This is a genomic window from Kocuria sp. HSID17590 (assembly GCF_003989485.1).
Taxonomy (GTDB): Bacteria; Actinomycetota; Actinomycetes; order Actinomycetales; family Micrococcaceae; genus Kocuria; species Kocuria salsicia.
In genome coordinates this window covers 57672-115342 of the sequence record NZ_RBMB01000004.1, presented here as the reverse complement: position 1 = coordinate 115342, position 57671 = coordinate 57672, and the positions used below count along the sequence as shown (strand labels likewise).

The window sequence follows — 57671 nt, the reverse complement described above, 5'->3', positions numbered from 1 at the left end:
CGGGACCAGCACGACAGGGGCGGCAACCCGTCCGGCGGGCGCAGTGAGCGCCGCGGCCAGGGGCCCGGGGACCGGCGAGGTCCCGGAAACGACCGTCGCGGGACCGGTGGTGGCCGACGGGACGCCGAGGGCGCCCGAGGCCACGGATCCCGCCAGGGCTCCGGGGACGCCCGCGGAAGCGGCACCCGGCAGGGATCCAGCGACCGACCGGGCTCTGGCGACCGCAACCGCTCCGGTGAGCGCAGTGGTGCAGGGGACCGGCGCGGCCCGTCGCGTGACGGCTCCCGCCGCAACGCCCGCGGGCACGAGCGCAACCGCCGTTCCCAGCAGGAGCGGTCCTACTCGGCGCAGGCCCCGGCCCAGCGGCGTCGGAGCTCCGACCCCGCACGGCTGACGGCATTCCAGGCACTGCGTGCGGTGAACTCCGAGGACGCCTACGGCAACCTGGTGCTGCCGCGGCTCGTCCGAGAGAACCGCCTGGACAGGAGGGACGCCGCCTTCGCCACGGAGCTCGCCTACGGGGCCATGCGCTGGCAGGGAACGTGGGACGCCGTGCTCGAGAAGTGCGTGGACCGCCCGCTCGACCAGCTCGATCCCGCCGTGCTGGACGCCCTGCGGCTGGGCGTCCACCAGCTGCTCGCCATGCGCGTGCCGGACCACGCGGCCCTCGACGCCACCGTGGGTCTCGTACGCGGCGAGGTGGGGCAGGGCCCGGCGGGGCTCGTCAACGCGGTGCTGCGCAAGGTCGCCCGACAGAACCTCGAGGAGTGGCTGGAGCAGCTGACGGCCGAGCAGTCGGACGAGCTCCGCCGGATGGCCGTCCGGCACGCGCACCCCGCGTGGGAGATCCGTGCCATGCGGCGGGCCCTGCGCGTGAACGGGCGGGACACCGCGGAGATCGAGGCGCTGCTCGAGGCGGACAACGAACCGCCGAGCGTCCACCTCGTCGCGCTGCCGGGGCTGGGTTCCCTCGACGCCGCGGTCGACGACGGCGCCCGCGCGGGTGACCTCGTGCCGGACAGTGCCGTGAGCGCGGGCGGCGACGTCCACCGGATCCCCGGCACCCGTGAGGGGGTGGTCCGGGTGCAGGACGCCGGATCCCAGCTCGTCGCGCGGGTCCTCGCCGAGGCCCCCGTGCAGGAGGACGCCGGTCGGTGGGCGGACCTGTGCGCCGGCCCCGGCGGCAAGGCGGCCCTGCTGGCGGCGCTCGCGAACGAGCGCGGCGCCACGCTGCTGGCCAACGAGGTCAGCGAGCACCGCGGCGACCTCGTGCGCAACGCCCTCGCCCCGGTCCCGGAGGCCGCCTGGCAGGTGCGGGTCGGTGACGCGCGGGACGTCCCCGGTGCGGAGCCCGCCCGGTTCGACCGCGTCCTGGTGGACGTGCCGTGCACCGGTCTGGGGGCGCTGCGACGCCGGCCCGAGGCACGGTGGCGGCGCACGCCGTCGGACGTGGGCAACCTGGCCGGGATCCAGCGGCAGCTTCTCGACGCCGCGCTGGACGCGACCCGCCCGGGAGGTGTGACGCTCTACGCCACGTGCTCGCCGCACACCGCGGAGACGCACGACGTGCTCCAGGAGGTGCTGGAGGCCCGCGGTGACGTCGAGGTCCTGGACACGGCAGAACTGGCCCGTTCCGCGGCCCTTCCCGGCGCCCTGGACGGTGAGCGCACCGTGGGCCACGAGATGCCCGGCGGCGGCACGAGCGTCCAGCTGTGGCCGCACGTGCACGGCACGGACGCCATGTTCATGGTCGCCCTGCGCCGGCGGTCCTGACACCCGCACCGACGTCGGGCGGAACCCCGGCGTCGGTGGTCTGCGTCAGACGCCCGGTGGGCGCCACCGCCCGCCCCTCACGGACGGCACCGTCCAGACACACCCCGTCACGCCCCGGCACGTCCATCCCCGGCCACCCCGGCCGCCCACCGGCTCCCAGGAGGAACCCATGTCACGCTGCGACATCCACCCGTCCATCCTCTCCGCAGACTTCTCGCGCCTGGCGGAGGAGCTCCAGCGCATCTCCGGTGCGGACGCCGCACACGTGGACGTGATGGACAACCACTTCGTCCCCAACCTGACCCTGGGTCTGCCCGTGGTGGAGAGCCTCCAGGCGGTCTCGCCGATCCCGCTGGACCTGCACCTGATGATCGAGGACCCGGACCGGTGGGCTCCCGCGTACGCGGAGGCCGGCTGCGCGTCCGTGACGTTCCACGCCGAGGTGGCCGCCGCGCCGATCAAGCTGGCCCGTGAGCTGCGGGCCGCGGGGGCGAAGGCGGGCCTCGCCGTGCGACCTGCCACCCCGATCGAGCCCTACCTGGACCTGCTGCCCGAGCTGGACATGCTCCTGATCATGACCGTGGAGCCCGGCTTCGGCGGTCAGAAGTTCCTGGACGTGACGCTGCCCAAGCTGCGCCGGGCGGCCGCCGCGGTGAAGGACCACGGCGGAACGGTGGCCCTGCAGGTGGACGGCGGGATCACGGAGGAGACCATCGTCCGTGCGGCGGAGGCCGGGGCGGACACGTTCGTCGCGGGCTCCGCGGTGTACGGCAAGGAAGACCCCGGGGCCGCCATCGCGGCACTGCGGGAGACCGCGCGGTCGCACATGGCCTGACGGAGGGGCTCGGCCCACCGGGATCTGCCCGCGGCTGCGGCCCTACCGGGGACGGTCCCGCCCGGGTGGGCACTGACCCGCACCGGGGGCCGTGCCGCGACCGGGCCCCAGGAGCGGTCCTGCCGCCCCGGGTCACCCGCGGTAACCCCCGTCACGTCCGGGGCCACCCGCCGTGGCATACTGTGGGCAGCAACGTGTTCCGGGGTCGGTGCAATTCCGAACCGGCGGTGAAAGTCCGCGAACCGTGAACACCGTGCGCCACCCCCGCACCGGCCCCTGACGGCCGGCGGGGCAGCGCACGGGATCACGGCCGAACCGGTGGAATTCCGGTGCCGACAGTACAGTCTGGATGGTAGGCACACGTGCGCGTCCCGGTGTTCCGCCGTGCTCACCCGCTGACCGGGGGGCACCCGGTTCCGTCGTGACGCCGTCCGCCGCACGACCCTGACCGGTCGGCGTGCGTCCTCCTCCCCGGAACCACTGGTCGTGGCGGGTGAGAGGAGACACCATGGATGTCCTGCGGTGGTTGTTCGATGCGCAGATCCGCGTGGGTGACGGGTTCATCCTGTGGCGTGAGGTGCTCGGCAACGTGTTCGGTCTGCTCTCCGCCCTGGGCGGGATGCGCCGGAAGGTCTGGGCGTGGCCCGTGGGGATCGTGGGCAACGCGATCCTGCTGACCGTCTTCCTGGGCGCCGTGTTCGACACCCCCAACCCCGTGAACCTGCTGGGCCAGGCGGGGCGCCAGGTCATGTTCATCGCCGTCTCGGTCTACGGCTGGGTGCAGTGGCGCCGCTCGCGGGGCACCGAGCAGGAGGCCGTCTCGCCGCGGTGGGCGGGTCCGCGGCAGCGCATCGTCCTGGTTGTCGCACTGGTGGCGGGCACGGCGGTGCTGACGCCCGTGTTCCGCATGCTGGGCTCCTACGAGCCGGTGTGGGCGGACGCGTGGATCTTCATGGGCTCCCTGCTCGCAACCCTCGGCATGGCCAAAGGGTGGGTGGAGTTCTGGCTGTTCTGGGTGGCGGTGGACCTCGTGGGCGTCCCGCTGCTCTTCTCCGCGGGCTACTACGCCTCCGGGCTCATGTACGTCTTCTACGGCGCGTTCACCCTCGCGGGCTTCTTCGTGTGGTGGCGAGTGAACACGAAGCAGCGCAGGAGCGCCACGATCGGGACGGGCTTCCCGGACCTCCACCTCTCCGTGGGCGAGGAGGAGCGGTGACGGCTGACGACGACGCCGCGCGGCCGCGTCCCCGCGGCGGTCACCACGCCGCGGGCGGGGAGAACTTCACTCCCGCCGAGGCAGCCGCCATGCGGGCGGCACTGACTGCGGCCCAGCGGGGTGTGCGCGGCGCGAACCCCGTGGTGGGCGCCGCTCTCGTCGACGCCGCCGGAACGCTGCTGCACGTGGGCCACCACCGCGGGGCGGGCACGGACCACGCCGAGGTGGACGTGCTGCGGCAGGCCCGCGCGGCGGGGACGCCGCTGGGCGACACCACCCTGCTGGTGACCCTCGAACCGTGCCACCACACCGGGCGCACTGGCCCGTGCTCCGCCGCGATCCTTGCGGCCGGGATTCCCCGCGTGGTCTTCGCGGTGCCGGACGCCACGGATGCCGCACGCGGCGGTGGGGCCCACCTCGCCGCGCACGGGGTGGACGTGCGCCACGGGCTGCTGGCCGAGCCGGCCCGTGACCTGAACGAACGCTGGTTCCTGGCGCAGCGGCGTCGTCGGCCGTTCGTGACCCTCAAGCTCGCCCAGAGCCTCGACGGCAGGGTGGCCGCCGCGGACGGCACGAGCCAGTGGATCACCGGCGCGCCCGCCCGGGCCGAGGGCCACGCGCTGCGCTCGCGGGTGGACGCGATCCTGGTGGGCGGTGGCACGCTGCGCGCGGACGATCCGTCCCTCACGGCCCGGGACGCCCACGGGACGCCGGTCGAGAGGCAGCCGCTGCGCGCGGTGATGTCCACGGAGCCGGTGTCGGAGCACGCGCGCGTGCGCTGTGGTGTCGCGGCGGGGGAGAGCACAGCCCGGTCCGGGGCCTCCGGCGACGACGGAAGGTTCGTCCACCTGGCAACCCACGACCCTGCCGAGGCGCTGCAGGCCCTCCGCGAGCTCGGCGCCGCCCACGTGCTCGTGGAGGGCGGGCCCACCGTGAGCGCGGCGTTCCTCGCCGCGGACCTCGTGGACGAGCTGTGGCTCTACCAGGCACCCCTGCTGCTGGGGGAGGGCTCCGCATCCGTGGCCCCGCTCGGGATCGGCACGCTCACGGGGGCCTCGCGCTGGCGGAGCGATCCGGTGGGGCTACCAAAGGGCGGATCCCCCGTGGCGGCGGTGGGCGAAGACCTCCGCTGGCACCTGCGGCCCGCACCCCGGGAGACGGTGTTCCCGGACTCGGACCTGCACGCAGCGACGTTCGACACGGCGGCGACCAGCGCCCCGGCGCCACAGAGCCCAGCCACGCAGAACTCCACCACACAGGATCTGACCACGCAGGATCCCACCACGCAGGATCTGGCGCCTCACGACCCTGGCCCATCCCACACGGCGATGCCCGGTGCAGCACAGCACTGTGCCGCCCCGCCCGATCCGGCATCCCGCCGCGCAGCGGCTCCCGGTCCGGCACCCGCCGTTGCCGCTGCTCAGCAACCGCCCGCCCACACAGTCGCACCGCGCGGCGCCTGACCCGCACCCCCGTCACCGAGGAGACCCGTTGTTCACTGGAATTGTCGAATCCCAGGCCACCGTCGAGCGCGTCGAACGGCTCGCGGAGGACGCCGCCCGCCTGCACGTGTCCGCGGGGGCGCTCGTCGCGGACTTGCCGGAGGGCGGGTCCCTGGCCGTCAACGGCGTGTGCCTCACGGCAGTGCCCGCCCCGGCGTCCGTGCCGGGGGACTTCACCGCGGACGTCATGGGCGAGACCCTGCGCCTGACCACACTGGGGGAGCTGCGCGGCGGGGAGGCGGTCAACGTGGAGCGCTGCATGGCGGCCGGTCAGCGCCTGGACGGTCATGTGGTGCAGGGCCACGTGGACGGCGTCGGCACCGTGCTGCAGCGCACCGAGCACACGGGCTGGGAGACGGTGCGCGTGGGGCTGCCGCGCGAGCTTGCGCGCTACGTGGCCGTCAAGGGCTCCGTGGCGGTGGACGGCGTCTCGCTGACGGTCACCGCCGTCTCCGGGGCGGACGAGGCCGCGGCGTGGTTCGAGGTGGGGCTGATCCCGGAGACCCTGCGCGCCACGACCCTGGGAGTGCGCGGGCCCGGTGCGCGCGTGAACCTGGAGGTGGACGTGATGGCCAAGTACGCGGAGCGGCTCAGGGCCTTCACCGCCCCGCAGGCGGCTTCCACCGACCGGGGCGTGGTGCTCGACGCCGTGCCGGACGCCGTCGCCGCCATTGCCTCCGGCGCCGCGGTGGTGGTCGTGGACGACGAGGACCGGGAGAACGAGGGGGACCTGGTCTTCGCCGCGCAGCACGCCACCCAGCCGCTCATGGGCTTCACCGTGCGCCACAGCTCCGGGGTGGTGTGCGTACCCATGCCCCAGGAGACGGCGGACCGGCTGGGGCTGCCACCCATGACCTCCCACAACGAGGACGCGAAGGGCACCGCCTACACCCTGACCTGCGACGCCCGGGTGGGGGTGAGCACCGGCATCAGCGCACGCGACCGTGCCCTGACCGCGCGTCTGCTCGCCCTGCCCACCACGTCTGCCGCGGACCTGACCCGCCCGGGGCACATCCTGCCGCTGCGCGCGGTGGCCGGGGGAGTCCGCGAACGCGCGGGACACACCGAGGCCGCGGTGGAGCTCGCCCGCCTGGCGGGCTGCGAGCCGGTGGGGGCGATCGCGGAGGTCGTGGACGACGGCGGACAGCCCCTCCGCGCGCCCGCCCTGCGCCGCTTCGCGGACCAGCACGGTCTGGTGATGATCAGCATCGCGGACCTGGTCGAGCACCTGGACGCCACCGCCGCTCCACAGAACGTTCCCTCCGAGCAGCGGGAGGGAGGGCTGCCCGCATGAGCGCACGCGAACCAGACGCCGGCAGGGCAGCGGGGGCCGACGACGTCGCCCCCGGGTTCCGTACGAACGGAACCGTGGGCGCCGTCGCCCCCGAGCCCGGCACGAACCCTGCGGGCGCCGCCGCGGCGTCCGGGGAGGGCACGGGTCCGGCGGGGAGCACCGCGGCCCCGGAGGGCCGGGCGGGTTCCGTGGCGGGCCCTGGGATGGACACCGCGGCGGCGTCCTCCGCGGGGGAGCTCGAGCACAGCGAGCCCGTGGTGGTGCCCACCGAGCACGGCACGTTCTCCACCGTCGGGTGGCGCGTGCCCGTACCCTCCGGTGTCCCCGCGGCCGAGCACCTCTCGCTCTCGGCACCGCCACCCCCGGAGGAGGCGCACCTGCCGCCCCTCGTGCGGCTGCACTCGGAGTGCCTCACGGGGGACGTCCTCGGTTCGTGGCGCTGCGACTGCGGCCCCCAGCTGCACCTGGCCATGGAGCGGGTGGCCCGCCACGGCGGAACGGTCCTCTACCTGCGCAACCACGAGGGCCGGGGCATCGGGCTGATCAACAAGCTGCGGGCCTACAAGCTCCAGGACGGCGGCGCGGACACCGTGGACGCCAACACCCTGCTGGGCCTGCCCGCGGAGGCCCGCGACTACACCGCCGCCGGGCGGATCCTCGCGGCCATGGGGCTCACCGAGATCCGGCTGCTGTCCAACAACCCGGACAAGGTCGCCAAGCTGGAGGCCCTCGGGATCACCGTCACGCAGATGGTGCCCCACGAGGTCCACGCCCGGCACGAGAACATCGACTACCTGCGCACCAAGCGCGATCGCATGCACCACCACCTGACCCACCTCACCCCAGGAGAGAACTCATGAGCGGACACGGCGCCCCCACCATCCAGGCCACTGAGCTCGACGCCTCGCAGCTCACGGTCGCCGTGGTGGCGGCCAGCTGGCACACCACCATCATGGACGGGCTCGTGGCCGGAGCCCGCCGCGCCCTGGAGGAGGCGCACACGGGAAAGGTGGTCGAGGTGCGCGTCCCCGGCAGCTTCGAGCTGCCCGTGGCGGCGCGCCGGCTCGCGGAGTCCGCGGACGCCGTCGTGGCCCTGGGCGTCGTCGTGCGCGGCGGCACCCCGCACTTCGACTACGTGTGCAGCGCGGCGACCACGGGGCTGACGGACGTCAGCGTGGCCACGGGCAAGCCGGTGGGCTTCGGCGTGCTGACGTGCGACACCGAGCAGCAGGGCCTGGACCGCGCCGGGCTGGCGGGCTCCACGGAGGACAAGGGCTACGAGGCCGCCCACGCCGCCGTGAGCACCGCCCTGACCCTGCGGGGGCTGGGCGTGTGAGCCCGGCCCCGGGTTCGGGGCAGCCGCGCACACCCATTACCCTGGAACGGTGAAAACCTTCGAAGACCTCTTCACCGAACTCAGCGACAAGGCCGCGCGGCGCCCGGAGGGCTCCAAGACCGTCACGGAGCTGGACTCGGGGATCCACGGCATCGGCAAGAAGGTCGTCGAGGAGGCCGCCGAGGTCTGGATGGCGTGCGAGCACGAGACGGACGCGGAGGCCGCCGAGGAGATCTCCCAGCTGCTCTACCACCTGCAGGTCATGATGATCGCCAAGGGCATGAGCCTCGAGGACGTCTACAAGCACCTCTGAGCCGCGCGCCGCCCGCGCGAAGGCCCCACCTCGTCACAGCGCCCACGTCACAGAGTCCTCCTTCACGGGGTTCTCGTCACAGAGTCCGCATCGCGGAAAGGAACACCATGCTGCGAGTAGCCGTGCCCAACAAGGGTGCGCTGTCGGAAGCCGCCATCACCATGCTCACCGAGGCCGGGTACCGGCAGCGGCGCAGCAGCCGCGAACTCGTGCTCGTGGACAACGAAAACCACGTGGAGTTCTTCTACCTGCGCCCCCGTGACATCGCGATCTACGTGGGCGGCGGCACCCTGGACCTCGGGATCACCGGGCGGGACCTGCTGCTGGACTCCGGCGCCGAGGCCCACGAGGAGCTGGGGCTGGACTTCGCCCGCTCCACGTTCCGCCTGGCCGGTCCCCGCGGGCAGTTCCAGGACCTGCGGGAGCTCGAGGGCAAGCGGATCGCCACGAGCTACCAGCTGCTGCTCGAACGCCACCTCGCGGAAAAGGGTGTGAATGCCGAGGTGGTGCGCCTGGACGGCGCCGTGGAGTCCTCCATCCGACTCGGCGTCGCGGACGCCATCGCGGACGTCGTGGAGACCGGCAACACACTGCGCGCGGCGGGTCTCGAGATTTTCGACGAGCCCATCATGCACTCGGAGGCCCTGCTCATCCGCCGCGGCGACGAGCCCGAGCCCGAGGGGCTGCAGGTGCTGCGACGCCGCCTGCAGGGCGTGCTCGTGGCCCGCCAGTACGTGATGATGGACTACGACATCAGCGAGGACCTGCTCCCCGCGGCCACCGAGATCACCCCCGGCATGGAGGGGCCCACCATCTCCCCGCTGGGCCGCGACGGCGCCGTGGCCGTGCGCTCCATGGTCCGCAAGAGCGACACCAACAACGTCATGGACGCCCTCTACGAAGTGGGTGCGCGGGCGATCCTCGTCTCGCCCATCCAGGCCGCGCGGATCTGAGCGCCCACGCGGACAGCAAGCAGTGATCGCAACAGTGAGGACGGTGGCGTGATGGGAGTGGCCGTACGGGTCATCCCGTGCCTGGACGTGGATGCCGGGCGCGTGGTCAAGGGCGTGAACTTCGAGAACCTGCGGGACGCGGGGGACCCCGTGGAGCTCGCCGCCAGGTACAACCTCGCCGGGGCGGACGAGCTCACGTTCCTGGACGTCACCGCCTCCTCGAGCGAGCGGGACACGATGTTCGACGTCGTCTCCCGCGCCGCGGAGGAGGTCTTCATCCCCCTCACCGTGGGCGGCGGCGTCCGCACTCCGCAGGACGTGGACCGGCTGCTGCGCTGCGGTGCCGACAAGGCATCGATCAACACCGCGGCGGTCACGCGCCCAGCGGTGATCGACGAGATCACGGACCGCTTCGGCAACCAGGTGCTCGTGCTCTCCCTGGACGCCAGGCGCACGGGCAACACCCCCTCCGGCTTCGAGGTCACCACGCGTGGCGGCCGAACCCTCACGGGCCGCGATGCCCTGGAGTGGGCCCGCGAGGCCGAGGACCGCGGCGTGGGGGAGATCCTCCTGAACTCGATGGACGCGGACGGCACGCGCAACGGCTTCGACCTGGAGATGATCTCCGCCGTGCGCGAGCGGGTGGGCGTGCCCCTGATCGCCTCGGGAGGCGCCGGGGCGCCCGAGCACTTCCCGCCCGCCGTCGCCGCCGGTGCGGACGCCGTGCTGGCGGCGTCGATCTTCCACTTCGGCCCGCACGAGGCGATTGCCCAGGTCAAGGACGCCCTGCGGGCGGCCGGCCACGAGGTGCGCTGATGAGCGGCACGCAGGAAACCGGCACGCAGCAACCCGGCAGCGCGGACGTCCTGGATCCCCGGATCGCCGAGCGGCTCAAGAGGGACCCCGCGGGGCTCGTGGCCGCCGTGGTGCAGCAGTACGACACCCTCGAGGTGCTCATGCTGGGCTGGATGGACGACGAGGCCCTGCGGCGCACCCTCACCGAGGGCCGGGTGACCTTCTGGTCCCGCTCCCGCCAGGAGTACTGGCGCAAGGGGGACACCTCCGGCCACGTCCAGGCCGTGCACTCCGTCCACCTGGACTGCGACGGGGACGCCCTGCTGGTGCGCGTCGACCAGACCGGCGCGGCGTGCCACACGGGCTCACGCACATGTTTCGACGAGCGGGACCTCCACGCGGAAAAGGCGGTTTGAATGCGGGACCTCGGCACCATCACACCCACCCTCGAGGAGTTCCGGGAGCACGCGCGCACGCGCCGTGTGATCCCGGTGCGCACCACCGTGCTCGCGGACGCCCTGACGCCCGTGGGCCTCTACCGCTGCCTCGTCACCCGCGACGGCGACCCCGCACCCGGCACGTTCCTGCTGGAGTCCGCGGCCGAGGGCGGCGTGTGGTCGCGCTACTCGTTCGTGGGTGCCGGCTCCGTGGCCACGCTGACGTCGAAGGACGGTCAGGCTCACTGGCTCGGCGAGGCGCCGTCGGGTGCTCCCGTGGACGGTGACCCCCTGGAGGCCCTGCGCGCCACCATGGAGCTGCTGCACACCGAGCCCTTCGAAGGTGTGCCGCCCCTGACCAGCGGCATGGTCGGCTTCGTGGGCTGGGAAGCGGTGCGGCACTGGGAGAAGCTGCCGAACCCGCCGGAGGACGACCTCCACATGCCCGAGCTCGCCATGAACCTCGTCTCGGACATGGCGGTGCACGACAGCAAGGACGGCACCGTGATGCTCGTGGCCAACGCCGTGAACGTCAACGGCACGGACGAGAACGCGGACGCCGCCTACCACGACGCCGTCCGCCGGCTGCGCTCCATGGTCGACCGGCTGGCCACCCCGCTCGGGCACACCACCGTCTCGGTCACGGAGCGGGAGGACCTCGACTCCGGGGACGTTGAGTCCGCCGTGCGCCAGTCGTGGGACCGCGAGCTGTTCATGTCCGCGATCGAGCGCGGCAAGCGGGCGATCGTGGACGGCGACATCTTCCAGGTGGTCGTCTCCCGCCGCTTCGAGGCCGAGTGCGGTGCGAGCTCCCTGGACGTCTACCGCACGCTGCGCCGGATCAACCCGAGCCCGTACATGTACCTCTACTCGTTCCAGGACGCGGACGGGCGGCCCTACTCGATCGTGGGGTCCTCGCCCGAGGCGCTCGTCACGGTCACCGGCAAGCAGGCCGTGACCCACCCCATTGCCGGTTCACGGCCGCGGGGCGCCACGGTGGACGAGGACGTGGCCCTGGGCCAGGAGCTGCTCGCGGACCAGAAGGAGCGCGCGGAGCACCTCATGCTCGTGGACCTCGCGCGCAACGACCTCTCGCGGATCGCCGAGCCCGGCAGCGTGGACGTCAGCGAGTTCATGGAGATCGAGCGCTTCAGCCACATCATGCACCTGTGCTCCACCGTGGTGGCCCGCATGCGCGAGGACGTCAGCGCGTACGACGTGCTCGCCGCAACCTTCCCTGCCGGGACCCTCTCGGGTGCGCCCAAGCCGCGCGCCCTGCGGCTGCTCGACCAGTACGAGCCGCTGCGCCGGGCGGTGTACGGCGGCGTGGTCGGGTACATGGACTTCGCGGGCAACATGGACATGGCCATCGCCATCCGCACCGCGCTGCTTCTCGAGGGCACGGCGTACGTCCAGGCGGGCGGGGGTATCGTGGCGGACTCGGATCCGGAGACGGAAGCCCTCGAGTCCCTCAACAAGGCCACGGCACCGCTGCGGGCGGCGCTGATCGCCGAGTCCCTGCGCTCCCTGCAGCGCTGAGAACCCCCACCGCATCCCGCGAGGAGCTGAGATTGCTGCGCCGTACCGCACCCGCCGTCCTGGTCACGCTGCTGTGTGCCCTGGCCCTGTTCGGCACCACCACACAGACCTGGATCCACGCCGGGGTCACCACGTCCCTGCAGCCGGTCACGGTGGATGTGACGGGTTCCGACGCCGCTCCGGCCGTGACCGCCCTGGGCCTCGTGGCCGCCGTCGCGGCGGTGGCGTCCGTGCTCGGCGGCCGGTGGCTGCGCAGCGTCGTCGGTGTCGTCGTGGCACTGGCGGGTGCGGGGGCGGTGGTGGCGGTCCTGGCCGTCACCACCGACGCCCGCGCCGCGGCGCAGCCCACCGTGGGCACGCGCACCGGCGTGATCAACGAGGGCGGCGACTACGCCCTCACCGGGTGGCCCTGGGGCGCAGTGGCCGCCGCGGTGCTGCTGGGGCTGTGCGGGGTGTGGCTCGTCCTGGTCGCCCAGCGCGTGCGCCGCCAGGCCTCTCAGCGCTACGACCGCGCGGCGGTCACGGGCGCGGGGGCCCAGGGTGGCAACGGAGAGGCGTCGGCAACGGCGACGTCGGGCACCCCCGCGCCGGGCGACGTCGGCACCCCGACCACGGTGGGGCAGGCTCAGGCCGCGGAGCACGCGGACGACATCGACACCTGGGACGCCCTGACCCGCGGCGAGGATCCCACCGGAGACTGAGTCGCGTGGCTGCCCGGGGCAGACGCCGGATAGTGGCACAATGGAGCCAGAGAATCCGACCCGCGCACTACGCGGGCGCAGCACACCATGGGCCACAGGCTCAACCGGCACGGGAGAGTGGACACGAATGTCGAACACCGATCAGATCATCCTGGACCACACCGCCGCGGTGGGCCACGGCAACACCGTGGCCGGGTGGGCCTGCGTGGCCGTGATGACCGTGGGCGTCATCGTCGGCTGCACCGGCTTCGTGATGGCCTCCACCCCGGTCACCGTGGTGGGTGTCGGCCTGATCGTGGTGGGCGTGATCGTGGGGATTGTCCTGAAGGCCATGGGCTACGGCAAGGGCGGTTCAAAGACCGCGTCCCACTGATCCCCGAGTCCGGGACCAGCACGCACAACCATCGACGATGACCAGTTCCACGCACCGCGGAACTGGTCATCGTCTTCCGCACGCCGGGTGCTGCGGCACCGGCCTGCGGACCGACGAATGAGGAGACGCATGACGCAGCAGCACAGCGCTACGGTGCTGGACCAGATCATCGAGGGGGTGCGTGAGGACCTCGAGACCCGCCGGGCCGCGGTGAGCCTCGAGGAGCTGCAGCGTGCCGTGGCCCAGCGCGGTCCCGCGCTCGATGCCGAGGCCGCCCTGCGCGGCTCGGAGCCCGCGAGCGTGCAGGTGATCGCGGAGGTCAAGCGCTCGAGCCCCTCCAAGGGGGAGCTCGCCGAGATCACGGACCCGGCGGAGCTGGCCGCGAGCTACGAGCGCGGAGGTGCCTCGGCGATCTCCGTGCTCACGGAGCAGCGCCGATTCGGCGGCTCGCTCGCTGACCTCGACGCCGTCCGCGCCGCGGTGGGCATCCCCGTGCTTCGCAAGGACTTCGTGGTCGAGGACTACCAGGTGTGGGAGGCCCGCGCGCACGGAGCGGACCTCGTTCTGCTCATCGTCGCCGCGCTCGACGACGCCGCACTGCGCCACCTGCTCGAGCTCACCCACGAGCTCGGCATGCACGCCCTCGTGGAGACGCACACGGCGGAGGAGGTCGAGCGAGCGGTGGCCGCCGGCGCGCGGATCATCGGCGTGAACACGCGCAACCTCAAGACCCTGGAGGTGGATGTCCACACCTTCGGCCGGCTCGCCGGAGCCATGCCGCAGGACGTCGTGGTCGTGGCGGAGTCCGGTGTGCTGGGCGAGGAGCAGATTCGGCTCTACGCCGGTCACGGTGCGAACGCCGTCCTCGCCGGGGAGGTCCTCGTGACCTCCGACGATCCCGCACAGAGCATCTCCCGCTTCCGTGAGGTCGGCGCCCTCGCGCGGGCCGAGCACCTGGATGGCGCCACCCCGCCGGCCGCTCAGGCCGCGTTCGCCGCCGCCCAGGTGGCGGGGGAGACCGCCCAGGGCACGGCGTCGTCGCTGCGCGAGGCCCCGGGGCCGTACTTCGGGGACTTCGGCGGGCGCTGGATGCCCGAGTCCCTCGTGGCCGCACTGGACGAGCTCACCGAGACCTTCGACAAGGCCCGCACGGACGAGGAGTTCCTCGAGGAGTTCGCGCGGCTCTCCCGCGACTACGCGGGCCGGCCCTCCATGCTCACCGAGGCCGAACGCTTCGGCGCCGAGCTCGGTGTGCGAGTGTTTCTCAAGCGCGAGGACCTCAACCACACGGGCTCCCACAAGATCAACAACGTGCTCGGCCAGGCGCTGCTCGCCCGTCGCATGGGCAAGACGCGCCTGATCGCGGAGACGGGCGCGGGCCAGCACGGCGTGGCCACCGCCACCGCCGCCGCGCTGTTCGGCATGGAGTGCTGCGTCTACATGGGCGAGGAGGACACCCGCCGCCAGGCGCTGAACGTCGCGCGGATGCGGCTGCTCGGCGCCGAGGTGGTGGCCGTGACCAACGGCTCGCGCACCTTGAAGGACGCGATCAACGAGGCGCTGCGGGACTGGGTGGCCTCCGTGGACACCACCCACTACCTGCTTGGCACAGCGGCCGGCCCGCACCCGTTCCCGGCGATGGTCCGCTACTTCCACGAGCAGATCGGCGAGGAGGCGCGCGCCCAGATCCTCGAGAAGGCCGGGCGCCTGCCGGACGCCGTGACGGCGTGCGTGGGCGGTGGCTCCAACGCCATCGGCATCTTCCACGGTTTCCTGGATGACGCCTCGGTGGAGCTCTACGGCAACGAGGCAGGCGGCGACGGCGTGGAGACCGGCCGCCACGCGGCGACCATCACGCTCGGGCGTCCGGGCGTGATGCACGGCTCCAGGACGTTCCTGATGCAGGACACGGACGGGCAGACGGTGGAGTCCCACTCGATCTCCGCCGGCTTGGACTACCCCGCTGTGGGCCCGGAGCACTCCTATCTGCACTCGATTGGGCGGGTGAAGTACGAGGCCGTCACGGACGCCCAGGCCATGGACGCCTTCCAGCTGCTGTGCCGCACCGAGGGGATCATCCCCGCGATCGAGTCCTCCCACGCGCTGGCGGGGGCCCGCGAGGTCGCCGCGAACTGGGTGCGCGAGCTCGGTCCGGAGGTCGCCGCCCAGAAGATCATCATGGTCTCTCTCTCCGGGCGCGGCGACAAGGACGTCGCCGCCGCCGCCGAGTGGTTCGACATGCTCCCGCAGGACAGCCACGAGGAACGCGTGGCCCAGAAAGGCGAACAACTGTGAGCACCACCGGAACGAACGCCACCACGCCCGCCACGCTGACCGAGCGCATCGTCCCCGCCGGGCTCTCCCGCAACGGTGACTCCGCACTCTCGCGCCGCATCGAGGACTGCCGTGCGCAGGGGCGGCCCGCCCTCGTGGGTTACCTGCCGGCCGGCTTCCCGACCGTCGAGGAGTCGGTCGCGGCCGCCGTCGCCCTCGGACAGAACGGCGCGGACGTCATCGAGATCGGCATCCCGTACTCGGACCCGGTGATGGACGGTCCCGTGATCCAGGCCGCCACCACGAAGGCGCTGGCCAACGGCTTCCGTGTGGCAGACGTGTTCACCGTGGTGCGTGCCGTCGCCGAGCAGACGGACGCCGTGCCCGTGGTGATGACCTACTGGAACCCCGTGCTGCAGACCGGCGTGGACGAGTTCGCCCGCCGGCTGGCGGAGGCCGGGGGAGCGGGGATCATCACCCCGGACCTCATCCCGGACGAGGCCTCCGAGTGGTTTGCCGCATCCGAGGCGCACGGCCTGGACCGGATCTTCCTGGTGGCGCCCTCCACCACGCGCGAGCGCATGAACATGACGGTCGGCGCGGCATCGGGCTTCGTGTACGCCGTCTCGGTCATGGGCGTCACGGGCACCCGCGACCAGGTCTCCTCCGCCGCCGAGGACGTCGTGCGGCGGGCGCGCGAGGCTGGTGCCGAGCGCGTGTGCGTGGGCCTGGGAGTCTCCTCCCGGGAGCACGTGCTGGAGATCGGGGCCTACGCGGACGGCGTGATCGTGGGCACGGCCCTCGTTCGCGCCCTGGGCGAGGGCGGGCCCGACGCCGTCGGCCGCCTGGCCGCGCACCTGGCTGGACGCGAGTGACCGCGCTCGTGGTCCCCGCGTCCATCCCGTCCCCGAGCGTCAGCAGCATCCACCTGGGCCTCTTCACCCTGCACTTCTACGCACTGTGCATCTTGCTGGGCATCGCCCTGGCCATCTGGCTGACGTCCCGCCGCTGGCGTGCGCGGGGCCAGGACCCGGACGTGCTGTGGGACATCATCTTCTGGGCGGTCGTCGCCGGGATTGTGGGCGCGCGGGCCTACCACGTGCTGATCACCGACCCCGCGGGGTACTTCGGCGTCGGGGCGGACCCGCTCGCGGTGTTCCGGATCTGGGAGGGCGGCCTCGGCATCATGGGCGCGGTGCTCTTCGGGGCGGGCGCGGCGTGGTTCGTCTCCCGCCGCAACGGGCTGTCCCTGTCCGTCTTCGCTGACTGCGTGGCCCCGGCCCTGCTGCTGGCCCAGGCCGTTGGCCGCTGGGGGAACTGGTTCAACCAGGAGCTCTTCGGCAGGCCCACCACCCTGCCGTGGGGCCTGGAGATCTCCCCGTCCTCGCCCAACTTCCCGGCGGGGCTGCCCGCGGACACCCTCTTCCACCCCACATTTCTCTATGAGAGCCTGTGGAACCTGCTGGGCGTGGTGCTGCTGCTCGCCCTGGACCGCCGGTTCCAGCTGCGCCACGGTCAGCTGTTCGCGCTGTACATGGTCTTCTACGGCTTCGGGCGGCTCATGATCGAGCTGTTCCTGCGAGTGGACCCCGCACTGATGGTCGCGGGGGTGCGCGTGCACGTGTGGACCTCGCTGCTCATCGTGCTGGCTGGGATCGCGATCTTCGTGGTCGCGGGACGTCACACACGGCGGGAGCGGGAAGTCCCCGCCGTCGGGGCAGCCGCCTGAGACAAGGCGCCGACGGCGCACCACCGCTTGGCAGCACGCGCCGAGGAAGACCCCGGGACCCGGCCCGGGGTCTTCCTGCCGTGGCCGGGGGCGGCCCGCGGGCGCACAGAGTGACCCGGCTAACGTGGTAAATTACCCACGCGCCCGCCGGAACCGCTCACCCGCATGGTTCCCCGGCACGATCCTCGGCTCGTCGCAGAGCCGTCTCCTTCCGCAATGGGGCGGACACCGCGCGTCACACGGATCTCACGACGTCCGCTGCACACCCACCGAGTGTTCCCCGGGCTTCGTCGACGCACCAGACCTGCCCACCCCTCGGTGAGGAGCTCCCACATGAGCAGCCAGCACACCCGGACCACGGGACCCGAGAGCGCACCTGTCACGGACGAGTCCCGTGACGTGCCCACAGAGCCCACGGACGGCGGCGCGCCGGTCGTCTCCCCGTTCGAGCGCTTCTCCGCCGTCCCCCAGGACAGCGGCCTGTACCACCGCGAGGACGAGAAGGACGCGTGCGGCCTCGCTGTGGTCGCGACCCTCGACGGCGTGGCCTCGCACGAGATCGTCGACGCCGCCCTGACGGCCCTGCGCAACCTCGAGCACCGCGGTGCTGTGGGCGGTGACGAGGGCACGGGCGACGGCGCCGGGATGCTCACGCAGATCCCGGACGAGTTCCTGCGCCAGGAGGTCGACTTCCCCCTGCCGCCGCAGGGTGCCTACGTGGTCGGCACAGCCTTCATGCCTGCCGGGGGCAAGCACCTGGAGGACCTCAAGCGCTCCCTCGAGGAGCTCGCGCGCATGGAGCAGCTCACGGTGCTCGGCTGGCGCGACGTCCCCATCGTCGACGACGCCATCGGCGCCTCCGCGCGCGCCGTGATGCCCACGTTCGTGCAGCTCTTCGTCTCGGACCGCAGCCACAACGAGCGCGCCGCATCCCTGTTCGCCCGCGACGCGACGTCGTACGACCCCGTGGCCGCGCAGCGGGAGCTGGACCAGAAGGCGTTCCGCGTGCGCAAGCGCGCACAGAACAAGTTCGGCGTGTACTTCCCGTCCTTCTCCTCGCGCACCCTCGTCTACAAGGGCATGCTGACCACCGCGCAGCTCGAGCCGTTCTACCCGGACCTCTCGGACCCGCGCTACACGACCAAGCTGGCTGTGGTGCACTCACGGTTCTCCACCAACACGTTCCCGTCCTGGCCGCTCGCGCAGCCCATGCGCACGCTGGCCCACAACGGCGAGATCAACACCGTGGTGGGAAACCGAAACTGGATGCGCGCCCGGCAGTCGTCGATGTCCGGGGCGGTGCTGGGCCGCCAGCCCGAGGACCTGTTCCCCATCTGCTCGGAGGGCGCCTCCGACTCGCAGTCACTGGACGAGGTCGCGGAGCTGCTGCAGCTCTCGGGCCGTCCCGTGACCGAGACCATGCTGATGCTCATCCCGGAGGCGTGGCAGAACCACGACACCATGGACCCGCAGCTCAAGGCGTTCTACCAGTACCACTCCACGCTCATGGAGCCGTGGGACGGCCCGGCGTGCGTGTCCTTCACGGACGGCGTGCGCGTGGGCTCCGTGCTGGACCGCAACGGGCTGCGCCCCGGGCGGTTCTGGCAGACCGAGGACGGTCTGGTGATCTTCGCGTCCGAGGTGGGCGTGGTGGACGTGGGGGACCGCCGGATCGTGCGGAAGGGCCGCGTCTCGCCGGGAACGATGTTCCTCGTGGACACGGACGAGGGCCGGATCATCGAGGACAGCGAGATCAAGGCCGAGCTCGCTGCCGCGAAGCCCTGGCAGGACTGGGTCCGCGAGTCCGTGCTGCCGATCGCCGAGCTGCCCGAGCGTGAGCACATGACCCACCCGGCGCACTCGGTGCGGCTGCGCCAGAAGACCTTCGGCTACACGGAGGAGGAGCTGAAGATGATCATCGGCCCCATGGCGCTGGCCGGGGCCGAGCCGATCTACGCCATGGGCACCGACACCCCCGTGGCCGTGCTCTCCAACCGCTCCCGGCTGCTCTACGACTACTTCGTGCAGTCCTTCGCGCAGGTCACCAACCCGCCGCTGGACGCCATCCGCGAGGAGCTGGTCACCTCCATGGCCGGGTCCGTGGGGCCCATGGCCAACATGCTCTCCACGCAGCAGACGCGGACCCGTCAGATCCACCTGACCTTCCCGGTGATCGACAACGACCAGCTGGACCAGTTCGTGCACCTGGACGACGAGGACGGCGTGCCGCTGAGCCTGCGCGTGCGGGGGCTCTACCGGCCCATGGACGGGGCGGAGTCCCTGCGGAGCCGGATCGCTGAGATCTGCGAGAAGGTCTCCGCGGCGGTCAACCGCGGCGTTCAGTTCGTGATCATCTCCGACCGTGACTCCAACGCCGTCTGGGCCCCGATCCCGTCCCTGCTGCTGACCTCCGCCGTGCACCACCACCTGCTGCGCTCGGCGACCCGCACGAAGGTCGCGCTGATCGTGGAGTCCGGCGACGTCCGCGAGGTCCACCACGTGGCCCTGCTGCTCGGCTACGGGGCCTCTGCGGTGAACCCCTACCTGGCCATGGAGTCCGCCGAGGAGCTCGTGCGGCGCGGTCAGGTCAAGGGCGTCACCGAGGAGCAGGCCGTGGCCAATCTCCTCAAGGCCCTGGGCAAGGGCGTGCAGAAGATCATGTCCAAGATGGGCATCTCCACGGTGCAGTCCTACTGCGGCGCGCAGACCTTCGAGGCGCTGGGACTCTCCAGCGAGCTTGTGGAGGACTACTTTGCGGGTACCCGCACCCAGATCGAGGGCATCGGCCTGGACGTGATCGCCGCAGAGACCCAGTCCCGCCACCGGCTGGCCTACCCGGAGGACGGGGTCACCGAGCCCCACCGTGACCTGGCAACCGGCGGCGAGTACGACTGGCGCCGCGAGGGGCCGCGCCACCTCTTCGACCCGCACACCGTCTTCCGGCTGCAGCACGCCACGCGCACCGGGCGCTACGACATCTTCAAGTCCTACACGTCCCGCGTGAACAGTCAGGCGAAGGAGATCGCGACCCTGCGCGGGCTCATGAGCTTCGCCTCCACGCGCGAGCCCGTGGACATCGACGAGGTCGAGCCCGTGAGCGAGATCGTCAAGCGGTTCTCCACCGGTGCCATGAGCTACGGCTCCATCTCCATGGAGGCCCACGAGACGCTCGCGATCGCCATGAACCGGCTGGGCGGCAAGTCCAACACGGGCGAGGGCGGTGAGGACCCCGAACGGCTCGTGGACCCCGAGCGCCGCTCGGCGGTCAAGCAGGTGGCCTCCGGGCGCTTCGGTGTCACGAGCCTCTACCTCGCCTCCGCGGACGACCTCCAGATCAAGATGGCCCAGGGCGCGAAGCCCGGTGAGGGCGGTCAGCTGATGGCACAGAAGGTCTACCCGTGGATCGCGCGCACGCGCCACTCCACCCCGGGTGTGTCACTGATCTCTCCGCCCCCGCACCACGACATCTACTCGATCGAGGACCTCGCGCAGCTGATCTACGACCTCAAGCGTTCGAACCCCCGTGCGCGCGTGCACGTCAAGCTCGTCTCAGAGCGGGGGATCGGCACGGTCGCGGCGGGCGTGACCAAGGCCAAGGCCGACGTCGTGCTGGTCTCCGGCCACGACGGCGGCACCGGCGCGGCACCCCTGAACTCCCTCAAGCACGCGGGGATGCCCTGGGAGCTGGGCCTTGCCGAGGCCCAGCAGACGCTGCGGCTCAACGGGCTGCGGGAGCGCGTGGTCGTGCAGGCGGACGGGCAGCTGAAGACGGGGCGCGACGTCGTCGTGGCCGCGCTGCTCGGCGCGGAGGAGTTCGGCTTCGCCACCGCGCCGCTCGTGGTGGAGGGCTGCATCATGATGCGCAAGTGCCACCTGGACACGTGCCCCGTGGGCGTGGCCACCCAGAACCCGGAGCTGCGCCAGCGCTTCACCGGCAAGGCCGAGCACGTGGTGAACTTCTTCGAGTTCATCGCCCAGGAGGTTCGTGAGCTGCTCGCGGAGCTCGGCTTCCGCAGCACCGAGGAGGCCGTGGGCCACGCCGAGGTGCTGCGCACCCAGGAGGCCGTGGCGCACTGGAAGGCCAAGGGCCTGGACCTCAGCCCGGTGCTGGACTCCTTCCGCGCCGAGGGCGTCAAGGACGGGCTGCGCAACACGACCACCCAGGACCACGAACTCGACAAGCACTTCGACAACCGGCTCATCCCGCTGGCGGGACCGGCGATCGAGTCCGCGGAGCCCGTGCGGATCCAGGAGCGGGTCATCAACACGGACCGTGCGGTGGGCACCATGCTCGGTTACACGGTCACGAATGCGCTCGGCCTGCAGGAGCTGCCGGACGACACGATCGATGTGACCCTGACCGGTGAGGCCGGGCAGTCCCTCGGGGCGTTCATCCCGCGCGGGATCACGCTCCGGTTGGAGGGCGACGCGAATGACTACACGGGCAAGGGCCTGTCCGGCGGGCGGATCGTCGTCCGCACGCCGCGGGACGCCGGGTTCGTTGCCCACGAGAACGTGATTGCCGGCAACGTGATCGGCTACGGCGCGACGAGCGGCGAGATGTTCTTCAACGGCGTGGTCGGTGAGCGCTTCCTGGTCCGCAACTCCGGTGCCACGGCGGTCGTCGAGGGCATCGGGGACCACGGCTGCGAGTACATGACCGGTGGCGTCGCAGTTGTTCTGGGCGAGACCGGGCGCAACTTCGGCGCGGGCATGTCCGGTGGCGTGGCCTACGTCCTGGACCTGGACGAGCTGGACGTCAACAAGCAGGCGCGGGAGAGCGGTGACCTGCAGCTCGAGCACCTGGACGCGCAGGACCGCGAGCTGCTCACCGCGCTGGTCAAGCGCCACGGGGAGGAGACCGGCTCGGAGTTCGCCCGCGAGCTGCTCGCCGATCCGCGGGCGATCGCGGAGCGCTTCACCAAGGTGCTGCCGCGCGACTACTCCGCGGTGCTCGCGCTGCGCAACGAGGCCGAAGCCGCTGGGGACGACCCGGACGGCGACGGCACCTGGCACAAGATTCTGGAGGTGACCAGCCGTGGCTGATCCCCGTGGTTTTCTCAAGGTCCGCACGCGTGAGGACCGCCCCAAGCGGCCGGTCCCCGTCCGGCTCATGGACTGGAAAGAGGTCCAGCAGCGCCAGGAGGCGGGCACCCTGCACGAGCAGGCCGGGCGGTGCATGGACTGTGGCGTGCCGTTCTGCCACCAGGGCTGCCCGCTGGGCAACCTGATCCCTGAGTGGAACGACCTCGTGTGGCGCGAGCAGTGGGCCGAGGCCTCCGAGCGCATGCACGCCACCAACAACTTCCCGGAGTTCACCGGACGCGTGTGCCCCGCGCCGTGCGAGTCCTCGTGCGTGCTGGGCATCAACCAGCCGCCCGTGACCATCAAGCAGGTCGAGTACGCGATCGGTGAGAAGGCGTTCGACGACGACCTCATCACGCCGTACATCCCGCAGCGCCTCGTGGGCAAGACGGTGGCCGTGGTGGGCTCCGGGCCGGCCGGTCTCGCGGCCGCGCAGCAGCTCACCCAGGCCGGGTTCACCGTGGCGGTCTACGAGCGCGACGACGCCATCGGCGGCCTGCTGCGCTACGGCATCCCGGACTTCAAGCTCGAGAAGTCGGTCCTGGAGCGCCGCCTGGAGATCATGCGCCAGGAGGGCACCAAGTTCCGCGCCGGCGTGGAGATCGGCCGGGACATCACGTGGGACGTGCTGCGCCGCCGCTACGACGCCGTGATCGTCGCCACCGGTGCCACGCGGCCCCGCGACCTCGACATCCCCGGCCGCGAGCTGGACGGCGTCCACTACGCCATGGACTACCTCGTCCGCTCGAACAAGCGCGTGGCGGGGCAGGATGTCCCGGACCTGATCGACGCCAAGGGCAAGAACGTCATCGTCCTGGGTGGCGGTGACACGGGCTCCGACTGCATCGGCACGGCCCTGCGCCAGGGGGCGGCGTCCGTGACGTCGCTCGCGATCGGGCGCAAGCCCCCGGTGGACCGGGCGGACGAGGAGCCGTGGCCCATGATGCCGCGCGTCTTCGAGGTCTCCACGTCTCACGAGGAGGGCGGTGAGCGCACGTACCTGGCCTCCACGGTCGAGTTCGTGGGGGACGAGCAGGGCAGGCTCACCGGGCTGAAGGTCGCCGAGACCCAGTACCGCGAGGACGGCTCCCGCGTGCCCGCGCCCGGCACGGAGAAGGTGCTGCCGGCGGACCTGGTCTTCCTCGCGCTGGGCTTCACCGGCAACGAGTCGGACGAGCTCACCGAGCAGCTGCCCGTGTCCCTGGACCGGCGCCGCAACGTGGACCGGGACGAGACCTACATGACCGCGGTGGACGGGGTGTTCTCGTGCGGCGACGCCGGGCGCGGCCAGTCCCTCGTGGTGTGGGCCATCGCGGAGGGCCGCGCGTGCGCCGCCCACGTGGAGCGCCACCTCACCGGCCAGACCCGGCTGCCGGAGCCGGTGGAACCCTCGGAGCGCGCGATCGACCTCAGCGTGTGACCGGTTTCCGGGGGCGTGCGAGTCCCCGGCGTGACTGTTCGCGCACACCGGGGCGTGATGCACGGGGCACGGGGCCGTGAACGAGGTCGTACCCATTGGCGGTGCGCGTTGCTAGAGTGGGGGAAGACATCGGCGGAGCGGCCGCGGCCATGCAGCACTTCGTTGCAGGGCCTGGCCGCTTCGTCATGTGCGCCAACCATCCGCCATTCGAAAGGGAGTCACCCATGCGTCGAGCGAAGATCGTGGCCACGATCGGCCCCGCCATTTCCTCGTACGAGAACATCACCCGGGCGATCGAGGCCGGGATGAACGTGGCTCGCCTGAACATGAGTCACGGCGACCACGACGTCCACAACGCCTCCTACCAGAACCTGCGCCGCGCGAGCGAGGAGCTCGGCAGCACGGTGGCGATCCTCGCGGACCTGCAGGGTCCCAAGATCCGCCTCGGCAACTTCGTGGACGGTCCCCACGACCTCGCGGTCGGCGACACGTTCACCATCACGGTGCGGGACGTCCCCGGCACCAAGGAGATCTGCTCCACCACGCACAAGGGCCTGCCCGGTGACGTGAGCGTGGGGGACCCCCTGCTGATCGACGACGGCAAGGTCGCCCTGCGCGCCACCGCCGTGTCCGACACGGACGTGACCACCGAGGTCGTCGTTCCGGGCCCCGTCTCCGACCACAAGGGCATCAACCTGCCGGGTGTGGCCGTCAACGTCCCCGCGCTGAGCGAGAAGGACGAGGCGGACCTGCGCTGGGCCCTGAAGCGCGGCGTCGACATCATCGCGCTGTCCTTCGTGCGCGACGCCAAGGACATCAACCGCGTGCACGAGATCATGGCCGAGGAGGGCGTCAAGCTCCCCGTGATCGCCAAGATCGAGAAGCCCCAGGCCGTGGACGCGCTGCACGAGATCATCGACGCGTTCGACGGCATCATGGTTGCCCGCGGTGACCTGGGCGTTGAGCTGCCCCTGGAGGCGGTGCCGATCGTGCAGAAGCGCGCGATCGAGCTCGCCCGCCGCTGGGCCAAGCCCGTGATCGTGGCGACCCAGGTGCTCGAGTCCATGATCGACAACCCGCGCCCCACGCGCGCCGAGGCCTCGGACTGCGCGAACGCCGTGCTCGACGGCGCGGACGCCGTGATGCTCTCGGGCGAGACCTCGGTGGGCAAGTACCCCATCAAGACGCTCGAGACCATGTCGAACATCATCGTGGCCACCGAGACCCAGGGCATGGACCGCATGCCGCCGCTGGGCACCGAGCCCCGCACGCGCGGTGGCGCCATCACCCGCGCCGCGGTGACCATTGCCCGCCAGTTGGACGTGAGCTACATCTGCACGTTCACCCAGTCCGGTGACTCCGCGCGTCGCCTGTCCCGGCTGCGTCCCGAGCGTCCGATCCTGGCCTTCACCCCCGAGCGCAGCGTGCAGGCGTGGCTGCAGCTGCTGTGGGGCGTGCAGCCCATCCGCGTGGAGCGCGTGGAGCACACGGACGATATGACCCGCCAGGTGGACCACTACCTGCTCGAGCACGAGCTCGCGAGCACCGAGGACATGGTCGTCATCTCCGCCGGTTCCCCTCCCGGACACGCGGGGTCCACCAACCTGGTCAAGGTCCACCGCGTGGGGGACCTGCAGGACGCCGGTGAGGCCCCCGGGCGTGAGCGCCACGAGGAGGTCGGCCCGTGGGGCGGCCGCGACGTGCAGAGCTCCGCGTCCTGGCGCGAGCCGTGAGCCGCTGACCGAGTGGTGACCCGCCGCGGGTGACACGCGGTGGGAGCACCGGCACGACGGCGCGGGGTGACGGATCGAGAGGATCCGCGCCCCGCGCCGTCGTCGTTCCCGCCTGGGCTCACGAAAAACGGCCCCGCGTCAACGAGGCCGTTCCTGCACCGCCCTGACCAGGCGTTTTTCGGTGCCCAAGGTGGGACTCGAACCCACACATGTTTCCATACCGCATTTTGAGTGCGGCGCGTCTGCCAATTCCGCCACTTGGGCCGGACCGCGGGGGCTCCTGACATGGGACGACCGCCGCCGGTGCGGCTCACAGCATACATGATGGGGTTAGGCTGGAGCCGGTCGCCGCGCCCCTCACGGGGCGGCCCGGAACCACCGAGACCACCCCCTCCCGAACCAAGGAGATCCCGTGACGGATGCACCGAACACCCCGGAGCCCACTGCCCAGGAGGCCGGGGCCGAGGAGCCCGCCGCCGCCAGCACCGCGGCCAGGACGGTCGTGGTGGCGGAGGACGAGGCGCTGATCCGCATGGACATCGTCGAGATGCTCGAGGACGCCGGCTACCGGGTCCTGGCGCAGGCGGAGAACGGTGAGCGCGCCGTCGCCCTGGCCACCGAGCACCGCCCGGACCTCGTGCTCATGGACGTGAAGATGCCCGTGATGGACGGGATCACGGCCGCGGAGCAGATCGCGGGTCAGCGGATCGCACCGGTCGTGCTGCTCACCGCCTTCAGCCAGCGGGAGCTGGTGGAGCGCGCGCGCGAGGCCGGGGCCATGGCGTACGTGGTCAAGCCGTTCACGGTCGAGGACGTGGTCCCGGCCATCGAGATCGCCATCTCCCGGTTCGAGGAGATCAGGGCGCTCGAGAACGAGGTCTCGGACATGAAGGAGCAGTTCGCCACGCGCAAGCTCGTGGAGCGGGCCAAGTCCCTGCTGCAGACCAAGATGGGTCTGTCCGAGCCCGAGGCGTTCCGCTGGATCCAGAAGACGTCCATGGACCGCAGGCTGTCCATGCGCGAGGTGGCCGAGGCCATCATCAGCCAGGTGGCCTGAGCCGGCGCCCGCTCCCGCCGCGGCCCGTGCGCGTCCGGGGGTGGCCCTAGGATGGACCCGTGACTGAGACGAAGCAGCAGGCCGCCCAGGACGATCCCGCCACCCGCACCGTGGTGATCGGCGAGAAGACCGACTCCCCGCAGGAGGTCCCGCTGCCCGTGCCCGTCTCGCGGCCGGAGAAGCGGCTGCTGCTGATCGACGGGCACTCCCTGGCGTTCCGCGCGTTCTTCGCGCTCTCCCGCGCCGCCGAGTACGGCGGGGGCCCCGGTTTCGTGACCTCTGAGGGCGTGCACACCGAGGGCGTGTACGGGTTCGTGAACACCATGGTCAAGCTCGTGCGCGAGGAGAAGCCCACCCACCTGGTGGTCTCCTTCGACCTCGAGGGCCCCACCCTGCGCTCCCAGGAGTACGGGGAGTACAAGGGCGGCCGGGACGAGACCCCGGAGGAGTTCCACGGGCAGGTCCCCAACATCCGCCGCATTCTCGAGGCCGTGGGCATTCCGATCGTGACGAGCGAGGGCCACGAGGCGGACGACGTCCTGGCCACGCTCGCCACCACCGCGGCCGCCGAGGACTTCGAGGTGCTCGTGTTCTCGGGGGACCGGGACGCGTTCCAGATGATCACGGACCACGTCACCGTGGTGTACCCGGGCCGCACGCCGTCGGACCTGCGCCGCATGGACGCGCAGGCGGTCTTCGAGAAGTACAAGGTCGCCCCGCAGAACTACCCGGACCTCGCCGCCCTGACGGGAGAGACCGCGGACAACCTGCCGGGCGTCCCCGGCGTGGGCCCCGGCTTCGCCGCCAAGTGGATCACCGCCTACGGTCCCGTGGAGTCCCTGCTGGAGCACGCCGGGAAGATCACCGGCAAGAAGGGCGAGGCGCTGCGCGAGAATGAGGACCTCGTCCGCCGCAACCGCAAGCTCAACCGGCTGCTCACTGACCTGCCGCTGGAGATCGACCTCGCGGACGCCTCCCTGCCGCACGCAGACCCCGAGCGCGTCGCGGAGATCTTCGACGAGCTCGAGTTCGGTTCACAGCTGCGCGGGCGCCTCCTGGACGCCTTCGGGGCCGCCTCGGGGGCCGACGACGTCGCCACGGTCCCCGAGATCACGGACGTCACCCGGGTGCGCACCGCCGCGGAGTTCACCGCGTGGCGCGAGGCGCTTGAGGAGGGTGCCGCCGCCGTCGTCCGCCGTCTGTCGGTGGATCCCAAGGCGGCCTCCGGCACCGAGGTCACCACGCTCATGCTCACGGGCGCGAGCGGCGCGGCCGTGGACCTGGTCACCGCGGACCAGGAGCTGACCGCGGCCCTCGAAGCGTGGCTCGCGGACCCCTCCGCGCCCAAGATCGTGGACGGGCTCAAGGACCTCTACCGCGGGCTGGCTCAGCGCGGGATCGAACTCGCTGGCGTGGTGGACGACGTCCAGCTCTCCGGGTACCTGGTGCGCCCCGCCCTGCGCAGCTACGAGCTGGAGGCGCAGCTCGCCCAGCACCTCGACCTCGAGGTGGCGGCGGTGGCCGCGGCCGAGACGCCCGGCGCGAAGGACCAGGGACAGACCGAGCTGGACCTCGACACCGCCGGTGAGCAGGACGAGCTCGACGGCACCGCGGACGCGGCGCTCGTGCGCCAGGCCACCCTGGGCGGTGCGTGCCGGTCGCTGAGCGAGCACCTGCGCGCGCTGCTCGAAGCGGACAGGCAGCTGCCGCTGCTCACGGAGCTGGAGATGCCGCTCGCGGTGATCCTCGCCCGCATGGAGGCGGCGGGGATCGCCATGGACCGCCCAGGGATCGACCGGCTGCACGAGGACCTGCAGCAGCCCATCGACCAGGCCTTCGAGCTCGCCCAGGCGCAGATCGACCACGAGATCAACCTGGGCTCCACCAAGCAGCTGCAGGCCGTGATGTTCGACGAGCTGGGCCTGCCCAAGACCAAGAAGACGAAGACCGGCTACACCACGGACGCCTCCGCCGTCGCGGACCTGCTGGGCCGGGTGGACCCCGAGACGCAGGGCTCGCGCTTCCTCGTGGCGCTGATGAACTGGCGCGAGTACTCCAAGCTCAAGCAGATCGTCGCCGGGCTGCGGGACGCGATCGCCGAGGACGGCCGCATCCACACCACCTACCAGCAGACCGTTGCCGCCACCGGTCGCCTGTCCTCCACCGGACCCAACCTGCAGAACATCCCGGTGCGCACCGAGCAGGGCCAGCGCATCCGGGACGTGTTCGTGGTGGGGGAGGACGCCCAGGGGCCCTTCGAGTGCCTCATGACCGCGGACTACTCCCAGATCGAGATGCGGATCATGGCCCACCTCTCCGGGGACGAGGGCCTGATCGAGGCGTTCCGCGCGGGGGAGGACCTGCACCGCTTCGTGGGCTCGCGCGTGTTCGAGGTGGCGCCGGAGGAGGTCACCTCCGCCATGCGCTCCAAGGTCAAGGCCATGAGCTACGGACTGGTCTACGGTCTGAGCTCCTACGGCCTCTCGCAGCAGCTGCACATCGGCGTGGACGAGGCCCGCACCATGATGAGCGGGTACTTCGAGCGCTTCGGCGGCGTGCGGGACTTCCTGCGCGGCGTCGTCGAGGAGGCCCGTTCCAAGGGCTACACCGAGACCATCGACGGGCGCCGCCGCTACCTGCCGGACCTCACGAGCGACAACCGCCAGGCCCGCCAGGCCGCGGAGCGCATGGCACTGAACGCGCCCATCCAGGGCTCGGCGGCGGACATCATCAAGAAGGCGATGATCGGCGTGGACCGGGCGCTGGACCAGGGCGGGCTGCGCTCCCGCGTGCTGCTGCAGGTCCACGACGAACTGATCGTGGAGGTGGCCCCGGGCGAGTCCGAGGCCGTGGAGAAGATCCTGCGCACCGAGATGGCCGGCGCCGCGGACCTCACCGTCCCCCTGGACGTCAACGTGGGCACCGGGCGCACCTGGCACCAGGCCGCCCACTGACGCACACCCCCGGCACCGGCCCGCCCGGTGCCGACCCGGCGCGAGCACCGCAGCGCGGGCCGCACACCGTTCCACGCACGTCCCCCGGCCGTCCCGCGGGCTCCAGCCCGCGCGACGATCCCGCACAACGAGGAGCACCATGACCACCACACCCCCGACCGACCGGCCGAGCGAGACGACCTACAGCGCCCGCGGGAGCAACTACGTGCTCCGCAAGTTCTTCGTGGGGGAGGGCGGTGTGGACGCCAACCCCGAGGCCGAGCAGTGGAACCGCGCGGTGGACCACGGCTTCCACGGACCGGAGCCCACGCGGGAGGCCACCGGCCACATCCTGGACTCCATGCGGAACTCGGGCGTCCGGCTGCGGGCCGCCTACACCGCGGACCCCGTCCCGACCGCCGCCCTGGGCGCCGACCGCCCGGTGGCCACCTTCTGCTCGTGGGACTCGGAGCTCACGGTGTGCCCCGGGGTCGGCATCCCCGCGTGGCTGATCTCCGAGGTCACGGTGCGCCCCACGCACGCCCGCCGCGGGCTGCTGCGCCGGCTGATGACGGACGACCTCACCGAGGCCCACGAACGGGGCTTCCCCGTGGCGGCCCTGACGGCTTCCGAGGCCACGATCTACGGCCGCTTCGGCTTCGGCGCGGGCACGTTCAACACCGAGATCACGGTGGACGCCCACACGCGGCTGCAGCTCAAGGCGCCCACGGTGGGCACGGTGGAGATGGCGGACAACGAGGCCGTGGCCCGGCTCGCCCCGGAGATCTTCGCGCGGTTCCACGAGGGCACGGCCGGTTCGGTGACCCGCCAGGACAAGTGGTGGGGGCTGGTCTCCGGAGCGTGGGACTGGCACGCGGGCAAGGCGGATCCCGAGATCCGCACCGCGGTGCACTACGACGACGCCGGGCGGGCGGACGGCTACGTCAGCTACAAGTTCCTGCCCACCCAGGGCTTCGAGGGGGCCCTGAAGGTCGTGGACCTCGTCTCCCCGAGCTGGCAGGGCCGGATCGCCCTGTGGGAGTACCTGTGCAACCTGGACCTCGTCACGGAGGTGCGCTACGGCAGCGCCCCCATGGAGGACCCGCTGATGTGGGGCATGGTGGACATGTCCAAGTACACGGTGCGCAAGCGCTTCGAGCGCGTGTGGCTGCGCGTCCTCGACCCGGTGGCGGCACTGTCCGCGCGGCGCTACACGTCCCACCGCCGGATCACGGTCTCGATCGTGGACTCGATGGGCTTCGCGGACGGGCTCTACGAGATCGACACCACCGGGGCCGAGACCCGCGTCGAGCGGGTGGGGGACCGGCCCCGCACGCAGGACGACCTCGCCGGGAAGTCCATGCCCGCCGTGGAGCTCCCGGAGGGCGCGGACGTCGCGCTGAACGTGGACAGCCTGGGTTCCCTCTACCTCGGCGCGGTCAAGGCCTCCACCCTGTACCACGGGGGCCTGCTGAAGGTGCGGGACGAGGACGCGCTGCGGGACATCCAGGCCCTGATGTCCACGCCCACCGACCCGTACTGCATCTCCCCGTTCTGAGCCGATCGACGCTGCGGGGGCGTGGCCCCGCCCCCGCGTGCACGCGCCGCTCCAGGCTTGAACCCGACGTGCTCGGGCTCTAGACTGGAGCGGTGCGTGTATTCGCACGTCCAAAGCACCACATGAGTTCCCGGCCCACGCCCCACCGGGCGGAACCGGGAACGGCAAACCATCAAACCAATTCCATCGGAGTCCCTACTACATGACCACCACCACCCAGCAGGTTGCCGTCAACGACATCGGAACGGAAGAGGACTTCCTCGCCGCTGTCGACGCGACCATCAAGTACTTCAACGACGGCGACCTCGTGGAAGGCACCGTCGTCAAGGTCGACCGCGACGAGGTCCTCCTGGACATCGGGTACAAGACCGAAGGTGTCATCCCCTCGCGTGAGCTGTCCATCAAGCACGACATCAACCCCGACGATGTCGTGGCCGTGGGTGACGAGGTGGAGGCTCTGGTCCTCACCAAGGAGGACAAGGAAGGCCGCCTGATCCTCTCCAAGAAGCGCGCTCAGTACGAGCGCGCCTGGGGCGACATCGAGAAGGTCAAGGAGGACGACGGCGTCGTCACCGGCACCGTCATCGAGGTCGTCAAGGGCGGCCTCATCCTGGACATCGGCCTGCGCGGCTTCCTGCCCGCCTCCCTCGTGGAGATGCGCCGCGTCCGCGACCTCGCGCCGTACATCGGTCAGCAGCTCGAGGCGAAGATCATCGAGCTGGACAAGAACCGCAACAACGTGGTCCTCTCCCGCCGTGCCTGGCTCGAGCAGACCCAGTCCGAGGTGCGCGCCAACTTCCTGCAGCAGCTGCAGAAGGGCCAGGTCCGCACGGGCACCGTCTCCTCGATCGTCAACTTCGGTGCGTTCGTGGACCTGGGCGGCGTCGACGGCCTGGTGCACGTCTCCGAGCTGTCCTGGAAGCACATCGACCACCCCTCCGAGGTTGTCGAGGTCGGTCAGGAAGTCACCGTCGAGGTGCTGGACGTGGACATGGACCGCGAGCGCGTCTCCCTGTCCCTGAAGGCCACCCAGGAGGATCCCTGGCAGCTCTTCGCCCGCACCCACGCCCTGGGCCAGGTCGTGCCGGGCAAGGTCACCAAGCTGGTTCCCTTCGGTGCGTTCGTGCGCGTCGAGGACGGCATCGAGGGCCTGGTGCACATCTCCGAGCTGGCGCAGCGTCACGTGGACATGGCCGAGCAGGTCGTCTCCGTGAACGAGGAGCTCTTCGTCAAGGTCATCGACATCGACCTGGACCGTCGCCGCATCTCGCTGTCCCTCAAGCAGGCCAACGAGGGCGTGGACCCCGAGTCCACCGAGTTCGACCCGGCCCAGTACGGCATGGCCGCCGAGTACGACGAGCAGGGCAACTACAAGTACCCCGAGGGCTTCGATCCCGAGACCAACGAGTGGATCGAGGGCTACGAGGACCAGCGCGCGGCGTGGGAGGAGCAGTACGCTCAGGCCCAGTCCCGCTGGGAGGCCCACAAGGAGCAGGTGCGCAAGCACATCCAGGACGATCTGGAAGCCGCGACGACCACGTCGTCCTCCTCGTCCTCCTCTTCCTCGTCGTCTTCGTCCTCCTCGCCGGCTCCGAGCCGCGCGTCCGGTCCCACGAGCTACTCCTCCGAGCAGTCGGCCGAGGACTCCGGCACGCTGGCCTCGGACGAGGCTCTGGCCGCGCTGCGCGAGAAGCTCACCGGTCACTGAGTCACGCGTGAGCGTCACCCCGCCGGTTCCGGTGGGTGACGCACGCTGACCGTCGCCGAGAGGCCCCGCACCCGTCACGGGTGCGGGGCCTCTTGCGTTTCCGGGGTGTCTCAGGTGTCCGGGGTGTCTTTCCTGCGCGGGGCCGTTGCCGCGCCACGTCGTACGGGCAGCACGGTGGGAGAGCGGGGGCAGACAGGACCCGTTCGACCGCGGCGGCGGCTCTGCGGGCAGGGGCCGGTGTGAGGGCACGTGCCCGAAAGAACGGGTGCGTCAGAGAGCAGGGACGTCCTGCCACGTGGGTTCCCCGGTCACGGGCTCCCCGTGTCCCGAGGTGACGGTGGCGAGGACGGCCCGGGCGGCGTCGAGCTCGGAGGATGTGTCCGGCACGAGGACGTGGAGGATCGCGTGCTCGGAGCCGTAGCTGGTGGGCTGCACGACGAGCTCGCGCGCCCGGATCTCGGCCTCCACGCGCCCGGCGTCCGCGTGCGGCACGGGCAGGGAGAGTTCGCGGCAGCGGACGCGTGGAACCAGGGGAGCGTCCTGCAGTGCCTCGGTCACGGCGCCCGAGTACGCGCGCACCAGGCCTCCCGCGCCGAGCTTGATCCCGCCGAACCAGCGCACGACGACGGCGCACACGTCGGAGAGATCGCCCGTCCCGTCGGCCTCGCGCTGGCTCTCCGTGAGGTGGGAGGACAGTGCCTGCAGGATGGGCACGCCCGCGGTGCCCGCCGGCTCGCCGTCGTCGGAGGAGCGGCCGATCTCACGGTGGGGGCCGACCAGGAACGCGGAGCAGTGGTGGCGTGCGTCGCGGTGCTCGGACGCGGTGCGTGCGATGAACTGCCGGGCCTCGTCCTCGGTGTCCACGCGGGTGAGCAGGGCCAGGAAGCGCGACTTCTTGATCTCCAGCTCCGCCGAGTGGACGGTTCCCGCCCGGGGCACGGTGTACGACACGCGCGGGGCGGCGGCAGGTTCGGCGAGGAGTTCGGGGGACACGCTCCCAGTGTAGGGACGGGTGCTGGGCACCGCGCCGACCGCGGCGTCGTCGGCCGCTACAGTGGGTGCGGCCGGTCGCGGGACCGGACCGTGCGACCCCGTCCCCCAGCCGAAGGGCCACTCTGTGCTCCACCGTCTCCACGACCGACTCGGCCTGCGCACCACGCCCTCGATCTTCTTCGTCTCCGCGGCGCTCATCGTGGTGTTCACCGCGGCCATGAGCCTCTTCCCGGGGCCGGTGCAGGGATTCTTCGGGGGCATCGCCCACGTGCTGCGCTACCGCACCGGCTGGTTCTACACGTTCAGCGTCACGGCACTGGTCATCTTCGCTGTGGGCCTTGCGCTGAGCCGCTACGGCCGCGTGAAGATCGGCGACGACGACTCCCAGCCGGCCTACTCGGGTCTCACCTGGTTCGGCATGCTCTTCGCGGCCGGGGTGGGTGCCGTGCTGATGTTCTGGGGCGTGGCGGAGCCGATCAACCACTACGCGAACCCGCCCATGTACGGCACGGACCCGGAGTCCGACCGCGCGGCGGTGGAGGCGCTGAACATCGCGAACTTCCACTTCGGTGTGCACATGTGGGCGATCCTCGCGGTGCCCGGACTGGCGTTCGGGTACTTCACGTACAAGCGCAAGCTTCCGCCGCGGGTCTCCTCCGCGTTCCACCCGCTGCTCGGGGACGGGATCCACGGGCCGTGGGGCAAGGCGATCGACGTCCTGTCCATCGTCGCCACGGTGTTCGGCCTGGGGGTCTCCGTGGGGCTGGGTGCGCTGCAGATCAACAGCGGTCTGACGTACGTGTACGGGATCCCCATGGCGGGGTGGATCCAGGCGGCGATCATTGCCGTGATCACGGCGGTGGGCCTGGCCTCCGTGCTCGCGGGCATGGAGAAGGGCGTCAAGCGGCTGTCCTACGCGAACATCGTGCTGGCCGTGGCCCTGCTGCTCTTCGTGCTGATGGCGGGCGCCTCCATGGACACGATGCGCGCGATCGTGGAGTCCGTGGGCGGCTACGCCCAGCAGCTGCCCACCCTGGCGTTCTTCAACGACACCTACGGGGGTGGGACCTGGTCAGGGGACTGGACGGTGTTCTACTGGGCCTGGACCGTCACGTGGGCCCCGTTCGTGGGGATGTTCGTGGCCAAGATCTCCCGCGGGCGCACCATCCGCGAGTTCGTGGTGGGGGTGCTCGGGGTGCCCTCGGCGTTCGTGGTCGTGTGGATGGCGATCTACGGCTACAACGCCATCCGGATCGACCGCGCACCCGGGACCCGGGGGACGCTCACGGAGACGATCGTCACGCAGGGCAACCCGGAGGCCGCCCTGTTCCAGTTCCTGCAGACCATGCCGTGGTTCGCCGTCACGGCCTTCGTGGCGCTGATCGTGATCACGGTGTTCTTCATCACCTCCATCGACTCCGGAGCCCTGGTGATGGACGCGATGGCGAACGGCCACGAGGACGAGGGGCCGCGGCGGCAGCGGATCTTCTGGACGCTCGCGGTGGGTGCCGTCTGCACGGCGATCATCGCGACGTCGGGGGAGAACGGGCTCAACGCGCTGCAGGAGGTCATCATCGTGATCGGCGCTCCCGTGATGCTGCTCGAGGTGCTCCAGGCGGTCATGCTCCTGCAGGCGCTGCGCCAGGACGCGGGCACCGCCCGGCCGATGCGCACGCGGCAGTGGAAGCGTGTGCTGCCCGCGGAGGAGTACCACCGGCGCGCCCAGGAGGACGGCGCGGCCGTCTCGGAGTACGTGATCCGCCCGGAGTACGAGGTGGGCACCGAGCCGGAGAACGACACCCACCAGCCGCGCACGTGGCACTGGCAGCGTGAGCAGGAGGGGCGCCCGGTCTACCAGCTCGCGCTCACGGGCGGTGCGTCGTCGGGCAAGCGGACCGCGGCCCGCGCGTTCGAGGAGCTCGGCGCCGCGGTCCTGGACAGCGCGCAGATGTGGCAGCAGCTGCTCGAGCCCGGGACCCCCACGCGGGCGGAGGTCGAGCGGATCTTCGGGGAGCAGCTGCCCACGGCGGCGGACGCCCCCGCGGAGGACGTCGCCGCCGCGCTGGACGAGCTCATGGCCCGCAACGAGACGGCGCGGGCCCGGGCCCACGAGCTGCTCATGCCCGAGATGCGCGAGAGTGCGCGGCGGCGGGCGCGCGAGGCGGGCACCGACCGCGTGATGGTCCAGGTGGTCCGGGACCCCCTGGAAGCGGAGCAGCGGGACCGGTTCGACCTCGTGGTCGCCGTGGAGGCGCCCGCGGAGGAGCGCGTGCAGCGGCTGCGCCGCACGGAGGGCGTGGCGGCCGACGTCGCGTGGGACCTCGTGGACCAGGCCCCCTCGGACGGGGAGACCCGCGACGTCGCCGACCGCGTGATCGTCAACGATGGGGACGTCGAGCACGTCCGCGACCAGGTCCGCGAGATCTGGCAGGATCAGATCCTGCCCGTCCTGGACCACGAGAGCACCGAGGAAGGCCACGACCATGAGGGAACTGTTCACGAGACCGGATCGCACTGACGTGCTGCGCGTGGGGCTGACCGGGGGGATCGCCTCGGGGAAGTCCACGGTCTCGCGCCGGCTCGCCGAGCACGGCGCGCTCGTCGTGGACGCGGACGCGATTGCCCGCGAGCTGCAGGAACCGGGTGCGGCGGGCTACGAGGCGGTTCTCGAGCACTTCGGCCCGTCCGTGGTCCGCGACGACGGCGCCCTGGACCGCGCCGCGCTGGCCGGGATCGTCTTCGGGGACCCGGCGCAGCTCGAGGCGCTCAACGGGATCATGCACCCGCTCGTGCGCGCCCAGACGGCCCGGCTGCTCTCGGACGTCCCCCCGGGAGGGATCGTGGTCCACGACATCCCCCTGCTCGTGGAGACCGGTCAGCACGAGCAGATGGACCGTGTGCTGGTGGTCGAGGCGCCGGAGGCCGAGCGCGTCCGGCGCATGGTCGAGGACCGGGGAATGGCCGAGCAGGACGCCCGACGCCGGATCGCGGCCCAGGCCTCGGACGAGGACCGCCGGGCCGTGGCCACCACCGTGCTCGCGAACTCCGGGAGCATCGCGGAGCTGGAGGCACAGGTGGACGAGTGGTGGAACCGTGAGGTGGCCTGAACCGACCCCGTGGAGACACCGTCCCCGTGCACGCGGGGAGTGTCCCGGTCGGCAGGGCATCAGCCGGGGCCGGCGCAGGCTCGGCCTGCGGAACGCGCGGTGACGTGTGGCGGTGCGCGGGCGGCGTCGTCGTGTCTGAGCCTGCGCGTACCCTGATGCCATGTCGCTCGCCCAGAAGATCAACCGCGTGGTCGCCCCCTTCGAGGTCGTCTCCGAGTTCCAGCCCGCCGGTGACCAGCCCAAGGCCATCGCCGAGCTCGCCGAACGCATCCAGGGCGGCGAGAAGGACGTGGTGCTCATGGGCGCCACGGGAACGGGCAAGTCCGCCACCGCCGCGTGGTTGATCGAGGCCGTGCAACGGCCCACGCTGCTGCTCGTGCAGAACAAGACGCTCGCCGCGCAGCTCGCGAACGAGCTGCGGGAGCTGCTGCCCAACAACGCCGTCGAGTACTTCGTCTCCTACTACGACTACTACCAGCCGGAGGCGTACGTCCCGCAGACGGACACCTTCATCGAGAAGGACTCCTCCGTCAACGAGGAGGTCGAACGGCTGCGCCACTCCGCCACGAACTCCCTGCTCACCCGCCGGGACACCGTGGTGGTCTCCACCGTCTCCTGCATCTACGGCCTGGGCACCCCGGAGGAGTACGTCAAGCAGATGGTCACCCTGGCCGTGGGCCAGGAGATGGACCGGGACGCCCTGCTGCGCCAGTTCGTGAACATGCAGTACGTGCGCAACGACGTGGACTTCCACCGCGGCACGTTCCGCGTGCGCGGGGACACCGTGGAGATCATCCCCATGTACGAGGAGATGGCGCTGCGCATCGAGTTCTTCGGGGACGAGATTGAGGCCATCTACACGCTGCACCCGCTCACCGGCGAGATCGTGAACGAGGAGCAGGAGATGTACGTCTTCCCCGCCTCGCACTACGTGGCCGGTGCCGAGCGCATGGCGGTGGCCATCGAGTCCATCCAGAAGGAGCTCCAGGAGCGGCTGCAGGAGCTGGAGTCGCAGAACAAGCTCGTGGAGGCCCAGCGGCTGCGCATGCGCACGCAGTACGACCTCGAGATGATGGAGCAGATGGGCTACTGCAACGGCATCGAGAACTACTCCCTGCACATCGACGGCCGTCCCCGCGGCTCCGCCCCGCACTGTCTGCTGGACTACTTCCCGGACGACTTCATGCTCATCATCGACGAGTCCCACGTGACCGTGCCGCAGATCGGCGGCATGTACGAGGGAGACATGTCCCGCAAGCGCACCCTGGTGGAGCACGGCTTCCGGCTGCCCTCAGCCATGGACAACCGGCCCCTGAAGTGGGACGAGTTCCTGGAGCGCATCGGGCAGACCATGTACATGTCCGCCACGCCGGGCCCGTACGAGATGTCCAAGGTGGACTCGGTGGTGGAGCAGATCATCCGCCCCACCGGGCTCGTTGATCCCCAGGTGATCGTGAAGCCCACCAAGGGTCAGATCGACGACCTCCTGGAGCAGATCGAGCTGCGGGTGGAGCGCAACGAGCGCGTGCTCGTGACCACCCTGACGAAGCGCATGGCGGAGGACCTCACCGAGTACCTCATGGAGCACGGGGTGCGCGTGCAGTATCTGCACTCGGACGTGGACACCCTCAAGCGCGTGGAGCTGCTGCGGGACCTGCGCATGGGCACGTTCGACGTCCTCGTGGGCATCAACCTGCTGCGAGAGGGCCTGGATCTGCCGGAGGTGTCCCTGGTGGCGATCCTCGACGCGGACAAGGAGGGCTTCCTGCGCTCCACCACGTCGCTGATCCAGACCATCGGCCGTGCCGCCCGCAACGTCTCGGGCGAGGTCCACATGTACGCGGACAAGATCACCCGCTCCATGGACGTGGCTATCGAGGAGACCAACCGCCGCCGGGAGATCCAGGTGGCGTACAACAAGGAGCACGGGATCGACCCGCAGCCCCTGCGCAAGAAGATCGCGGACATCACGGACCAGCTGGCCCGCGAGGACGAGGACACCCGCACCCTGCTGGCCCAGCGCTCCGCCGCGAACAACCACACCGCGCCGGTCAAGGGCAAGGAGGGCGCCACTCGGGGCAAGGCCCCCGGCAAGGACCAGGCTGCAGCGGCGGCAGAGTCCAAGCTGCTGCGGGACGGCGTGGCCGCGGCCCCGGCGGAGGATCTCGTCCAGCTCATCGAGGAGCTCAGCGAGCAGATGCGCAACGCCGCGGCGGAGCTGAAGTTCGAGCTCGCCGGGCGGCTGCGGGACGAGATCGCGGACCTCAAGAAGGAGCTGCGCCGCATGAAGGACGCCGGGCACGCCTGACCTGCGGCGGGCCACTCCGGCCAGTGCCGTGGTCGGGTAAACTTCCACACCTGTGTGGTCCGTTCACGGGCTGCTCCCAGCATCACTCTCGCCTAAGGGGTACTCGTGGAGATTTCCGGACTGCAGTGGGGGATCACCATCGCCGTGATCCTGGGGCTGCTCGCCTACGACTTCATCTTCCACGCGCGCAAGCCGCACGAGCCCACCATCAAGGAAGCGGCGCTGTGGACGAGCCTCTACGTGTCCCTCGCGCTGCTCTTCGGGCTGATCGTGCTGATCTGGGACGGGCCGGGCTTCGCCGCCGAGTACTACGCCGGGTTCATCACGGAGCAGGCGCTGTCCGTGGACAACCTCTTCGTGTTCCTCATCATCATGGCGTCCTTCAAGGTGCCGCGGGCGGACCAGCAGAAGGTGCTGCTGTTCGGCATCGTGGTGGCGCTGATCGCCCGGACCCTGTTCATCTTCGTGGGGGCGGCGGCCATCAACCGCTGGTCCGCGCTGTTCTACGTGTTCGGCATCTTCCTCATCTACACCGCGGGCAACCTGGTCAAGGGTGAGGTCACGGACGCGGACGAGGAGGACGGCGCCAACAACGTCATGGTGCGCCTGGCCAAGCGCTTCCTGAAGACCACGGACGAGTACGACGGGGACAAGCTGTTCACCGAGGTGGACGGCAAGCGCATGATGACCCCCATGCTGCTGGTCATGGTGGCCATCGGGCTCACCGACATCATGTTCGCGCTCGACTCCATCCCCGCGATCTTCGGGCTCACCCAGGAGACGTACATCGTCTTCACGGCCACCGCGTTCTCGCTCATGGGCCTGCGTCAGCTGTACTTCCTGATCGACGGGCTGCTGGACCGCCTCATCTACCTCTCCTGGGGTCTGGCGATCATTCTCGGGTTCATCGGCGTGAAGCTCATCCTGCACGCGCTGCACGAGAACACCCTGTCCTTCATCAACGGGGGTGAGCCCGTGCACGTGGTGGAGGTGACCACCGGGTTCTCGCTCGCCGTCATCATCGGGGTCCTGGTGCTGACCGTCCTCGCCTCGCTCTACAGCCCCAAGGGCCGCGCCGTGCGGATCATCAACGGTGCTCAGCTGTGGGCTGAGCGCTACCTCGACACCCCGGAGAGCGCTCCGGTGGAGGAGCGCACCAAGGCGGCCGAGAAGATGAACAAGTACCGCGCGCAGCTGCCGAACGTGAAGGCGAAGTACCGGGACGAGCTCATCGAGTCCGAGACCCGCTACCACGACCTCCTCGAGCGGGCTCACGGTCTGCGGGAGCAGCGCATCGCGGACGCAAAGGGTCGCGCGCAGAACTGACCACGCGGCCGGGCGGCGGCTCCGGTATGATCGACGGCAAGCAAGGGAGTATCCCTCACCTTTCGTGCCCGTCAGTACGTCCGGCGCCATCGCCGGGCCGGGCACGGACCACGCCGCACCGCGCACTGCGGTTGTTGCACCGGACAGCACGGGCGTGGGGGAGAGACTTGTGTGGTTTCTCGACCCGCAAGGAGACTCCCCGTGGAGATCACCTCCCTCCAGTGGGGCATCACGATTGCCCTGATCCTCGGCCTGCTGGCCTACGACTTCGTCTTCCACGTCCGCAAGGCGCACGAGCCCACCATCAGGGAAGCGGCCATCTGGTCCGCGGTCTACGTGGGGATCGCGCTGTTCTTCGGCCTGGTGATCCTGTGGCTGGACGGTCCCACCCTGATGGCCGAGTACTACGGCGGCTACATCACGGAGAAGGCGCTGTCCGTGGACAACCTCTTCGTGTTCCTCATCATCATGGGCTCGTTCGCCGTGCCCCGCGCGGACCAGCAGAAGGTGCTGCTCTTCGGCATCGTCTTCGCACTCGTTGCCCGCACCGTGTTCATCTTCGTGGGTGCCGCGGCGATCAACGCGTTCTCGTGGGTGTTCTACCTCTTCGGCCTGATCCTCATCCTCACGGCCGGCAACCTCATCAAGGGAGAGATCGGCGAGGGCAAGGAGGACGACGCCAACAACATCGTGGTGCGCCTGGCCCGGAAGGTCTTCCACACCACCGACTACTACGACGGCGACAAGCTCTTCACCGTCCACCACGGCAAGCGTGCCCTGACGCCCATGCTGCTGGTCATGGTGGCCATCGGCGGCACGGACATCCTCTTCGCACTCGACTCGATCCCCGCGATCTTCGGGCTCACCCAGGAGCCCTACATCGTCTTCACGGCCACCGCGTTCTCGCTCATGGGCCTGCGCCAGCTGTACTTCCTGATCGACGGGCTGCTGGACCGGCTCATCTACCTCTCGTGGGGGCTCTCGCTCATCCTGGCGTTCATCGGCGTGAAGCTCGTCCTGCACGCGCTGCACGAGAACACGCTGCCCTTCATCAACGACGGCGCCCACGTGCCCGTCGTCGAAATCGGCATCGGGGCGTCTCTCGCCGTCATCATCTCGGTGCTCGTGGTTACCGTGCTGGTGTCGCTCTACAGCCCCAAGGGCCGGGCGCTGCGCACGATCCAGCGCACCCAGGACCTCACGGAGCGCTATCTGGCACTGCCCGCGGACGCCCCGGCCGAGGAGCGCAACGCCCTCGCGCAGCAGATCGCCGAGGCGCACGCGCACTTCCCTCGGATCTCGGAGAAGCACAAGGACGAGCTGATCGAGTCGCGGGCCCGCTTCCGCACGATGCTGGAGACCGCGCGCGGCCAGCACCGCGAGTTCGCGGAGACCGGCCGGGTCAGCACACCCTCCCCGGATCTCCGCACCGAGGGCTGAGGCACGACGACGCCGCGCGAGCCGTTCCGCGAGCAGGGTTTCGACAGGCGCTGCGCAGGCCGTTGAGGCATGGCCTTCCTGCGACGCCTCGTGGCCGTGCGACGTCGGACGGTTCGTGGGCGGGGGAAGGTGGCGTCAGGCGCCGAACGGCCCGGGCGGCGTCGTGCACCACAGGGCGGCACCGGCGAACAGGGCCGCCCAGAGCAGGGAGACGAGCGTGCCGATGATGAACTGCTCACGCTGCTGGGCATTCGTGAACTCGCCGTAGCGCGCCAGGCCCTTGACGGCCACGATCACGGCGATCCCCGCCACCATGCCGGTCATGAGCGAGACGATGGCCGCCGCGCGCTCGAGGGCGCCGATCACCAGGCCGCCGCGCAGGGGCGGGTCCACGGGGTCGGCCACCGCCTCGGACTCGGTCCAGGGGCTCACCTCGGGCGCGGGGCGCTCGTCGGAGACGTCCGCGAAGGAGAAGACCGCGCGGACCACGGGATCCCCGGACAGGGTGCCGGCCACGAGAAGGGCGGGAAAGGTCCACACCCCCGGTGCGGTGCCGGCCAGCCACGTCCACACCGCCGTGACCGCCACGAGCACGAACGGCAGCACAACGGTGGTCAGGGGGCGCAGCGCCGTCATGCGTCCCGCCCCTGATCGGCGAGGTCCAGCAGAGCCACGAGCGTCTCCCGCACCGTGTGCTCCTCGTGCCACAGTGCGGCGGCGAGTCGTCGGGACACCGAGGACTGGGCGATCCCCAGGGAGTCGGCCATCTGCTGCTGGGTCTGCCCGTCGTCGGCCAGGGCGGCGGCCCGGGCCCCGGCATCCGTCCGTCGGGCCCGGACGGCGCACACGAGGTCCAGGACGGTTCCCGCCCGCTCAGCCCACTCGTTGCCTCGCACCACCGGGGCACCGTGGTCCTTCGCGCGGGTCACCGCGTCACGCGCGGCGACGAACGCCGGGCCCGTGGACTCCCGCACGGAGTCGCCCAGGGGCAGGTCCACGGGTCCGATGCCCAGGCCCACGTGCCACCGGGCCGGGTCCGCGAGGTGCAGCAGAGCGCTCAGGACGGCCGCGGCGTCGTCGTACAGGGCCTGGAGCTCGTCCCCGGCGCTCACGTCCCAGCCGAGCACCGGGCGGGGGAGGGCGCGCTGCACCTCGTCGCGCAGCGCGGAGATCTCCAGCGCCGAACCGTCACGGCGCGATGCGCGACGGTCGATCGTCAGGACGAACACGGTGCCTCCTCTGCTCTATGCATTCAGCGGTGCATGACAGCATGATATGCGTTCAGAATTGCATATCAGCGGCAGCGCGTCATCGGCCCGTCTCCGCCACGTTGCCCACGTTGTCCACGAGGACAGCGGGGAAGCCGTCCTCGTCCGAGGCCGCGAGGTCGATGCGCGCGTTGATGCCCCAGTCGTGGTGGCCGTCGGGGTCGTCGAAGACCTGGGTGACCGTCCAGAAGCCCGCGAGACCCTCGGGGTTCTCGTCGATGCGGATCAGTGCCGGTCCGCGGGACTGGGCGTCCGTGTAGATGTCCTCGTACTCGTCGAAGTAGGCGTCCATGGCGTCCGCCCAGCGGTCCCGGTCCCACCCGGTCTTCTCGTCGAGCGCACCCAGGACCTTGTCCTTTTCCTGAGCGAAGAGCTCCACGCGCTGGAACAGGGCGTTGCGCACCATGACCCGGAAGGCCCGCGCGTTGGACGTGACGCCCTCGGGCTGCTCCGCCACGAGCTCCTCGAGCGAGTCCGCGCTGGTCCCGGACGGGGGCTCCACGCCGGAGGCGAGCTTCTCCCACTCGTCCAGCAGGGAGTTGTCGGTCTGGCGGATGCTCTCGCCGAGCCACTCCACGAGGTCCGTGAGCGCCTCGGTGCTCGCGTCCACGGGCACCGTCTGGCGCAGGGCCTTGTAGGCGTCCGAGAGGTAGCGCAGCAGGATGCCCTCGGAACGGGCCAGACCGTAGAACTGCACGTAGTCCCCGAACGTCATGGCGCGCTCGTACATGTCCCGCACGATCGACTTGGGGGAGAGCTCGAACTGGGAGACCCACGGCGCGGAATTCCGGTAGGTCTCGAACGCCTGGTCCAGCAGCTCCTTCAGCGGCTGCGGGTAGGTGATCTCGTCGAGCTCGCGCATCCGCTCCATGTACTCGAGGCCCTCGGCCTTCATGGCGGCCAGCGCCTCGCCCTTGACCTTCTTCTCCTGCAGGTTCAGTACTTGCCGCGGCTTCTCGAGGGTGGCCTCGATGACGGAGACGACGTCGAGCGCGTACGTCTCGGACTCCGGGTCCAGCAGTCCCAGGGCCGCGAGGGCGAACGGGGACAGCGGCTGGTTGAGCGCGAAGTTCTCCTGCAGCTCCACGGTGAGCCGGTAGCGACGCCCCGTCTCGTCCGGCTCGGGCAGCCGCACGACCACCCCGGCGCGCAGCAGCTCCTTGAGGATGGCGAGGCCCTGGCGCAAGAGCGCGCGCTGGCGTGCCCGGGGCTCGTCCACGCTGGTGAGCAGCCGGTAGCCCGCGGTGATGTTGTCCCCGGGGCGCTGGAGCATGTTCAGCACCATGGAGTGGGTGACGTCGAAGGACGAGGTGAGCTGCTCGGGCGTGGCCTCCACCAGGTGGTCGAAGGTCTTGCGGCTCCAGGACACGAACCCCTCGGGCGCCTTCTTCTTGGGCACCTGGCGCAGCTTCTTCTGGTCGTCCCCGTGCTTGGCCCGTGCCTTGGCCATGGCCCGCTCGTTCTCGATCACGTGCTCCGGGGCCTGGACCACCACGGTTCCGGCGGTGTCGTACCCGGCACGGCCGGCACGGCCGGCGATCTGGTGGAACTCGCGCGCGCTCAGGCGGCGGGTGCGGCGGCCGTCGTACTTGGACAGCGCCGTGATCAGCACCGTTCGGATGGGCACGTTGATGCCCACGCCCAGGGTGTCCGTGCCGCAGATGACCTTGAGCAGGCCGGTCTGGGCGAGCTGCTCCACGAGCCGGCGGTACTTGGGCAGCATGCCCGCGTGGTGCACGCCGATGCCGTGGCGCACGAGCCGGTTCAGCGTCTTGCCGAATCCCGCCGAGAACCGGAAGTCCTTGATCAGCTCCGCGACCCGCTGCTTCTCGTCCTTGCTCAGCACGTCCACGGACATCAGGTTCTGCGCCTGCTCCGCGGCCTGCAGCTGGGAGAAGTGCACCACGTAGACGGGGGCCTGGTGGGTGGTGAGCAGCTCCTCGAGCTCCTCGTGGATCGGGCGCTCGGAGTAGTAGTAGTGCAGGGGGATAGGCCGCTCGGTGGAGGTCACGAGCGCCGTGGCGCGCCCGGTGGTCTCCTCCAGCCGCTGCTCGATGCGGGAGACGTCCCCGAGGGTCGCGCTCATGAGCAGCAACTGGGCCTGGGGCAGCTCGATGAGCGGGGCCTGCCACGCCCACCCGCGCTGGGGATCCGCGTAGAAGTGGAACTCGTCCATGACCACCACGCCGAGGTCCGCGTCCGGGCCCTCGCGCAGCGCCACGTTGGCGAGGATCTCCGCGGTGCAGCACACGATGGGGGCGTCCTGGTTCACGGCGGAGTCGCCGGTGACCATGCCCACGTTCTCCGCGCCGAAGATCTCGCAGAGGTCGAAGAACTTCTCGGACACGAGTGCCTTGATGGGTGCCGTGTAGTACGAGCGCTGCCCGCGGGCGAGCCCCGCGAAGTGCGCGGCCACGGCCACGGTGGACTTCCCCGAGCCCGTGGGGGTCGCCAGGATCACGTTGGACCCGTTGGCCACCTCCAGCACGGCCTCGTCCTGGGCGGGGTACAGCTCCATGTCCCGCGACGCGATCCAGCCGAGGAAGCCCTCGTAGACCTCGTCCTCGTCCAGCGGGTTGGACGCGAAGTCGCCCCGCAGGTAGTGGTGACCGGGTGCGGAGAGATCGGGGGCCAGGGAGTCGAGGAGTTTCATCCCCGTCAGCCTATCGGGCGCCCCGGACACGCAGAACGACGTCGCTCCAGCCGTTACGCCGAGCGGCGTGCGGCCGCGCGGGCGTCCACCCGGCGGCACAGCAGCGCGAAGACCGCGCCCGAGAGGTTGTGCCACACGGAGAACACGGCACCGGGCAGGGCGGCCACCGGGGACATGTACTGCGCGGCGAGACCGGCTGCGAGACCCGAGTTCTGCATGCCCACCTCGATGGCGGTGGTGCGCCGCACCGGCGCGGGCTGGCCCGTCACCCGTCCCACCGCCCAGCCGAGGAGCAGCCCGAGCACGTTGTGCACGGCGACGGCCGCGAGCACGAGCAGCCCCGCCTGCACGATCTTGTCCGCCGACCCGGAGACCACGATGGCCACGATGGCGGCGATCACCACCACGGAGAACCACGGCAGCACCGGGAGCAGGCGGGAGACCACGCGGGGCAGGGCGAGGCGGACCACCAGCCCGAGCACCACGGGCAGCAGCACGACCATCGCGATCGAGCGGGCCATGGCGGCGCCGTCGAGGGGCATGTACGCACCCGCGAGCCACAGCGTCAGCAGTGGCGTGAGCAGGGGAGCGAGCAGGGTGGAGATCGAAGTCATGGTCACGGACACGGCCACGTCACCGCGAGCCAGGTACGAGACCACGTTCGACGCCGTGCCGCCCGGGGCGCAGCCCACGAGGATCACGCCGGCTGCGATCTCCGGCGGCAGCTGCATCAGCCACGAGACCAGCACGGCGACCCCGGGCATCACCACGTACTGCGCGAGCACGCCCACCGCGATGGGAACGGGGCGCTTTGCCACGAGCGCGAAGTCAGCGGGGCGCAGGGTCAGGCCCATCCCGAACATCACGAGCCCCAGCAGGGTGTTGGTCCAGGGTGCGGCCTGGTGCACGGTGGGCGCGAAAAGGTACCCCGCGAGTCCACCGGCCAGCACGAGGACGGGGAACACGAGCACCGCCACGTAGGCGGCGCGGTCCGCGGTACCGGGCCCCGCGGCGTCGTCGGCGGAACCGGCCTCGGCGCGGGGCGAGGGGGTGCTCACCAGCCGCGCTCTTCCCACTCCCGCAGGTGCGGCCGCTCCGCGCCGAGGGTTGTGGGGGCGCCGTGGCCGGGGTGGATCACAGTGTCGTCGTCGAAGCGGTCGAAGATCCGCTGCGTGACGTCCGCGTAGAGCTGCCGGAACGCCTCGGGGGAGTCCGTCTTGCCGAGACCACCCGGGAAGAGCGAGTCGCCGGTGAAGATGTGGGCGGGGCCGTGCGGGTCCCGGTAGACGAGCGCGATGGAACCGGGGGTGTGCCCGCGCAGCTCGATAACCTCCAGCTCGAAGCCGTCCAGCTCGGCGGTGTCCCCGTTCTCGAAGGTGAGGTCCATGGGCACCGCGATGTCGTTCTCGTCCGCCGCGCCGCACGCCGTCATGGCCTCCGAGTGCGTGGCCACCTCCTCCAGCGCCCGCACGTGGTCCCAGTGCGAGTGCGTGGTGACGATCAGCTGGAGGTTGGCCCAGTCTGAGCAGTCACCCGAGCCCGCGGCGACCATCCCGGCGATGGCGCGGGCGTTGTCCGCGGCGTCGATGAGCACCTGCGTGCCCTCCGCCTTGGAGGTCAGCAGGTACACGTTGTTGTCCATGTCACTCACGGAGATGCGCCGAATCGTGATGTCGGTGAGCTCCGTGACCTCTGTCTGGGTGGCGATCATGGCAGAGAGTCTAGGCCGCAGCCCCGTTGCGGGCGAACGGTCCCGGCCCTGCGACGCGCGCGGTGTGGCGGATCCAACACCGTCCCCGTGGACGCGGCACGCGTCGCACCATATAGTTGCGTGAAACAAATATTTTTCCGTGGCACCCGTGTGCCCTCCGACCCCGCCCGGGAGGTGCCCGTGCCCCTGTCCCGCGAGACCGCCGAGGAGCTCGTCCGCGACCTGTTCGAGCTGCAGCGGGCCACCCGCCGGGTGCTCAAGGAGACGGCGGCGCACCGGGAGCTGTCGACGTCGCAGGTCGACGTCCTCACGTTCCTCTCGTGCCAGCCCGGTCGCCGCGCGAAGGACCTGGTGGCCGAGTCCAGCCTGGGGGCGTCCGGGATGAGCCGGCACCTCGCGGCCCTGGAGCAGATGGGCCACGTGGCCCGCGCGCAGGACCCGCAGGACGGCCGCGCCCAGATCGTGGACATCACGGAGACCGGTCGCCGGGCGCTGGAGGCGCACCTGCGCCAGGACGCCGAACACCTCGCCGCCCGGCTGGCCGGGCTGGACGAGGCCCAGACGCACCGCACCCGCGAGGACCTGTCCCGTCTCACGGACCTTCTGACGCGGTCGCTGGGCACTGGCCGGGAGAGCACACCGCCCGCTGTCCGGGAGACGAACTACCACACCCCACCCCCGCAACCCGCCGCACCGGTGACCCCGGAGCGCGAAGAGGAGACCCGCTCGTGACAGCCACCCAGGACCCGGGCCGCCCCGCACGGGCCGCCCGCACCCCCGACCAGGAGCACCGCGACGTCCTGCGGGCGTTGACCGGAATCCTCGCCGCGTTCTTCATGGCGATGGTCACCCTGACCATCATCGGCACCGCCCTGCCCGTGATCATGGCGGACCTCGGCGGGGACCAGACCGCGCTGTCGTGGACGGTCACGGGCACGCTGCTCGCCAACGCCGTCACCACCCCGGTGTGGGGCAAGCTGGCCGACCTCTTCGACAAGAAGAAGCTGCTGCTGGGCGCCATCGCCATCTTCGTGGTCGGCTCGGCGGTCGCGGGTCTCGCGGGCTCGATCACCATGCTCGTGGTGGCCCGCGTGATCCAGGGCGTGGGCATGGGAGGTCTCACGGCGCTGTCCCAGACCATCCTGGGAGCGATCATCGCCCCGCGCGAGCGGGGGCGCTACGCGGGGTACATGGGGGCCGTGATGGCCGTGGCCACGTCCGTGGGGCCGCTGCTGGGCGGGCTGATCGTGGACGCCTTCGGCTGGCGCTGGTGCTTCCTGATCCCCGTGCCGCTGTCCGTCCTCGCGGCGGTGCTGATCGTGCGCACGCTGCGCGTGCCGGAGGTCCGGCGCGAGCAGACACCCAAGGTGGACGTGCTGGGCATGGCGCTGCTCGCGGTGGCCACCTCCGGGCTGCTGCTGTGGGTCTCCTTCGCGGGCAAGCTCTTCGAGTGGGGGTCGTGGCAGTCGATCGCGCTGATCGTGGTGACCGTGCTCGGCACCGTGGCGTTCGTGGCCGTGGAGCGGCGCGCGAGCGAGCCCACCATGCCGCTGAACGTGATCACGGAGCGCACCACCGTGCTCGCGATCATCGCCGCGATCGCCACCGGCGGTGCCATGTTCGCCTCCACCACCTACCTGGGCCAGTACTTCCAGCTCGGCCAGGGCTACACGCCCACCGAGTCCGGCCTGCTCATGCTCCCGCAGGTGGTCGGCTCGTTCCTGGGGTCCATGGTCGCGGGGCAGCTGATCACCCGCTTCGGCCGGTGGAAGCGCGTGCTGATCGTGGGCGGCGTGGTGCTCTCCACGGGCCTGTTCCTCGCCTCGCAGCTGAACCACGCCACGCCCGCGTGGCTGGTGGGCGTCTTCATCTGCCTCGTCGGCCTGGGCGTGGGCACCCTGAACCAGAACCTCGTGCTCGCGGTGCAGAACACCGTGGGGCTCAAGGACATGGGCGCGGCGTCCTCGGCCGTGGCCTTCTTCCGCACCGTGGGCGGCGCCGTGGCCGTCTCGCTCTTCGGTGTGCTGCTGACCCGCCACCTCTCCACGCAGATGTCGGCCTTCGCCGCCGAGCACGGCATGGACTCCTCCGCCACGCCGGACGCCGCCTCGATGGACCTCGCGGGCCTGCCGCCCGCCGTCCTCGAGGCCATTCGCGAGGCCTACGGCACGGGCACCGGTCTGCTCTTCCTGGTGGCGGGCATCGCGTCCCTGGTCACCCTGGCGTGCGTGCTGCTCATGGTGGAGGTCCCGCTGCGGGCCACGGTGGACGTGGCGGAGGTGGACCCGGAGACCGGGCAGATCACGGTGGTCCAGCGCCGCATGGACCCGGTTGCGGCCGCCGGGCTGCGCATGCAGCACGCGGAGACGGGGCAGATCCCCGTGGTCGACGCGCGCGCCTCCGGCCTGCGCCGCTCCGCCCACGAGCGCCGGGGTGAGGAGGCCCTGTCGCCCCGCGGTTCGCACGCGGCGGCTCCCGCGACGACGGGCCCCTCGGGTTCCGCTGCGGTGGCCAGCAGTGCCGACGACGACGCCGCGCAGCCGGACGGGCGGGCGGGGTCCCCTGAGCGCGGGGCGCCCGATCACGGGTTCCCGGATCACGGGTCGCCTGAGCAGGGCTCGTCCGGGCGCGGCCGCCACCGCGCCTGACGCGGGGCCGCCAAGAGTGTCGGAGGCAGCGACTAGAGTTGCAGCCGTGTCAGAGCGAACCCCTTCATCCGATGCCCAGTCCACGTCCGTGCTCGCCGAGCGCACGGCACACGAGCACGCACCGAAGACCCGTGCCTCCGGGGTCTCGGACCTCACGGAGATCGTGGTGCAGGGGGCGCGCGAGCACAACCTGAAGAACGTGGACCTCACCATCCCGCGGGACTCCATGGTCGTGTTCACCGGCCTGTCCGGGTCCGGGAAGTCCTCGCTCGCCTTCGACACCATCTTCGCGGAGGGCCAGCGGCGCTACGTCGAGTCCCTGTCCTCCTACGCGCGCATGTTCCTCGGGCGGGTGGACAAGCCGGACGTGGACTTCATCGAGGGGCTCTCCCCGGCGGTGTCCATCGACCAGAAGTCGACCTCCCGCAACCCGCGCTCCACGGTGGGCACCATCACCGAGATCTACGACTACATGCGTCTGCTGTGGGCGCGCATCGGCCACCCGCACTGCCCCGTGTGCGGGGAGCCCATCACCAAGCAGACCCCGCAGCAGATCGTGGACCAGCTGCTCGAGCTGCCCGAACGCACCCGCTTCATGGTGCTGGCCCCCGTGGTCAAGGGCCGCAAGGGCGAGTTCCAGGACCTGTTCCAGCAGCTGAGCCAGCAGGGCTACGCGCGCGCCGTCGTGGACGGCGAGACCGTCCAGCTGGAGGACGCGCCCAAGCTGAAGAAGCAGTACAAGCACACCATCGACGTCGTGGTGGACCGTCTGACGGCCAAGCCGGACGCCCGGCAGCGGCTCACGGACTCCGTGGAGACCGCCCTGAACCTGGCCTCCGGGCGCGTGGTCGTGGAGCTCGTGACCCGTGAGGGGGAGGAGTCCCCGTGGGCGGATGCCCGGCGCACGTTCTCCGAGCACCTCGCGTGCCCCAACGAGCACCCGCTGCAGACGGACGAGATCGAACCCCGCTCCTTCTCCTTCAACGCGCCCTTCGGCGCGTGCCCCGAGTGCGACGGCATCGGCTCGCGGCTCGAGGTGGACGAGGACCTCGTGGTCCCGAACCCGGACCTCTCCCTCGTGGAGGGTGCCATTGCGCCGTGGTCCCTCGGCAAGGCCACGAGCGACTACTGGAACCGGCTGCTCGCCGGGCTCGGCGAGGAGGTCGGCTTCGACCTCGTCACGCCGTGGAAGGACCTTCCGACCAAGGCGCGCAAGGCGATCCTGCACGGCAAGGACTACAAGGTCACCGTGGCCTACAAGAACAGGTGGGGCCGCGAGCGGCGCTACACCCAGGGCTTCGAGGGGGTCTTCGGCTACATCAAGCGCAAGCACGAGGAGACCGAGTCGGACCACGCCAAGGACCGCTACGAGCAGTACATGCGGCAGGTGGCCTGCCCCGAGTGCGGGGGAGCGCGGCTGAACCCCACGATCCTCGGCGTGACCGTGGGCGGGAAGAACATCGCGGAGGCCACCCGGCTGCCCATGCGGGACTCCCTGACCTTCTTCGAGCAGCTGGAGCTGGACAGCCGCGAGGCGAAGATCGGCGACCAGGTGCTCAAGGAGATCGTGGCGCGCCTGACGTTCCTGATCGACGTCGGGCTGGACTACCTCAACCTGGAGCGCGCCGCAGCCACCCTCTCCGGCGGCGAGGCCCAGCGGATCCGGCTGGCCACGCAGATCGGCGCCGGGCTCGTGGGCGTGCTCTACGTCCTGGACGAGCCGTCCATCGGCCTGCACCAGCGGGACAACCGACGCCTGATCGACACCCTGCTGCGGCTGCGGGACATGGGCAACACGCTCATCGTGGTGGAGCACGACGAGGACACCATGCGCGAGGCCGACTGGGTCGTGGACGTGGGACCCGGCGCCGGAGTGCACGGCGGTGACGTGGTGCACTCGGGCACCTACGACGAGCTGCTGCACAACCGGGAGTCCATCACCGCGGACTACCTCACCGGGCGCAGGCTCATCGAGGTGCCACGGAAGCGCCGCCCGGTCGACCCCAAGCGCAAGCTGACGGTGGTCGGGGCGCGCGAGAACAACCTGCAGAACCTCACGGTGGACTTCCCCCTGGGGGTCTTCGTGGCCGTCACGGGCGTCTCCGGCTCCGGGAAGTCCACCCTGGTCAACGACATCCTCTACACGAGCCTGGCCAACCAGCTCAACGGCGCCAAGCAGGTGCCGGGTCGCCACCGGCGCATCGACGGGCTGGAGCACCTGGACAAGGTGGTGCACGTGGACCAGAGCCCCATCGGGCGCACCCCGCGCTCCAACCCCGCCACGTACACGGGGGTCTTCGACAGGATCCGCAAGCTCTTCGCGGAGACCCAGGAGGCCAAGGTCCGCGGCTACCAGCAGGGCCGGTTCTCGTTCAACGTCAAGGGCGGGCGCTGCGAGGCGTGCTCCGGTGACGGCACGCTGAAGATCGAGATGAACTTCCTGCCGGACGTCTACGTTCCGTGCGAGGTGTGCAAGGGGGCCCGCTACAACCGCGAGACCCTCGAGGTGCACTACAAGGGCAAGAACATCGCCGAGGTGCTGGACATGCCCATCGAGGAGGCGGCCGAGTTCTTCGCCCCGTTCACCGCGATCGCGCGCTACCTCAACACCCTCGTGGAGGTGGGCCTGGGCTACGTGCGCCTGGGCCAGCCGGCCACCACCCTCTCCGGTGGCGAGGCCCAGCGCGTGAAGCTCGCCGCGGAGCTGCAGAAGCGCTCCAACGGGCGCACCATCTACGTCCTGGACGAGCCCACCACGGGTCTGCACTTCGAGGACATCCGCAAGCTGCTGATGGTGCTGCAGAGCCTCGTGGACAAGGGCAACAGCGTCATGACCATCGAGCACAACCTGGACGTCGTGAAGTCCGCGGACTGGATCGTGGACCTCGGCCCCAACGGCGGCTCGGGCGGTGGCACGGTCGTGGCCGAGGGGACCCCGGAGCAGGTGGCCCGCAACGAGGACAGCTACACGGGCCAGTTCCTGCGCGAGGTGCTCGAGAGCTCCGCCGCGAGGGAAGCCGCCCACGAGGCGGGCGAGCCGGCCACGCGGGAGATGGCGACGTCGGGGGAGCGGGCGTGAGCCCGCAGCGGCCCGTGGTGCTGTGGGACCTGGACGGCACCGTCCTGGACCCCGCCGGGGCCATCACGGACGGCATCGCGGAGGCGCTGTGGACGTGTGGGTTCGACGTCCCGGAGAACCTCGAACGCTTCGTCGGACCGCCCATCGGGGAGTCCCTGCGGCGCTACACCGACGTCCCGGAGGATCAGATCCGACAGGTGGTCTCCGTCTACCGGGCCGGCTACCTCACCGAGGGCCTCGAGCGCACGCGCCTCTACCCCGGGATCCGGGAGGTGCTCGACACCCTCGCGCAGCGGGGCGTGCGGCAGGCCGTCGCCACGCAGAAGCCCGAGCGCATCGCGACCACCGTGGTCGAGCGCTTCGACCTCGCCGGGTACTTCGAGACCGTCTCCGGCGCTGCGGACGACCTCGCCGGTCCCGGTGCGGGTGCGGGGAACGGCCCCGGTGCCGCGAACGCGCCCGGACCCCTGCACGACAAGCCCGCGATCATCGGCGAGGCCCTGCGCAGGCTCGGGGCGCTGCCCCCCGACCCCACCCGCACGGTCATGGTGGGGGACCGCAGCTACGACGCGGACGGCGCACGCAGCCACGGCATCGACTGCGTGGGCGCGCTGTGGGGCTTCGCTCAGCCCGGCGAGCTGGAGGGCGAATGTGCCGCACTCGCCCGCGAGCCCGGTGATTTGGCACACTTGCTCCTGCCATACACGGAGCAGTAGGGAGCGCGAGCGATGATCACCAAGTACGACGTGACCAAGGCCACGGTGGCCCGGACCCTCAAGCTGCTTTGCCGACCGGTGATCACGGGCGTGGACCGGCTCCCCGAGACGGGGCCCGTCATCATCGCCTCCAACCACCTCACCTTCCTGGACTCGGTCATCATCTCCGCGTTCATGCCGCGCCGCGTGAAGTTCATCGCGAAGGCCGAGTACGTGAACAGCCCGGGGATCAAGGGCCGCCTGATGCGTCAGGCCTTCGAGTTCATCGACATCATCCCGGTGGCCCGCGGGCTGCAGAGCGAGTCCGTGGCCGCGCTGCAGCCGGCGGTCGAGCACCTGCAGCAGGGCCGGGTCTTCGGGATCTACCCGGAGGGCACCCGCTCCCGGGACGGCTACCTCTACCGGGGCCACTCCGGCGTCGCCTACCTCGCCCTGCTCACGGGCGCTCCCGTGGTGCCGGTTGGCATGATCGGCACCCAGCGGCTGCAGCCCCCGGGGGCCACGATGATCCGCCCCGCCAAGTTCGAGATGCACGCGGGGGAGCCCATCACCGTGCCCGCCGCCGGCATGCGCCAGACCGGTCGCATGCGCAAGGAGCTCGTGGCGCAGGTGATGGACACCATCGCCGGGCTCTCGGGCCAGCCCCGCAAGGACGTCTACAACGTGTCGCCGTCGGCGCAGAGGGACCTGGGGAATGGCTGATCCGGCAAGCTACAGGCCGGCACGACAGGACATCCCCACCAATCCGGGCGTCTACCGCTTCCGGGACGAGCACGGCCGCGTCATCTACGTGGGCAAGGCCAAGAACCTGCGCAACCGCCTGTCCTCGTACTTCGCGCCGCTGAACCAGCTCGCGCCCAAGACGCGGGCCATGGTGACCACGGCCGCCGCGGTGCAGTGGACCGTGGTGGGCTCCGAGTTCGAGTCCCTGCAGCTCGAGTACACGTGGATCAAGGAGTTCGCGCCGCGGTTCAACATCGCCTACCGGGACGACAAGTCCTACCCGTACCTGGCCGTGACGATGTCCGAGGACGTCCCGCGCGCCATGGTCACCCGGGGGGAGAAGAAGCCGGGCAACCGCTACTTCGGCCCCTACTCCCAGGCGTGGGCCATCCGCGACACCCTGGACGCGCTGCTGCGGGTGTTCCCCGTGCGCACGTGCACCAAGGGCGTGTTCCAGCGGGCCGAGCGCAGCGGCCGGCCGTGCCTGCTGGGCTACATCGACAAGTGCTCCGCACCCTGCGTGGGGGAGATCTCCCGGGAGGACCACCGGGAGCTCGCTGACGACCTCTGCCGGTTCATGGCCGGGCACGCCAAGCCGTACATCCGCGAGCTGACGCGCCAGATGAACGAGGCCGCCGAGCGCATGGACTTCGAGACGGCCGCGGCCCGGCGGGACGACGTCGCCGCCCTGGAGCGCGCGTTCGAGCGCAACACGGTGGTTCTGCCGGACAGCACGGACGCGGACTTCTTCGCGATCGCCGAGGACGAGCTCGAGGCCGCCGTGCAGGTGTTCTACGTGCGCGGCGGGCGCATCCGTGGCCAGCGCGGGTGGGTCACGGAGAAGGTCGAGGACGTGACGACCGCCGAGCTGATGACCAACCTGCTGCAGCAGGTCTACGGGGAGGCGCAGTCCGGGCTCGCGCAGCCCGCCCGGACCCGGCGCAGGAGTGCCGCCCAGGGCAGCGAGGACGTGGTGGGCCAGCACCGCAGGACCTCCGAGCTCGCCTACCGCCAGGACACCATCCCGCGCACCGTCTACGTGTCCGCGGAGCCGGACGAGACGGACGAGCTGCGCGGGTGGCTGAGCGAGCTGCGCGGCTCGCACGTGAGCATCCAGCGGCCCCAGCGGGGGGAGAAGGCGCAGCTGCTGGAGACCGTGGCGGAGAACGCCCGGCAGGCACTGGCGCTGCACAAGTCCCGCCGCGCGGGAGACCTCACCACCCGCTCCGCGTCGCTGCAGCAGCTGCAGGAGGCGCTCGGGCTGCCGGACGCGCTCATGCGCATCGAGTGCTACGACATCTCCCACGTCCAGGGCACCAATGTTGTCGCGTCCATGGTCGTGTTCGAGGACGGACTGCCCCGCAAGTCCGAGTACCGCAAGTTCTCGATCACCGGTGACGCCGCCCGGGACGACACCGCCTCCATGTACGACGTGATCCACCGCCGGTTCTCCCGCCACGTGGAGCAGCAGCGCCGCGCCGAGGAGAAGGGCGTGAGCACGGGGGAGGTCGAGGCGGACACGGAGGACGCGACGTCGCGCGCGTTCGCCTACCCGCCCAACCTCGTGATCGTGGACGGCGGCCCGCCCCAGGTGGCCGCCGCCCAGCAGGCACTGGGCGACCTCGGGGTCACGGACGTGCACGTGGTGGGCCTGGCCAAGCGCCTGGAGGAGGTCTGGGTCCCAGATGACGAGTTCCCCGTGATCCTGCCGCGCGCCTCCGAGGGACTGTTCCTGATGCAGCGGGTCCGGGACGAGGCCCACCGCTTTGCGATCACCTTCCACCGGCAGAAGCGCTCCAAGGCCATGACGGTCTCCGCCCTGGACGAGATCCCCGGGCTGGGCCCGGCCAAGCAGAAGGCGCTGCTCAAGCACTTCGGCTCGGTCAAGAAGCTGCGGGCGGCCTCCGCGGAGGAGATCCTCGAGGTCAACGGCTTCGGCCCCGCGCTGGCGGTGAAGGTCGCAGAGGCCCTGGGCAGCCGGGAGTCCGCCGTGCGCGAGCCCGTGATCGATACGGAGACCGGGGAGCTGCTCGGCTGACGTGAAACTGGTCTACCCTGGAGGGGAACCTTGCAGTCGGCAGATCAGGCGGTCCTTCACCCCATGAGCACCCCACCCCCGGATGCCGCACCCCCCGCGCTGGAGCCGGTGAAGCCCCCCACGTCGGAGCTGCTCATCGTCACCGGGATGTCGGGTGCGGGCCGGTCCACGGCCGCGAACGCGCTGGAGGACCTGGGCTGGTACGTGGTGGACAACCTGCCGCCGCAGATGCTCGGCACCCTCGCGGACCTGGCGTCCCGCACCCCGCAGACCCTGCCCAAGCTGGCCGTGGTGATCGACGTGCGCGGCAAGGCCCTGTTCAACGACATGAAGGAGACCCTGGCCGCGCTGGAGACCTCCGGCGTCGAGTTCTCGGTGCTCTACCTCGAGGCGTCGGACGAGGTGCTGGTCTCGCGCTACGAGCACCAGCGCCGGCCCCACCCCCTGCAGGGCGGAGGGCGGATCCTGGACGGGATCAGGGCCGAGCGGGAGCTGCTGAAGGACCTGCGCGAGACCGCGGACTCGGTGCTGGACACCTCCTCGTTCAACGTGCATGCCCTGACCCGGGCCGTGGCAGACATGTTCTCCACGAGCGGGCCCGTGGTGCTGCGCCTGACCGTGATGAGCTTCGGCTTCAAGTACGGGGTGCCCGCGGACGCCAACTTCGTGGCGGACGTGCGGTTCATCCCCAACCCGCACTGGGTCCCCGCCCTGCGCCCCCGCACGGGCAAGGACCCCGAGGTGCGGGACTACGTCTTCGGCAACGAGGGTGCCCAGACCTTCGTGGACCGCTTCGTGGCCATGCTCGAGCCGGTCTTCGCGGGCTACCGCACCGAGAGCAAGCACTACGCGACCATCGCCATCGGCTGCACGGGCGGCAAGCACCGCTCGGTCGCGATCACCGAGGAGGTCGCCCGGCGGCTCGGCAAGTCGCCGCGGGTGACCGTGAACATCCAGCACCGGGACATGGGCCGCGAGTAGTCCCGCCCCCTGACATGACGGATCCCATGAGCACATTTCCTTCGACGGGTGCGTTGCCCCGGCTGCCGCTGAGCAGCCGCCGCGACGTGGATCCCTACCACTCCCTGGACCCCTCC

Annotated in this window: 43 protein-coding genes, 1 tRNA gene and 1 riboswitch (2 of these 45 cut by a window edge); of the genes, 37 read left to right on the top strand and 7 right to left on the bottom strand. The window is 70.9% G+C overall.

Annotation, left to right across the window (positions count from 1 at the left end; genetic code table 11):
- The 20 genes from D8M39_RS02205 to pyk form a co-directional block, all read left to right on the top strand.
- Window positions 1-1773 carry the 3' portion of an RsmB/NOP family class I SAM-dependent RNA methyltransferase gene (locus tag D8M39_RS02205; protein ID WP_126874287.1) on the top strand. 6 nt of this gene lie to the left of the window's left edge, so 1773 of the gene's 1779 nt are visible here — the last part of the coding sequence; its start codon lies off the left edge, out of view; the stop codon is at window positions 1771-1773.
- 169 nt (window positions 1774-1942) lie between these two features.
- On the top strand, window positions 1943-2608 hold the full coding sequence (rpe, locus tag D8M39_RS02200; RefSeq protein ID WP_055082176.1) for a ribulose-phosphate 3-epimerase: 666 nt from the start codon (window positions 1943-1945) through the stop codon (window positions 2606-2608).
- Window positions 2609-2799: 191 nt separating this feature from the next.
- Window positions 2800-2973, top strand: a riboswitch (FMN riboswitch).
- A gap of 143 nt (window positions 2974-3116) precedes the next feature.
- Entirely contained in the window at window positions 3117-3824 is a 708-nt protein-coding gene (gene pnuC, locus D8M39_RS02195; protein WP_126874286.1) for a nicotinamide riboside transporter PnuC, read from the top strand.
- Window positions 3821-5287 (top strand): bifunctional diaminohydroxyphosphoribosylaminopyrimidine deaminase/5-amino-6-(5-phosphoribosylamino)uracil reductase RibD, encoded by a 1467-nt coding sequence (ribD, locus tag D8M39_RS02190; protein WP_238693919.1) that lies wholly within the window; start codon window positions 3821-3823, stop codon window positions 5285-5287. The genes pnuC and ribD overlap by 4 nt, the downstream gene beginning before the upstream one ends.
- Before the next feature lie 28 nt (window positions 5288-5315).
- A complete protein-coding gene (gene ribB, locus D8M39_RS02185; RefSeq protein WP_083482275.1) occupies window positions 5316-6620 on the top strand; it encodes a 3,4-dihydroxy-2-butanone-4-phosphate synthase in 1305 nt (434 codons plus the stop codon).
- On the top strand, window positions 6617-7480 hold the full coding sequence (locus tag D8M39_RS02180; RefSeq protein ID WP_371413725.1) for a GTP cyclohydrolase II: 864 nt from the start codon (window positions 6617-6619) through the stop codon (window positions 7478-7480). Before ribB ends, D8M39_RS02180 begins: the two co-directional genes overlap by 4 nt.
- Window positions 7477-7956, top strand: coding sequence for a 6,7-dimethyl-8-ribityllumazine synthase (gene ribH / locus D8M39_RS02175; RefSeq protein ID WP_055084777.1), 480 nt, complete (start codon window positions 7477-7479; stop codon window positions 7954-7956). The genes D8M39_RS02180 and ribH overlap by 4 nt, the downstream gene beginning before the upstream one ends.
- Before the next feature lie 49 nt (window positions 7957-8005).
- Complete coding sequence (locus tag D8M39_RS02170) at window positions 8006-8269, top strand: phosphoribosyl-ATP diphosphatase (protein WP_055084775.1); 264 nt, start codon at window positions 8006-8008, stop codon at window positions 8267-8269.
- A 107-nt stretch (window positions 8270-8376) separates the two neighbouring features.
- The gene (gene hisG / locus D8M39_RS02165) at window positions 8377-9222 is read left to right on the top strand and encodes an ATP phosphoribosyltransferase (RefSeq protein WP_055084772.1); all 846 of its coding nucleotides are present in this window, start codon (window positions 8377-8379) and stop codon (window positions 9220-9222) included.
- A 51-nt stretch (window positions 9223-9273) separates the two neighbouring features.
- Window positions 9274-10038: an imidazole glycerol phosphate synthase subunit HisF gene (gene hisF / locus D8M39_RS02160; protein WP_126874285.1), complete on the top strand. Its 765-nt coding sequence runs from the start codon at window positions 9274-9276 to the stop codon at window positions 10036-10038.
- A complete protein-coding gene (gene hisI / locus D8M39_RS02155) occupies window positions 10038-10433 on the top strand; it encodes a phosphoribosyl-AMP cyclohydrolase (RefSeq protein ID WP_126874284.1) in 396 nt (131 codons plus the stop codon). Before hisF ends, hisI begins: the two co-directional genes overlap by 1 nt.
- On the top strand, window positions 10434-11993 hold the full coding sequence (locus D8M39_RS02150; protein WP_055084769.1) for an anthranilate synthase component I: 1560 nt from the start codon (window positions 10434-10436) through the stop codon (window positions 11991-11993).
- A gap of 32 nt (window positions 11994-12025) precedes the next feature.
- Window positions 12026-12694 (top strand): Trp biosynthesis-associated membrane protein, encoded by a 669-nt coding sequence (locus tag D8M39_RS02145; protein ID WP_055084767.1) that lies wholly within the window; start codon window positions 12026-12028, stop codon window positions 12692-12694.
- Window positions 12695-12821: 127 nt separating this feature from the next.
- Window positions 12822-13067, top strand: coding sequence for an HGxxPAAW family protein (locus tag D8M39_RS02140; RefSeq protein WP_055084765.1), 246 nt, complete (start codon window positions 12822-12824; stop codon window positions 13065-13067).
- Window positions 13068-13184: 117 nt separating this feature from the next.
- A complete protein-coding gene (locus tag D8M39_RS02135; protein ID WP_371413724.1) occupies window positions 13185-15362 on the top strand; it encodes a bifunctional phosphoribosylanthranilate isomerase/tryptophan synthase subunit beta in 2178 nt (725 codons plus the stop codon).
- Entirely contained in the window at window positions 15359-16216 is an 858-nt protein-coding gene (gene trpA, locus D8M39_RS02130) for a tryptophan synthase subunit alpha (RefSeq protein ID WP_083482473.1), read from the top strand. Before D8M39_RS02135 ends, trpA begins: the two co-directional genes overlap by 4 nt.
- A complete protein-coding gene (gene lgt / locus D8M39_RS02125) occupies window positions 16213-17070 on the top strand; it encodes a prolipoprotein diacylglyceryl transferase (protein ID WP_055084760.1) in 858 nt (285 codons plus the stop codon). The genes trpA and lgt overlap by 4 nt, the downstream gene beginning before the upstream one ends.
- A 333-nt stretch (window positions 17071-17403) precedes the next feature.
- Window positions 17404-22116: a glutamate synthase large subunit gene (gltB, locus tag D8M39_RS02120; RefSeq protein WP_238693918.1), complete on the top strand. Its 4713-nt coding sequence runs from the start codon at window positions 17404-17406 to the stop codon at window positions 22114-22116.
- Complete coding sequence (locus D8M39_RS02115; protein ID WP_126874282.1) at window positions 22109-23575, top strand: glutamate synthase subunit beta; 1467 nt, start codon at window positions 22109-22111, stop codon at window positions 23573-23575. The genes gltB and D8M39_RS02115 overlap by 8 nt, the downstream gene beginning before the upstream one ends.
- Before the next feature lie 224 nt (window positions 23576-23799).
- Complete coding sequence (pyk, locus tag D8M39_RS02110; protein ID WP_126874281.1) at window positions 23800-25308, top strand: pyruvate kinase; 1509 nt, start codon at window positions 23800-23802, stop codon at window positions 25306-25308.
- A gap of 182 nt (window positions 25309-25490) precedes the next feature.
- On the opposite strand, the gene D8M39_RS02105 is transcribed toward pyk, so the two are convergent.
- Window positions 25491-25572 (bottom strand) — tRNA-Leu (locus D8M39_RS02105).
- 238 nt (window positions 25573-25810) lie between these two features.
- Between D8M39_RS02105 and D8M39_RS02100 the strand changes: the two genes are divergently transcribed.
- The 4 genes from D8M39_RS02100 to rpsA all read left to right on the top strand — a co-directional run bounded on the left by D8M39_RS02100 (window position 25811) and on the right by rpsA (window position 32564).
- Window positions 25811-26365 (top strand): ANTAR domain-containing response regulator, encoded by a 555-nt coding sequence (locus tag D8M39_RS02100; RefSeq protein WP_055084784.1) that lies wholly within the window; start codon window positions 25811-25813, stop codon window positions 26363-26365.
- A gap of 59 nt (window positions 26366-26424) precedes the next feature.
- Window positions 26425-29319: a DNA polymerase I gene (gene polA / locus D8M39_RS02095; RefSeq protein WP_055084754.1), complete on the top strand. Its 2895-nt coding sequence runs from the start codon at window positions 26425-26427 to the stop codon at window positions 29317-29319.
- Window positions 29320-29458: 139 nt separating this feature from the next.
- Window positions 29459-30856: a GNAT family N-acetyltransferase gene (locus D8M39_RS02090; RefSeq protein ID WP_055084752.1), complete on the top strand. Its 1398-nt coding sequence runs from the start codon at window positions 29459-29461 to the stop codon at window positions 30854-30856.
- Window positions 30857-31058: 202 nt separating this feature from the next.
- Entirely contained in the window at window positions 31059-32564 is a 1506-nt protein-coding gene (gene rpsA / locus D8M39_RS02085) for a 30S ribosomal protein S1 (RefSeq protein ID WP_126874280.1), read from the top strand.
- A gap of 270 nt (window positions 32565-32834) precedes the next feature.
- Here the strand turns inward: rpsA and D8M39_RS02080 are convergent, their stop codons facing one another.
- Window positions 32835-33557 (bottom strand): YigZ family protein, encoded by a 723-nt coding sequence (locus D8M39_RS02080; protein WP_232300303.1) that lies wholly within the window; start codon window positions 33555-33557, stop codon window positions 32835-32837.
- Between the two features lie 124 nt (window positions 33558-33681).
- Between D8M39_RS02080 and D8M39_RS02075 the strand changes: the two genes are divergently transcribed.
- The 5 genes from D8M39_RS02075 (at window position 33682) to D8M39_RS02055 (ending at window position 41738) form a co-directional block, all read left to right on the top strand.
- Window positions 33682-36075, top strand: a complete 2394-nt coding sequence (locus tag D8M39_RS02075; protein WP_126874279.1) for a dephospho-CoA kinase — start codon at window positions 33682-33684, stop codon at window positions 36073-36075.
- Window positions 36041-36664, top strand: a complete 624-nt coding sequence (gene coaE / locus D8M39_RS02070; protein ID WP_238693917.1) for a dephospho-CoA kinase — start codon at window positions 36041-36043, stop codon at window positions 36662-36664. Before D8M39_RS02075 ends, coaE begins: the two co-directional genes overlap by 35 nt.
- 160 nt (window positions 36665-36824) lie before the next feature.
- A complete protein-coding gene (uvrB, locus tag D8M39_RS02065; RefSeq protein ID WP_055084745.1) occupies window positions 36825-38972 on the top strand; it encodes an excinuclease ABC subunit UvrB in 2148 nt (715 codons plus the stop codon).
- A gap of 105 nt (window positions 38973-39077) precedes the next feature.
- The gene (locus D8M39_RS02060) at window positions 39078-40298 is read left to right on the top strand and encodes a TerC family protein (RefSeq protein WP_094394045.1); all 1221 of its coding nucleotides are present in this window, start codon (window positions 39078-39080) and stop codon (window positions 40296-40298) included.
- Window positions 40299-40499: 201 nt separating this feature from the next.
- Window positions 40500-41738: a TerC family protein gene (locus D8M39_RS02055; RefSeq protein WP_055084741.1), complete on the top strand. Its 1239-nt coding sequence runs from the start codon at window positions 40500-40502 to the stop codon at window positions 41736-41738.
- Between the two features lie 135 nt (window positions 41739-41873).
- Here the strand turns inward: D8M39_RS02055 and D8M39_RS02050 are convergent, their stop codons facing one another.
- From D8M39_RS02050 to D8M39_RS02030, 5 genes are all read right to left on the bottom strand, one after another.
- Window positions 41874-42374, bottom strand: a complete 501-nt coding sequence (locus tag D8M39_RS02050) for a hypothetical protein (RefSeq protein ID WP_055084739.1) — start codon at window positions 42372-42374, stop codon at window positions 41874-41876.
- A complete protein-coding gene (locus D8M39_RS02045) occupies window positions 42371-42967 on the bottom strand; it encodes a hypothetical protein (RefSeq protein ID WP_055084737.1) in 597 nt (198 codons plus the stop codon). The genes D8M39_RS02050 and D8M39_RS02045 overlap by 4 nt, the downstream gene beginning before the upstream one ends.
- A 79-nt stretch (window positions 42968-43046) precedes the next feature.
- Window positions 43047-45659, bottom strand: coding sequence for an RNA helicase (locus tag D8M39_RS02040; RefSeq protein ID WP_126874278.1), 2613 nt, complete (start codon window positions 45657-45659; stop codon window positions 43047-43049).
- A 53-nt stretch (window positions 45660-45712) separates the two neighbouring features.
- Window positions 45713-46720 carry a bile acid:sodium symporter family protein gene (locus tag D8M39_RS02035; RefSeq protein ID WP_371413728.1) on the bottom strand — a complete coding sequence of 336 codons (1008 nt, stop codon included), beginning with the start codon at window positions 46718-46720 and terminating at the stop codon, window positions 45713-45715.
- Window positions 46714-47370 carry an MBL fold metallo-hydrolase gene (locus D8M39_RS02030; RefSeq protein WP_126874276.1) on the bottom strand — a complete coding sequence of 219 codons (657 nt, stop codon included), beginning with the start codon at window positions 47368-47370 and terminating at the stop codon, window positions 46714-46716. Before D8M39_RS02030 ends, D8M39_RS02035 begins: the two co-directional genes overlap by 7 nt.
- A gap of 87 nt (window positions 47371-47457) precedes the next feature.
- Here D8M39_RS02030 and D8M39_RS02025 point away from each other — a divergent pair, with 87 nt between their 5' ends.
- From D8M39_RS02025 to yvcK, 8 genes are all read left to right on the top strand, one after another.
- Entirely contained in the window at window positions 47458-48102 is a 645-nt protein-coding gene (locus D8M39_RS02025; protein WP_238693916.1) for a MarR family winged helix-turn-helix transcriptional regulator, read from the top strand.
- Window positions 48099-50018, top strand: coding sequence for an MDR family MFS transporter (locus D8M39_RS02020; RefSeq protein WP_126874275.1), 1920 nt, complete (start codon window positions 48099-48101; stop codon window positions 50016-50018). Before D8M39_RS02025 ends, D8M39_RS02020 begins: the two co-directional genes overlap by 4 nt.
- 88 nt (window positions 50019-50106) lie before the next feature.
- Window positions 50107-53097 carry an excinuclease ABC subunit UvrA gene (gene uvrA / locus D8M39_RS02015; RefSeq protein WP_126874302.1) on the top strand — a complete coding sequence of 997 codons (2991 nt, stop codon included), beginning with the start codon at window positions 50107-50109 and terminating at the stop codon, window positions 53095-53097.
- A complete protein-coding gene (locus D8M39_RS02010) occupies window positions 53094-53813 on the top strand; it encodes an HAD hydrolase-like protein (protein ID WP_232300301.1) in 720 nt (239 codons plus the stop codon). The genes uvrA and D8M39_RS02010 overlap by 4 nt, the downstream gene beginning before the upstream one ends.
- A 12-nt stretch (window positions 53814-53825) precedes the next feature.
- Window positions 53826-54515, top strand: a complete 690-nt coding sequence (locus D8M39_RS02005; protein WP_055084727.1) for a 1-acyl-sn-glycerol-3-phosphate acyltransferase — start codon at window positions 53826-53828, stop codon at window positions 54513-54515.
- Complete coding sequence (uvrC, locus tag D8M39_RS02000; RefSeq protein ID WP_055084725.1) at window positions 54508-56574, top strand: excinuclease ABC subunit UvrC; 2067 nt, start codon at window positions 54508-54510, stop codon at window positions 56572-56574. Before D8M39_RS02005 ends, uvrC begins: the two co-directional genes overlap by 8 nt.
- Window positions 56575-56637: 63 nt before the next feature.
- A complete protein-coding gene (gene rapZ / locus D8M39_RS01995; protein WP_094394039.1) occupies window positions 56638-57555 on the top strand; it encodes an RNase adapter RapZ in 918 nt (305 codons plus the stop codon).
- 26 nt (window positions 57556-57581) lie between these two features.
- On the top strand, window positions 57582-57671 hold the beginning of the coding sequence (gene yvcK, locus D8M39_RS01990; RefSeq protein WP_055082264.1) for a uridine diphosphate-N-acetylglucosamine-binding protein YvcK. Its footprint extends 984 nt past the window's final position; only the first 90 of its 1074 coding nucleotides appear in the window; it begins with the start codon at window positions 57582-57584; the stop codon falls past the right edge of the window.

Excerpts from the sequence above, each read along its gene's own strand:
- D8M39_RS02050 (WP_055084739.1), bottom strand. The coding sequence starts at position 42,374 with ATGACGGCGCTGCGCCCCCTGACCACCGTTGTGCTGCCGTTCGTGCTC.
- hisG (WP_055084772.1), top strand. The coding sequence starts at position 8,377 with ATGCTGCGAGTAGCCGTGCCCAACAAGGGTGCGCTGTCGGAAGCCGCC.
- D8M39_RS02135 (WP_371413724.1), top strand. The coding sequence starts at position 13,185 with ATGAGGAGACGCATGACGCAGCAGCACAGCGCTACGGTGCTGGACCAG.
- coaE (WP_238693917.1), top strand. The coding sequence starts at position 36,041 with ATGAGGGAACTGTTCACGAGACCGGATCGCACTGACGTGCTGCGCGTG.
- D8M39_RS02040 (WP_126874278.1), bottom strand. The coding sequence starts at position 45,659 with ATGAAACTCCTCGACTCCCTGGCCCCCGATCTCTCCGCACCCGGTCAC.
- rpe (WP_055082176.1), top strand. The coding sequence starts at position 1,943 with ATGTCACGCTGCGACATCCACCCGTCCATCCTCTCCGCAGACTTCTCG.
- hisI (WP_126874284.1), top strand. The coding sequence starts at position 10,038 with ATGAGCGGCACGCAGGAAACCGGCACGCAGCAACCCGGCAGCGCGGAC.
- D8M39_RS02180 (WP_371413725.1), top strand. The coding sequence starts at position 6,617 with ATGAGCGCACGCGAACCAGACGCCGGCAGGGCAGCGGGGGCCGACGAC.
- uvrC (WP_055084725.1), top strand. The coding sequence starts at position 54,508 with ATGGCTGATCCGGCAAGCTACAGGCCGGCACGACAGGACATCCCCACC.
- ribH (WP_055084777.1), top strand. The coding sequence starts at position 7,477 with ATGAGCGGACACGGCGCCCCCACCATCCAGGCCACTGAGCTCGACGCC.
- pyk (WP_126874281.1), top strand. The coding sequence starts at position 23,800 with ATGCGTCGAGCGAAGATCGTGGCCACGATCGGCCCCGCCATTTCCTCG.
- hisF (WP_126874285.1), top strand. The coding sequence starts at position 9,274 with ATGGGAGTGGCCGTACGGGTCATCCCGTGCCTGGACGTGGATGCCGGG.
- D8M39_RS02150 (WP_055084769.1), top strand. The coding sequence starts at position 10,434 with ATGCGGGACCTCGGCACCATCACACCCACCCTCGAGGAGTTCCGGGAG.
- D8M39_RS02005 (WP_055084727.1), top strand. The coding sequence starts at position 53,826 with ATGATCACCAAGTACGACGTGACCAAGGCCACGGTGGCCCGGACCCTC.
- uvrB (WP_055084745.1), top strand. The coding sequence starts at position 36,825 with ATGTCGCTCGCCCAGAAGATCAACCGCGTGGTCGCCCCCTTCGAGGTC.
- D8M39_RS02030 (WP_126874276.1), bottom strand. The coding sequence starts at position 47,370 with ATGATCGCCACCCAGACAGAGGTCACGGAGCTCACCGACATCACGATT.
- D8M39_RS02090 (WP_055084752.1), top strand. The coding sequence starts at position 29,459 with ATGACCACCACACCCCCGACCGACCGGCCGAGCGAGACGACCTACAGC.
- gltB (WP_238693918.1), top strand. The coding sequence starts at position 17,404 with ATGAGCAGCCAGCACACCCGGACCACGGGACCCGAGAGCGCACCTGTC.
- rapZ (WP_094394039.1), top strand. The coding sequence starts at position 56,638 with ATGAGCACCCCACCCCCGGATGCCGCACCCCCCGCGCTGGAGCCGGTG.
- rpsA (WP_126874280.1), top strand. The coding sequence starts at position 31,059 with ATGACCACCACCACCCAGCAGGTTGCCGTCAACGACATCGGAACGGAA.
- D8M39_RS02140 (WP_055084765.1), top strand. The coding sequence starts at position 12,822 with ATGTCGAACACCGATCAGATCATCCTGGACCACACCGCCGCGGTGGGC.
- pnuC (WP_126874286.1), top strand. The coding sequence starts at position 3,117 with ATGGATGTCCTGCGGTGGTTGTTCGATGCGCAGATCCGCGTGGGTGAC.